The sequence below is a fragment of the Spirulina sp. CCNP1310 genome, assembly GCF_034932185.1.
GTDB lineage: Bacteria > Cyanobacteriota > Cyanobacteriia > Cyanobacteriales > Spirulinaceae > Spirulina.
The window spans coordinates 1-57,525 of record NZ_JAYGHW010000041.1; the positions used below are offsets into that span (position 1 = coordinate 1).

The 57,525-nt window shown below is 52.4% G+C and carries 48 protein-coding genes; 21 read left to right on the plus strand and 27 right to left on the minus strand.

Features of this window, described 5'->3' with window-relative positions:
* Positions 1-70: 70 nt before the first annotated feature.
* The 3 genes from VB712_RS08780 to VB712_RS08790 form a co-directional block, all read right to left on the minus strand.
* The gene (locus tag VB712_RS08780; protein WP_323254183.1) at positions 71-517 is read right to left on the minus strand and encodes a transposase; all 447 of its coding nucleotides are present in this window, start codon (positions 515-517) and stop codon (positions 71-73) included.
* A 148-nt stretch (positions 518-665) separates the two neighbouring features.
* Positions 666-2,765 (minus strand): cation:proton antiporter, encoded by a 2,100-nt coding sequence (locus tag VB712_RS08785; protein ID WP_323254184.1) that lies wholly within the window; start codon positions 2,763-2,765, stop codon positions 666-668.
* 79 nt (positions 2,766-2,844) lie between these two features.
* On the minus strand, positions 2,845-3,525 hold the full coding sequence (locus VB712_RS08790; protein ID WP_323254185.1) for a DUF2834 domain-containing protein: 681 nt from the start codon (positions 3,523-3,525) through the stop codon (positions 2,845-2,847).
* 54 nt (positions 3,526-3,579) lie between these two features.
* On the opposite strand from VB712_RS08790, the gene VB712_RS08795 reads away from it, so the two are divergent.
* Positions 3,580-3,882 (plus strand): hypothetical protein, encoded by a 303-nt coding sequence (locus tag VB712_RS08795; RefSeq protein WP_323254186.1) that lies wholly within the window; start codon positions 3,580-3,582, stop codon positions 3,880-3,882.
* A gap of 80 nt (positions 3,883-3,962) precedes the next feature.
* Positions 3,963-6,008, plus strand: coding sequence for an arginine--tRNA ligase (gene argS / locus VB712_RS08800; protein WP_323254187.1), 2,046 nt, complete (start codon positions 3,963-3,965; stop codon positions 6,006-6,008).
* A 78-nt stretch (positions 6,009-6,086) separates the two neighbouring features.
* Here argS and VB712_RS08805 read toward each other — a convergent pair whose 3' ends face one another.
* The 6 genes from VB712_RS08805 to VB712_RS08830 form a co-directional block, all read right to left on the minus strand.
* On the minus strand, positions 6,087-6,419 hold the full coding sequence (locus VB712_RS08805) for a DUF5615 family PIN-like protein (RefSeq protein WP_323254188.1): 333 nt from the start codon (positions 6,417-6,419) through the stop codon (positions 6,087-6,089).
* Positions 6,416-6,646, minus strand: coding sequence for a DUF433 domain-containing protein (locus VB712_RS08810; protein WP_323254189.1), 231 nt, complete (start codon positions 6,644-6,646; stop codon positions 6,416-6,418). The genes VB712_RS08805 and VB712_RS08810 overlap by 4 nt, the downstream gene beginning before the upstream one ends.
* Positions 6,647-6,728: 82 nt before the next feature.
* Positions 6,729-7,842, minus strand: a protein-coding gene (gene prfB / locus VB712_RS08815) for a peptide chain release factor 2 (RefSeq protein ID WP_416236297.1) whose coding sequence is annotated in 2 segments (ribosomal slippage) — positions 6,729-7,769 and positions 7,771-7,842 — 1,113 coding nt in all. Because the reading frame shifts where the segments join, the coding sequence is not laid out codon by codon here.
* 7 nt (positions 7,843-7,849) lie between these two features.
* The gene (locus VB712_RS08820; RefSeq protein ID WP_323254190.1) at positions 7,850-10,822 is read right to left on the minus strand and encodes a DUF4347 domain-containing protein; all 2,973 of its coding nucleotides are present in this window, start codon (positions 10,820-10,822) and stop codon (positions 7,850-7,852) included.
* 252 nt (positions 10,823-11,074) lie between these two features.
* Positions 11,075-14,203: an efflux RND transporter permease subunit gene (locus tag VB712_RS08825; protein ID WP_323254191.1), complete on the minus strand. Its 3,129-nt coding sequence runs from the start codon at positions 14,201-14,203 to the stop codon at positions 11,075-11,077.
* Between the two features lie 74 nt (positions 14,204-14,277).
* A complete protein-coding gene (locus tag VB712_RS08830; RefSeq protein WP_323254192.1) occupies positions 14,278-15,918 on the minus strand; it encodes a response regulator in 1,641 nt (546 codons plus the stop codon).
* Between the two features lie 281 nt (positions 15,919-16,199).
* Here VB712_RS08830 and ychF point away from each other — a divergent pair, with 281 nt between their 5' ends.
* The 4 genes from ychF to VB712_RS08850 all read left to right on the plus strand — a co-directional run bounded on the left by ychF (position 16,200) and on the right by VB712_RS08850 (position 19,063).
* On the plus strand, positions 16,200-17,291 hold the full coding sequence (gene ychF / locus VB712_RS08835; RefSeq protein WP_323254193.1) for a redox-regulated ATPase YchF: 1,092 nt from the start codon (positions 16,200-16,202) through the stop codon (positions 17,289-17,291).
* A 208-nt stretch (positions 17,292-17,499) separates the two neighbouring features.
* Positions 17,500-17,919 carry a biopolymer transporter ExbD gene (locus tag VB712_RS08840; protein WP_323254194.1) on the plus strand — a complete coding sequence of 140 codons (420 nt, stop codon included), beginning with the start codon at positions 17,500-17,502 and terminating at the stop codon, positions 17,917-17,919.
* Between the two features lie 88 nt (positions 17,920-18,007).
* Positions 18,008-18,307, plus strand: coding sequence for a YkvA family protein (locus tag VB712_RS08845; RefSeq protein WP_323254195.1), 300 nt, complete (start codon positions 18,008-18,010; stop codon positions 18,305-18,307).
* Positions 18,308-18,364: 57 nt separating this feature from the next.
* Complete coding sequence (locus tag VB712_RS08850; RefSeq protein ID WP_323254196.1) at positions 18,365-19,063, plus strand: response regulator transcription factor; 699 nt, start codon at positions 18,365-18,367, stop codon at positions 19,061-19,063.
* 164 nt (positions 19,064-19,227) lie between these two features.
* Here VB712_RS08850 and VB712_RS08855 read toward each other — a convergent pair whose 3' ends face one another.
* Positions 19,228-20,340, minus strand: a complete 1,113-nt coding sequence (locus VB712_RS08855; protein WP_323254197.1) for a tetratricopeptide repeat protein — start codon at positions 20,338-20,340, stop codon at positions 19,228-19,230.
* 222 nt (positions 20,341-20,562) lie between these two features.
* Entirely contained in the window at positions 20,563-20,811 is a 249-nt protein-coding gene (locus tag VB712_RS08860) for a NifU family protein (protein ID WP_323254198.1), read from the minus strand.
* 147 nt (positions 20,812-20,958) lie between these two features.
* Between VB712_RS08860 and psb27 the strand changes: the two genes are divergently transcribed.
* The 6 genes from psb27 to VB712_RS08890 all read left to right on the plus strand — a co-directional run bounded on the left by psb27 (position 20,959) and on the right by VB712_RS08890 (position 27,871).
* Positions 20,959-21,366: a photosystem II protein Psb27 gene (gene psb27, locus VB712_RS08865; protein WP_323254199.1), complete on the plus strand. Its 408-nt coding sequence runs from the start codon at positions 20,959-20,961 to the stop codon at positions 21,364-21,366.
* Positions 21,367-21,613: 247 nt separating this feature from the next.
* Positions 21,614-23,068 carry a hypothetical protein gene (locus VB712_RS08870; protein ID WP_323254200.1) on the plus strand — a complete coding sequence of 485 codons (1,455 nt, stop codon included), beginning with the start codon at positions 21,614-21,616 and terminating at the stop codon, positions 23,066-23,068.
* 77 nt (positions 23,069-23,145) lie between these two features.
* A complete protein-coding gene (gene arsB, locus VB712_RS08875) occupies positions 23,146-24,306 on the plus strand; it encodes an ACR3 family arsenite efflux transporter (protein WP_323254201.1) in 1,161 nt (386 codons plus the stop codon).
* Between the two features lie 137 nt (positions 24,307-24,443).
* Positions 24,444-24,845, plus strand: a complete 402-nt coding sequence (gene arsC, locus VB712_RS08880) for an arsenate reductase, glutathione/glutaredoxin type (RefSeq protein WP_323254202.1) — start codon at positions 24,444-24,446, stop codon at positions 24,843-24,845.
* Between the two features lie 293 nt (positions 24,846-25,138).
* Positions 25,139-26,218 carry a Fe(3+) ABC transporter substrate-binding protein gene (locus VB712_RS08885; RefSeq protein WP_323254203.1) on the plus strand — a complete coding sequence of 360 codons (1,080 nt, stop codon included), beginning with the start codon at positions 25,139-25,141 and terminating at the stop codon, positions 26,216-26,218.
* A gap of 54 nt (positions 26,219-26,272) precedes the next feature.
* Complete coding sequence (locus VB712_RS08890; RefSeq protein ID WP_323254204.1) at positions 26,273-27,871, plus strand: Hsp70 family protein; 1,599 nt, start codon at positions 26,273-26,275, stop codon at positions 27,869-27,871.
* 186 nt (positions 27,872-28,057) lie between these two features.
* Here the strand turns inward: VB712_RS08890 and VB712_RS08895 are convergent, their stop codons facing one another.
* Entirely contained in the window at positions 28,058-29,038 is a 981-nt protein-coding gene (locus VB712_RS08895) for a Gfo/Idh/MocA family oxidoreductase (protein WP_323254205.1), read from the minus strand.
* A complete protein-coding gene (locus VB712_RS08900; protein ID WP_323254206.1) occupies positions 29,038-29,217 on the minus strand; it encodes a hypothetical protein in 180 nt (59 codons plus the stop codon). The genes VB712_RS08895 and VB712_RS08900 overlap by 1 nt, the downstream gene beginning before the upstream one ends.
* Before the next feature lie 322 nt (positions 29,218-29,539).
* On the opposite strand from VB712_RS08900, the gene argJ reads away from it, so the two are divergent.
* Entirely contained in the window at positions 29,540-30,811 is a 1,272-nt protein-coding gene (gene argJ / locus VB712_RS08905; protein ID WP_416236299.1) for a bifunctional ornithine acetyltransferase/N-acetylglutamate synthase, read from the plus strand.
* A 152-nt stretch (positions 30,812-30,963) separates the two neighbouring features.
* Entirely contained in the window at positions 30,964-31,674 is a 711-nt protein-coding gene (locus tag VB712_RS08910) for a Uma2 family endonuclease (RefSeq protein ID WP_323254208.1), read from the plus strand.
* Positions 31,675-31,769: 95 nt separating this feature from the next.
* Here VB712_RS08910 and VB712_RS08915 read toward each other — a convergent pair whose 3' ends face one another.
* From VB712_RS08915 to VB712_RS08940, 6 genes are all read right to left on the minus strand, one after another.
* Positions 31,770-33,860, minus strand: coding sequence for a nitrate reductase (locus VB712_RS08915; protein WP_323254209.1), 2,091 nt, complete (start codon positions 33,858-33,860; stop codon positions 31,770-31,772).
* A gap of 157 nt (positions 33,861-34,017) precedes the next feature.
* Positions 34,018-34,848, minus strand: a complete 831-nt coding sequence (locus VB712_RS08920) for a nitrate ABC transporter ATP-binding protein (RefSeq protein ID WP_416236298.1) — start codon at positions 34,846-34,848, stop codon at positions 34,018-34,020.
* Positions 34,849-34,883: 35 nt separating this feature from the next.
* The gene (locus VB712_RS08925; protein ID WP_323254211.1) at positions 34,884-36,926 is read right to left on the minus strand and encodes a nitrate ABC transporter ATP-binding protein; all 2,043 of its coding nucleotides are present in this window, start codon (positions 36,924-36,926) and stop codon (positions 34,884-34,886) included.
* A 108-nt stretch (positions 36,927-37,034) separates the two neighbouring features.
* Positions 37,035-37,865, minus strand: a complete 831-nt coding sequence (gene ntrB, locus VB712_RS08930; RefSeq protein ID WP_323254212.1) for a nitrate ABC transporter permease — start codon at positions 37,863-37,865, stop codon at positions 37,035-37,037.
* 150 nt (positions 37,866-38,015) lie between these two features.
* Positions 38,016-39,344, minus strand: coding sequence for a CmpA/NrtA family ABC transporter substrate-binding protein (locus VB712_RS08935; RefSeq protein WP_323254213.1), 1,329 nt, complete (start codon positions 39,342-39,344; stop codon positions 38,016-38,018).
* Between the two features lie 75 nt (positions 39,345-39,419).
* Positions 39,420-40,961, minus strand: a complete 1,542-nt coding sequence (locus VB712_RS08940) for a ferredoxin--nitrite reductase (protein WP_323254214.1) — start codon at positions 40,959-40,961, stop codon at positions 39,420-39,422.
* A 473-nt stretch (positions 40,962-41,434) separates the two neighbouring features.
* On the opposite strand from VB712_RS08940, the gene VB712_RS08945 reads away from it, so the two are divergent.
* Positions 41,435-42,652, plus strand: a complete 1,218-nt coding sequence (locus VB712_RS08945; protein ID WP_323254215.1) for a HEAT repeat domain-containing protein — start codon at positions 41,435-41,437, stop codon at positions 42,650-42,652.
* 326 nt (positions 42,653-42,978) lie between these two features.
* On the opposite strand, the gene VB712_RS08950 is transcribed toward VB712_RS08945, so the two are convergent.
* From VB712_RS08950 to VB712_RS08965, 4 genes are all read right to left on the minus strand, one after another.
* Entirely contained in the window at positions 42,979-43,362 is a 384-nt protein-coding gene (locus VB712_RS08950; RefSeq protein ID WP_323254216.1) for a toxin-antitoxin system TumE family protein, read from the minus strand.
* Between the two features lie 6 nt (positions 43,363-43,368).
* Positions 43,369-43,644 (minus strand): hypothetical protein, encoded by a 276-nt coding sequence (locus tag VB712_RS08955; RefSeq protein ID WP_323254217.1) that lies wholly within the window; start codon positions 43,642-43,644, stop codon positions 43,369-43,371.
* Positions 43,645-43,755: 111 nt separating this feature from the next.
* The gene (locus VB712_RS08960) at positions 43,756-44,691 is read right to left on the minus strand and encodes a hypothetical protein (protein WP_323254218.1); all 936 of its coding nucleotides are present in this window, start codon (positions 44,689-44,691) and stop codon (positions 43,756-43,758) included.
* 709 nt (positions 44,692-45,400) lie between these two features.
* Complete coding sequence (locus VB712_RS08965; protein ID WP_323254219.1) at positions 45,401-45,718, minus strand: DUF3155 domain-containing protein; 318 nt, start codon at positions 45,716-45,718, stop codon at positions 45,401-45,403.
* Between the two features lie 287 nt (positions 45,719-46,005).
* On the opposite strand from VB712_RS08965, the gene VB712_RS08970 reads away from it, so the two are divergent.
* Both VB712_RS08970 and VB712_RS08975 read left to right on the plus strand, forming a co-directional pair.
* Entirely contained in the window at positions 46,006-47,295 is a 1,290-nt protein-coding gene (locus VB712_RS08970; protein ID WP_323254220.1) for an ATP-binding protein, read from the plus strand.
* Between the two features lie 87 nt (positions 47,296-47,382).
* Positions 47,383-48,189: a WecB/TagA/CpsF family glycosyltransferase gene (locus VB712_RS08975; protein WP_323254221.1), complete on the plus strand. Its 807-nt coding sequence runs from the start codon at positions 47,383-47,385 to the stop codon at positions 48,187-48,189.
* A gap of 5 nt (positions 48,190-48,194) precedes the next feature.
* On the opposite strand, the gene VB712_RS08980 is transcribed toward VB712_RS08975, so the two are convergent.
* On the minus strand, positions 48,195-48,785 hold the full coding sequence (locus tag VB712_RS08980; protein ID WP_323254222.1) for a hypothetical protein: 591 nt from the start codon (positions 48,783-48,785) through the stop codon (positions 48,195-48,197).
* A gap of 362 nt (positions 48,786-49,147) precedes the next feature.
* On the opposite strand from VB712_RS08980, the gene VB712_RS08985 reads away from it, so the two are divergent.
* The 4 genes from VB712_RS08985 to VB712_RS09000 all read left to right on the plus strand — a co-directional run bounded on the left by VB712_RS08985 (position 49,148) and on the right by VB712_RS09000 (position 54,474).
* Positions 49,148-50,980: an NAD(P)H-quinone oxidoreductase subunit F gene (locus VB712_RS08985; protein ID WP_323254223.1), complete on the plus strand. Its 1,833-nt coding sequence runs from the start codon at positions 49,148-49,150 to the stop codon at positions 50,978-50,980.
* Between the two features lie 6 nt (positions 50,981-50,986).
* Positions 50,987-52,456 carry an NADH-quinone oxidoreductase subunit M gene (locus VB712_RS08990; RefSeq protein WP_323254224.1) on the plus strand — a complete coding sequence of 490 codons (1,470 nt, stop codon included), beginning with the start codon at positions 50,987-50,989 and terminating at the stop codon, positions 52,454-52,456.
* Between the two features lie 194 nt (positions 52,457-52,650).
* A complete protein-coding gene (locus VB712_RS08995) occupies positions 52,651-53,931 on the plus strand; it encodes a CO2 hydration protein (RefSeq protein ID WP_323254225.1) in 1,281 nt (426 codons plus the stop codon).
* Between the two features lie 141 nt (positions 53,932-54,072).
* A complete protein-coding gene (locus VB712_RS09000) occupies positions 54,073-54,474 on the plus strand; it encodes a fasciclin domain-containing protein (RefSeq protein ID WP_323254226.1) in 402 nt (133 codons plus the stop codon).
* A gap of 4 nt (positions 54,475-54,478) precedes the next feature.
* Here the strand turns inward: VB712_RS09000 and recJ are convergent, their stop codons facing one another.
* From recJ to VB712_RS09015, 3 genes are all read right to left on the minus strand, one after another.
* Positions 54,479-56,773: a single-stranded-DNA-specific exonuclease RecJ gene (gene recJ, locus VB712_RS09005; protein ID WP_323254227.1), complete on the minus strand. Its 2,295-nt coding sequence runs from the start codon at positions 56,771-56,773 to the stop codon at positions 54,479-54,481.
* Positions 56,774-56,933: 160 nt separating this feature from the next.
* Positions 56,934-57,152, minus strand: coding sequence for a type II toxin-antitoxin system VapB family antitoxin (locus VB712_RS09010; protein WP_323254228.1), 219 nt, complete (start codon positions 57,150-57,152; stop codon positions 56,934-56,936).
* A gap of 34 nt (positions 57,153-57,186) precedes the next feature.
* Entirely contained in the window at positions 57,187-57,393 is a 207-nt protein-coding gene (locus VB712_RS09015) for a type II toxin-antitoxin system HicB family antitoxin (protein ID WP_323254229.1), read from the minus strand.
* Between the last annotated feature and the right edge of the window lie 132 nt (positions 57,394-57,525).

Sequence of the window (57,525 nt, forward strand, 5' to 3'; positions counted from 1 at the left end):
GCCATTCTATCATAGTCATTGCGGCTAAAGCCGCCGAGTCGCTTTTCCGCCCCGCTCTAAAGAGACGGGGCTACCAAGCTCCCGAGTTTTTATCGTGTCGGGCAATCTTCTTCTGGAGCTTGAGCCATCGACTCGACCCCTTCTTTCTCCCCTTGAGTTGACGTTGCAGCGATTTCAGCTTGTGTTGTCCTTTCACGAAAAATCGAGGGTTGGTGATTAACTCACCCGCAGAAGTTGCCAAATCGCTTTCAATACCCACATCAACACCCAACGGCTCCCCATGGGGCTGCACTTCCGGCACATCTAGATCGGATTGAAACACAATCAGGGCGTAGTAACCCGAAGCCCGCTTCACCACTCGGATCTGCTTCGCCTCAAATCCTTCGGGGACAGGTCTTGAAAGGCGCATCTTGACCAAACCAATCTTAGGCAGGTTGACGCGATTTCTTTCCACCACTCCTTTATTGAGTTGAGGAAAAACGAATGAACGCAGTTGGTTATGGCAGAAAGAAAGCATTAGGCAAAACAGTAGATCCTAACTTTAAACAGGGGCATTGAATACCCAGTATTTTTACCTTAGCCTAGGCAATTTCTAGAGCCACCCTTCATCATACATTCTCCTGTTAAAATGGGGCGAAAAATAATTTTTCGCCCCTACATTGGGGTTAGAGAGAGGCGATAGCCTCTGCTTCTGTGGGTTTCCAGAGCGTATCGCCAAACAACACCAACGAGCATTCAATCTCACTTAAAACCTCGGTGGTGACATCACTCACCGCCAAACCGGCAATCGTCCGCCGCCGCACCGATCGCAACATCACCAGATCATGACTTTGGGCTTGGTAAAGAATCGCCTTTGCCGTATTTTCATGGTGCATAATCTTGATTTTAATCGATACTAACCCCGCGATTTGTGCAATATAAGCCGTTAATTCCCGCTCGATTTGTTCCACCTGATGGGGATGGGTATAGCGATTGCAGACATAAAGCACCGTCACCTCCCCCGCATGGGTATCTGCAAACAATTGCGCAAAACGCACCGTCTGCAATGCAGAAGCCGTAATCCCCTTAATCGGTACAAGAATCCGCTGTAAATTCATCGGCTCATCCAACAACCGCATCACCGCCACCGGACAATGGGAAGCCCAAAACACATTATCAATCACCGTTCCAAACAGCCGCGCCTGTAAACTCGTCGTCGGACTCCAACCCATCACAATCAAACTCGCATTGCATTCCCGCGCTGTGCGGCTAATGCCGTGGGCAATGTCATCATCAATGCGGATACGTGGTTCCGCCGTCACCTCATACTTTTCCCCAATAGCCACCGCCCGCTCCAAAAGGCGATCGCTCTGTCGCAACGCTAAATTGAGATGTAAATCATCCATGTGGACATGGGCCTTGGCGATCGCCAACGGCACAATACAGCCCCCCTCATGGCGAGCCAACATCGCCCCCATCTCAATCAAATATTGCTGCGTATGGGGGTTGGCAAGGGCAATCAGCACTGTAAATTTCGCATTAGCAGGAATAGCAACCGGGTTATCCAACGTGATCCGAGCCAACGCCCCCGCCGCGCTTAAATCCTGGGGAACCGTTAACCGACGGGCAAACTGAGCCGTCAACACCGGCCCCAAAATCGCCGTCACCAACATCATCACAATCACCGCATTAAACACCGCCTCCGTAATCACCCCCGCCTTTGTCGCCACCAACGCCGCCGCTAATGTTGCCGCCACTTGGGGCATTGATAAAGACCACATCGTCAACATTTCTGACCAAGAATAACGGTAGAGTAACTTGGCCACTAACGCGGCTAACAATTTCGCGGTAATTAAACCCCCCACGAGCATCATCGTGAAGGTAATATCGGTAGTGAGCGTGACGGCCATTCCCGAAAGATTTAAAAGTAACCCCATATTGACAAAGAAAAAGGGGATAAACAGCGTACTGCCCACAAACTCCACCTTTTCCTTAACGGGCGATCGCCCCACCACATCATTCACTGCCAACCCTGCCAAAAACGCCCCCACAATCGGGTCAACATTAATCAATTCCGCCCCCACTGAAGCCAGGAACACCGCCAACAACACAAACAAAAATTGATTGCCCTGCTCATCCCCCGTGCGCCGAAAATAATCTTTCCCTGCCCAATCAAACCCAAACAGCACGATGGCACAATAGAGTGCCAACATCACCAACTGGCCAATTAAACTAGCGGCGGAAAAATCCCCCGCATTGATGGCAATGCACACCGCCAACACCAACAAGGCGCTAATATCGGTAAAAATTGTTGCCCCAATCGTCACCGTAATCGCTTCATTGCGCACCAAACCAAGGCGATTCACAATCGGGTAGCCTAACAATGTATGGGAAGCCAACAGTGACCCGATTAAAACTGAGCCATTCCAACCAAAACCAAAGATCCGGCCGACGGTAATCCCCATCATCATTGGGATGATGAACGTGGCAAAACCAAACCCCATGGAGCGGTTTTTGGTTTTACGAAATTGGGAAAGATCAATTTCTAAACCCGCTACAAACATCAGATAAATTTTGCCAATATCCGAGAGCAGCTTCATCGTTTCACTCTCAGCACTGAGCAAGCCGAGGCCACTTTCCCCCACACAAACCCCCGCCACCAACAGCCCCACTAAACCCGGCAGCCGTAGCCGCTCAAAGAGGGGCGGGATGGTGAAAATCACCAGTAACAGCAGCGTGAAGGAAATCAGAGGGCCACTGGGGAGGGCGTTGAGGAAAGAGAGCATAACCTTAAGGGGGCGATCGCACGGGTTCCATCTTAACCTTCTCAACGGGGACAAACAGGGGACAAACAGTTTTTCGCCCCTACATCAGGTCTGAGGCTGTTTGGGGGGCGATGGGGGCAATGTTGCTTTGAAGAGCGGGGCGACAGCAAATATAGATCAATGGCCCAAAGAAGGGGATCAGGGCGATCTTGCCTAAGATTCCCGGTTTTTCCACCCCCCGCCGGGCCAGATCATCCCCCAAGAGGGCAGCAGTGAGGCTGGAGAGGAGCAGAAAATCGAGGCTCATCACATGGATAAAGCGGTTTGTTTGCCATTGGTGGCTAAAATCTGCCCAATCTCCAGTCATAACCCCCCAACCGCAGAGGCCCAAGGCTCCGAGGGCAACGATCATCCCCAACCAGCGGGAATCCTGAATCCGAATCCACCACCCCACCGGCCCGTTAAATTCCGGATTCGGGCGGCGCAGGGCTAAGTAGGGCAAGAGGGCAAAGGCTCCCGCGAGAAACGTCCCCGCCGCAAACACAAAGGCGGGCAACCTTTGCCCCCGTCCATCGCTATACAAAAACATCCCATAGACCACCGGCAACACCCCCATCAGGTTAAACAGGGCAATGATCAGGGGGTTGATCCCCTCCCAAGGGCCATTAATCATTTGGATGATCAGGTCGAGGGTATCGGGTTGATCGGGGGGGGCAAGGAACGTGGCATAACCCAGGAAACCGAGCCAGAGCAGGCCAAAACCCAAAGGCGATCGCAACATAGAATATGGCAGAATAAAAAGACTTTCAAACTGTAGCAATTTCTTTCGGAGACAATGCGAGCGGCGATCGCCCAGGATATTCTTTCGATCCATGCCGATGATGTCCCCGCCTATAAAAAGGGGGGGTCTGTGGTGCGCAATAGTTATTTTTGGGCGTTGAAGTCGATTAGTTGCCATGCCCGGCGCGATCGCCCCTGGGAATTTGATGCCCCCGTATGGGTGGCTTTGGGGCGAATGTTGATGGCCTTTACCGAAGCGGGCTATTTGAGCAGTGCAGAAACCTGTTTAGAATTTCCCTACGATACGCCGATCCCGCCGGAGTTGCGCCTCGTGGCAACTTGGGTAGAAGAATCCTAGGGGCGGAAAATTTTTCGCCCTCAACCCCTTTCAGATAAGCTAGGATCTGCTTAATTGCTCCCTCAATGGCGATCGCCCCCATGACTTCGATCCAAGCGCAACTGAACCACCGTTTTATCCAGGGCTTTCAGGCCGCCTTTGGCCCAGAAGTCGCTATTCCTCAGCCCCTCATTGTTCCCGCCAGTAATCCCAAGTTTGGCGATTATCAATGTAATGCCGCCTTGCCTCTGGCTAAACCCCTCCAGCAGAAACCGAGGGACATTGCCCAAACCCTCTTAGCTCATGTCCAATTGGGGGAAATGTGCGAGGAGCCGGAATTGGCGGGGCCGGGGTTTATTAATCTCCGCTTGAAGCCGGACTATTTAGCGGCTCAGTTGGCGAGGAAACAGGGCGATTCCCGTTTAGGTGTGGCGCAAACAAAAGAACCCCAGCGGGTGATTGTCGATTTTTCTAGCCCCAATATTGCCAAGGAAATGCACGTCGGCCACCTGCGATCGACGATTATTGGCGATTGTTTGGCGCGGATTTTGGAATTTCGCGGCCATGAGGTGGTGCGCCTCAATCATGTGGGGGATTGGGGAACCCAGTTCGGAATGTTGATCACCTACCTGAAAGAGGCCTATCCGGAAGCCTTGACGACGGCGGACGCACTGGATTTGGGGGATTTAGTCGCCCTCTATAAACAGGCTAAACAGCGATTTGATCAGGATGAAGTTTTTCAGCAGACTTCCCGCGAGGCTGTTGTGGCGTTGCAGGCGGGGGATGAGGAAAGCCGCCGGGCTTGGCAGTTGCTCTGTGATCAGTCTCGCCGCGAGTTTCAGGTGATTTATGATCTGCTCGATATTGAAGTCACCGAACGGGGGGAATCCTTTTATAATCCCCTCCTGCCGGATGTGTTGAAAACCTTAGCAGCGGCGGGAATTTTACAGGAAGATCAGGGGGCGCAATGTGTCTTTTTAGAAGGGTTTAGCAATAAAGATGGTCAACCCCTCCCCCTGATTGTCCAGAAATCCGATGGTGGCTTTAACTATGCCACGACGGATTTAGCGGCACTGCACTATCGGATTCATCAGGATGAGGGCGATCGCATTATCTATGTCACCGATGCCGGCCAAGCCAACCATTTCACCCAAGTTTTTCAAGTGGCCCGGCGGGCAGGCATCCTCACCGATGCGGTGGAGGTGGTTCATGTACCCTTTGGCTTAGTCCAGGGGGAAGATGGCAAGAAATTAAAAACCCGTTCCGGGGAAACGGTGCGGTTGCGGGATCTCCTCGATGAGGCGGTACGGCGTACCCGTGAGGATTTGGAGCAGCGTTTAGCGGCTGAAGGTCGCAGGGAAACGGAAGCCTTTAAACAGGAGGTGGCCCAAACCATCGGCCTCAGTGCCGTAAAATACGCCGATCTCAGCCAAAACCGCACCAGTAACTACATTTTCAGTTACGACAAAATGCTCTCCCTCCAGGGCAACACCTCCCCCTATCTCCTCTATGCCTATGTCCGAATTCAGGGCATTCAACGCAAGGCGGCCGGGGGCGCATTAGCGGTGATCCCGGAGGATTTGCCGCCGGTTTCCGGGATTCGGTGGCGGGCCTTGGCGGTGACGGCGTTGCTGACGGTGGTTGCTTTCGTCTTCATGGATGCCTCGATCCGCATCCACCATGAACTCCACACGATCCCCCTGTTAGCGGAAGTGATGCGGCTGGTGGGGTTTGGCTATGGCCTTTGGTTTGCATCCCGTTATCTGCTCTTTCCGTCAGGGCGGCAGGATTTGCGGGGGATGATTACGGGTTGGTGGGATCAATGTTTTGGGCCGGTGGATGCCTTGGCCGCTCTCCCCCCCAGCCCTTGCCTTCACCTCGATACGGAGCCGGAGTTAGTCTTAGCCAAGCATCTTTTACAGTTGGAGGATGTGTTAGCGGAAGTGGAGCAGGAGTTATTCCCCAATCGCCTCTGTCAATACCTGTTTGAATTGAGTCAAAAATTCAATCAATTTTTTGAACAATGTCCGGTGTTGAAGGCGGCTGAACCTGTGCGATCGTCCCGGTTGGCATTGTGTGAACTCACAGCAGATACCTTAAAGTTGGGTTTATCGCTGTTGGGAATTCCGGTATTGGATCGAATTTGATGTCAATGGAAACCGGGTTGTTTCGATTTGCGCGTTTGTTGCGAACATAGTGACAAAAACCCGGTTTCTTGATTTATTTCAATACAACTCAAGACAATGTAATCTAGAGTCTCTCAAAAGTTCTTGAATGGCTTCTTCACCAGATCGAATCATCATTTCAACCTCTCTAGTGGGTGCATTACCACATCGTAGCCAAACAACCTTGGGGGGAGAACCATATAGTCGGCTTCTTTCAGCAAAATCTGCATCCTGAGTCACAATGCAGAAGTCATTCCCCTGAGCAAATTCCCAGATTTCAGTATCCGTTTTTTCAGCCAGTTCATGAAATTGAACATGACTAGAACCAGGAAAAATATCTGCTAGACGATTCACTAGCTTACGACTAAGGTTTTGGTCAAACAGTAGTTTCAAGCAGCAGTCACCAACGCAACTAAACGATGCTCACGATCAGCCGCAAACTCTAAGCAGGCCCTGATATCGGTTTCAGTTAATTCTGGAAAGTCGTCGATGATCTCAACAGTAGACATACCCGCCGCTAACCAGCCGAGGACATCGTAAACCGTGATTCGCATCCGGCGGATACAGGGCTTGCCTCCCCGTTTGTCTGGCTCAATGGTGATGATGTCACGATAGCTCATAATCTCAACAATCGATTGATGTGTCTCAAGTTTAGCGTAGTCGGGGCGAGAATTTTTTGATTTTTCGCCCCATCAACCCGCCTCAAGCTGTTACGCCGGAATCGAGGCGGAGGTAGGATTCAATAAATTGATCCAGTTTGCCATTCATGACATCTTCAATGGCGGTGGTTTCGGTGTTGGTGCGGAGATCTTTGACCATTTGGTAGGGGTGAAAAACATAGTTGCGGATTTGGTTGCCCCAAGCGGCTTCCACCATATCGCCGCGAATTTCGGCAATTTCCTGCGCCCGTTGTTCTTGAGCAATGATCAGTAATTTGGCTTTGAGGAGGGCTAGGGCTTTTTCTTTGTTTTGCATTTGCGATCGCTCCTGGGTACAGCGCACGGCTAACCCGGTGGGGAGGTGAACGACGCGCACCGCCGTTTCAACTTTGTTGACGTTTTGCCCTCCCTTGCCGCCGGAGCGGGTGGTGGTGATTTCCAGATCTTTATCGGGGATCTCCAGTTGAATTTTGGAGTCATCGAGGGCGGGCATCACTTCCACCCCTGCGAAGCTGGTTTGCCGTTTGTCGTTGGCGTTAAAGGGGGAAATGCGCACGAGGCGATGGGTTCCCTTTTCGCCCCGGAGATAGCCGTAGGCATAGCGGCCGGTAAATTCCAGCGTGGCGGATTTGATCCCGGCTTCATCCCCTTCAGAAATTTCCGCCAGTTGCACCTTATAACCCTGTTGTTCGCCCCAGCGGGTGTACATCCGCAGCAACATTTCCGCCCAATCTTGGGCATCGGTTCCCCCGGCTCCGGCGTTAATCGTCAAGACTGCCCCTTCTTGGTCGTATTCCCCGGCGAGGAGTTGTTCTAGTTCCCAGCGATCGAGGCTTTGGTTGAGTTGGGTGAGGGTTTGGGCGGCTTCGGTTTCGAGGCTGGGGTCGGTTTCCAGTTCGAGGAGTTCGGCGATCGCCTCCATATCCCCCAATTGTGCGCACCAGGTTTGGTATTGTTTGAGCCTGCTGGTGCGATCGTTGAGGGTTTGGAGGATGGCTTGGGCGCTGGTTTGGTCATCCCAGAACCCCGGTTGGGCGGATTGTTGTTCGAGATCGTGAATTTCAGCGTTGAGGGTGGGGAGGTCAAAGATAGTCCTGGGCTTTGCCCAGGCGGTCAGTGATCAGTTTAATCTCCCGTTTGATTTCGGTCAGTTCCATGCCAGATTTAAGTAATTTGGACTTGGAAGATCATATCGTTAAAGTCGCGATCGCCTCCACCAAACAGATCTTCAAACCCAAAGGTATTGCTCCCTAGGAGGACGATATGGTTCTGAGCATCGGGGTTGGCGGCTTGGAAAGCAAAGAAGGCATTGATCCCGCCCCCGCTATTGTTGGGGTTGCTGTTCAGGAAGGCATCAATATCGGCATTAACCACCATGAACGGGGCATAGAGTGCGCCCCCTTGCAAACTGGAGGTAACAGTGGTGCTTTGTTGGTTGCCTACGGCAAGGGTGACTTCGGAGATACGGTTCGAGATGGCGGCTTGGGCATAACCGGCTTGGCCGGGAGCAATGCCGTTGACGGTTCCAGAAATATCATCAATGCGATAAAGCCCAACAGTGTTATTAAACGTCGCTTCCCGGTAGAGGGTAAAGCTCGCCACCCGTCCCCCAGTAGCGGATCGCAGATCAATCAATTGCAAACCGTTGGCTTGCACTGTTCCGACACCTAAGGGAATTGTTTCGGTGGTTTGGTTAACCCGCAAAATCAAATCACGGTTATTAAATTGACCATCACGATTCGTATCAAAGATCACATCATGCACCCCATTACCGCCAGCATTGACATTAATTTGACTGGTAATATTGCTGTCTGCCAAGGCAATTTTAAACGTTTCATTGCCCACAAAGGGGTTATTCTCAACCTTATTAATGTCATCAATATTATTAATATTATTAATCAGGAAAGATTGCAAAGCCACACCAAAGCCCCTCGGCTGACCAACCACCGGCAACACAGAAAATAACTGTTCTGTGAGATTGCCCCCACTGACGTAGGTAATATTCAAGTTTTGAATGGAACTTCTTGCATTAGCTTCAGGGGCGTTGAGAACGGAAATTTTCACCCGGCCACCCGATCCAACCCCAGTCGTAAACAATGGCATTTTTGATATTGGGTCAACTTCAACTGTTAAGTTAGTCGGTGCTGCCACTACTGAAACATTGAGCGCAAAGTCAAAAATGCCATCAGTACTTACCCCATTAACCAGAGTGCTATTGAGATCAGGATTGTCAACTTTCAACCTGATATTTGTTGAAAATGTGGTTCCTGCTTGTGCAGTATTCCCAATTAAGTTTAAATCAAATCTTTCAATACCAGGGTTCGGGTTGGGGTTAGAGGGAGAGCCAAGTCCCAGTAAAGGATTAGCAAAGGGTGGAGTACTGAATACAAAATTAAAATCAGTATCGTTATCGGAGTCTGGCTCTTCCACAATAGCCATGGGGTTTTGGCCTGCATTACGAATCCGAAAGGAAAAAGGCGGTAAACCCTGGCCCGCGACCACCGTTAAGTTGAGCGTTGCTCCATCTAAAATCTTTGTGCCGTCTAATCGTTCAACAATAACAGTGGGATTGACTGGATTTAAAGGTAAACCGGGAATATTGGAGCTAGGGTCAGGAATATCATTCCCCAACAGAAGATTTTCATTGCTGGGTAAGGTAGGTGCAACAATCCCCGCACCTCCCGGTGGCAAACCAGGATATTGAGCAATAATCGGGTCATTATTTTGAATGGAATGGAAGAGAGATTGAATATCCTTCCCTCCCCCGGTGTTATCGCGAATGATTGAGTTGGTAACGCGGGTAATTTGAATCGGGCGATTTGTATCTCCTACGGCAATCCCGGAGCCAAAGCGGGAGCTATTTCCCGTAATCGTTACTTGATCAAGAGAGATTGTCCCACCGTCAACAATGCGAATGCCCCCACCACTCCCAAGATTGGCAGTATTACCAGTAATTGTGACATCAATTAAATTGACTTCAACCCCAAGCCCATTTAATCGAGCATTGCCATCGGCATCAATCCCTGCCCCCCCATCATCGAGACCACCACCGACTGCTAAAGCTTTGTTGTCACGAACCTCGCCACCAACCATGGTGAGAACAGCGCGGTTGCCGACTGCGCCGGTTACGGCGTTGGGGGCAGTTGCAATGTTGAGGATGCCACCGCCATCATCGTTAGCGGTGTTGCCACGGATGATCGAATTGTTGATTGTCAGGTTGCTCCCAACATTCAAAATACCGCCCCCATCATCGCCATAAGGATTACTCCCAAAAGCCTGACCACCAACAATTTCAAGATTGTTTAGGGTCACTGCAACCCCTTCGTTAATGGCCATAATCCGAAAAGGGGATGTGCCAGTCCGCTCAATTTTTGCTCGGCTATTGGCATTACCATCCCAAAAAATCTCTAAATTATCGGTGATTAACGGTAAACCCGTAGGGCCAAATATTTCCAGTTGTTGACCGACAAGAACATTCTTGGTGAGGTTGAACGTTGTTCCAGTGAGCCTGATCTTATCGGCGCCAGGAGTGTCGTTGGCCAGTTTAATTTTCTCAATTAACTCGTCTCCATTGAATGCAGTGAACTCAGCGAGGATCGCGGGATAACTGGCTTGGGTTTGGGGGGTGAAGGCGATCGCAGCTTGGATGGGGGCGGTTTGGGTCGTCAGTTGCCAACGACCGCCGAGGGACTCGTGACCCGTCGGTGTGGGGGAAGCCGCCACCGTCGCCCCCGTGAATGCTGCTAAAGCTGCAATGAATTGCGAACCCGCAACCCCTTGGCCCACATCGCAACCATAGAGGAGAATTTCAAAGCGATCGCCCCCCGCCCCTCGCCAACTTTCTAAAGCAAGGCGATTCCCCTGTAACGTAGCGAGATCAACAACCCGATCCCCTAAAAATAATTGACCCGGTTTCCCATGGCTCACAATGTGGAGACTGTTAAAACCGCCATGGGTCGCTAAATAATCCGTAATCTGCGCTAAACCCTCCCCAGGCCGAAGCTCCAACACCTCCGCCCCCGGCAACAAGCCCCGCCGCAACTGCTCCAAATGGGGGATGCCACCATCCAACACCACCAACATCCCTTGGCCAGCCAAGGACATAGAACTCCGGGTTTCTAAAATTGCGGTATTCATAGGATTTTTTCCGTCGCGCCTCAGGATGGATGGCCGTAGCTATCCCTAATATAAACAGTCTGCCCCCCTTTCGCAGAAAAACCAACAAATCTTTGGCCGAAAAAAATCCCGCCCCCCTCGCCATCTGGCCCAGAGGCAAAAAAATTCCCGACCCCAAAGGAGCCGGGAAACACTTATCAGGGTGCATCTACCATTGTTTTGATCCGTCCTAGCCTGGGTAGATCCGGATAAAATTGCACCCAACTTGGGGAATTAACGCCGCTCCCCCGATTCCGAAGCCACAAACCGCGAAACCGGCTCCGTATCCCGCCGCAACAGCCCCCCCAACTTCTGCACCACCCGATCTACATAGGTAAACAACACCGGAATCACCACCAGCGTTAACAATGTGGAGGTGGTAAAGCCCCCAATGACGGCGATCGCCATCGGACTCCGTACCTCCCCATCCGCCCCCCATTCCAGGGCAATAGGCAACATCCCCGCAATGGTTGACACCGAAGTCATCAAAATTGGCCGTAACCGCGACACCCCCGCCTCAACGATCGCTTTATATTGTGGCTTACCCTGTCGCATCGCCTCCAGGGCAAAATCCACCAACAGGATCGCATTCTTCGTCACCAACCCCATCAACAACACAATCCCGATCAAGGCAAACAGCCCCATCTCCTTCTGCATCACCAACAGTCCCAACAACGCCCCCCCAATGGACAGGGGCAACGCCGCCAAAATCGCCACCGGATAGAGGAAATTGTTATAGAGCAACACCAAAATTCCATAGATCGACAGCACCGCCAACCCCAGAGCCGAAAAGAACCGCGTGAAAATATCCCGCATAATCTCCGCATCCCCCGCCGGTTCCTCCAACACATCGCTAGGCAGCGGATTCATCGCCGGTAACGCCCGCACCGCCGTCACCCCATCCCCCAAGGAAATCCCCACTAGGTTCGCCTCTAGGGACACTTGGCGAGCGCGATCAAACCGTTGGATTTCCGCCGGGCCACTGCCCAGGCTAAACTGAGCCACCGCCGCCAAGGGAACCATCGCGCCGCTATTGCTGGGAACCCCTAAGGTTTTGAGCGTTTCTAAATCCTCACGGGCAGCGGGATCGATTTGGATTAGAATCGGGATTTGGCGATCGGCGAGGTTGAACTTGGGCAGGTTGGCGGGATTATCCCCGATCAGGGCGAGAGAGGCCGTGCGGGCGATCGCCTGCACCGAAACCCCCAAATCCGCCGCCCGTTGGCGATCGGGGGTGATAATGAACTCCGGTTTCACAAGGCTGTTACTTGAAGTCACCTCCACAAAACCGGGCAATTCCCGCATTTGGGCCTCCAGTTCCGCCGCCGTTGCGGCTAACTGTGTGGGATTTTCACTTTTGAGGATCAGGCTCAAATCCTTTGCACTTCCCCCCGCCCCTTCCGAGCGGAACGTCACCCGCGCTCCGGGGATTTTTTGGAACTGCGATCGCATTTCCGTTTGGAAATCCCGCTGATGGACGCGCTGAGATTTAGGCACAAGATTCACCGATAACTGCCCCGTGTTGGCATTGCTGGCATGGGCCAACACCGAAGCCACCGCCGGATGCGCTTCTAGTTCCGCGCTCACCCGTTGCAAGACCGCTGTCGTTGCCGAGAGGGGCGAACCGGGGGGTAGTTCGACGCTGACGGTACTTAAACCCGTATCCCCAGAGCTAAATAACCCTTGGGGAATGTAGGGAACTAATTGAAGACTGCCGATAAAAAAGAGGAGGGCGATCGCCAGCGTTAACAACCGATGGCGCAATGCCCACACCAATAAACCCTGATAGGGCCGCCGCCGCGCCGGTTGGCTGATCGTTGCATCCAACTCTTGACGAAACTGATCATAGGGACTGGTGAGATCTTCCCCCCGCGTCCGGGGCTTATCCTTGAGCAAATAGGCACTGAGCATCGGCGTGATCGTCGTCGCCACCAATGTAGAAAACATCGTCGAAACCGCCACCGTCACCCCAAAGGGCTGGAAAAACTGCCCCGGTATCCCCCCCATAAACGCCACCGGCAAAAACACCGCCACAATTGTCGCCGTCGTCGTCACCACCGCCAGGCCAATTTCCCTCGCCCCATCCATAGCCGCCTGAAACGGCGGTTTCCCCCGCTGAATATGCTGATCAATATTTTCAATCATGCAAATGGCATCATCCACCAAGTTCCCCATCGCCAACGCCAACGCCAACAGCGTCATGCCATTGAGCGTGTAACCCAAACCACGCATCACCAAAAAGGTAGGAATCACCGACAGGGGCAAAGCGCAGGCGGTGATTAATGTCATCCGCCAATCTTTGAGGAACAGCCCCACAGTGATCACCGTTAGCACCGAGCCGATTAAGACCGCATCAAGGGTGGATCGATAGGAACCTCGGATCTGTTCGGCGCGGGTAACGATCAATTGCAGCGTCATATCCTCCGGTAGCGTCTTTTGTAACTGCGTGACCTGACGACTAACCGCCTCCTCCACCGTTACTAACGTACTGCCAGAACTGCGATACACCGCAAACCCCACCACGGGATCCTGATTGAAAAACGCTGCCTGTTGAGGGGTAAGGGAGCCATCTACCACTGTGCCGAGGCTATTGAGGGGAACTGTGCCGCCGCTGGGGAGGATAATTGGGGTTTGAGCCAGTTCGGCCACGGTGGCCATGCTGCCCAATGTGCGCACATTTTGCTCGCGATTCCCTAACTCGGTTTGGCCGCCGGGTAGATCAATATTGCCTTGGCGGATTTGATCATTCACCGCCGTAGCGGTGATGCCGTAGGCTTGGAGCCGTTGGGGGTCGAGATCAACCCGGATCGCCCGATCTACCCCCCCTAAGCGTTCAATGCGGGCCACACCGGCAACAGCGAGGAGGGAGCGGCTAATCGTGCGATCAACAAAATCGCTGAGTTCGGCAACGCTCCGCCCTGGGGCAATCACGGCATAGGTCATGATCGAACCCCCGGCAAACTCTAGCCGCTGCACAATGGGTTCATTGATGTCTTCGGGGAGGTCGGTGCGGATCTGGGCGATCGCATTGCGCACATCATTGGTGGCTTGGTTGGCATCAGTTCCCAATACAAACTGAATCACGGTACTCGATCGCCCATCGGTGACGGTGGAGCGAATTTCATCAATATCCCCTAAACCCGCCACTGCATCCTCTACTTTACGGGTGACTTGGGTTTCCAGTTCCGTCGGCCCGGCACCGGGTTGGGTGACATTCACCTGCACCACCGGCAGATCAATATTGGGTTGGGTATCAATGCCCAGGCTGAAGAAGGAGAAGGCCCCGACAATGGCGAGAACGAGGAATAAAACGAGGGTGGGGACAGGTCGTTTAATCGACCAGATGGAGAGGTGAAAGGCCATAGAATTTGCCGCGCAAGGAGCAATGCGGCTCGCACTGGAGCGGGGGAGGGACGATCCGCAATTGTTAAGATATTTTAAGCCATTTCGGCCAGGATGGACGGGATTGTCATCGGTTTGGGCAGGATGAGCATGAAGCGACTGCCTTGGCCGAGGGTACTTTCCACCCAAATGCTGCCATGGTGTTGTTTGACAATTTCCCGACAAATGGCCAGCCCTAACCCCGTTCCCTGATGGCTGGATTGATGATCTTTCACCTGCTGGAACCGCTCAAAAATGCGATCGCAATCCTCCGTCGCAATCCCCGGCCCCTGATCGGCAATGATCACCAACACACCCCGTTGATCACCTTCAGCGGTGATCAGGATTTCCGTGTTGGGGGGAGAGAATTTCAAACCATTGTTAATTAAATTGGTGAGGACTTGCAGGATTTGATCCGGGTCAGCCCAAACGGTGAGATCCGGTGCAATGGCGTTGCTCTGGAGCGTGATTTTTTGCTCTTGGGCCATGGGTTGCATCAGGGCGAGGGCCTGATTAATCAGGGTTTGCACAGAGCAGGCTTTTTTATTAAGTGTCAGTTGTCGCGATTCAAGCCGCTCAAGGTTGAGGAGGTTGTTAATCAGGCGAATCAGGCGATCGGTGTTGTTGCCGATAATTTCGATCAATTGTTGCCCCTTGGGATGCAGTTCCCCGAACTTGCCTGTGCCGATTAACTTAATGGCGGCATTGATGGAGGTGAGGGGGGTGCGCAGTTCATGGCTGGCGATCGCCAGCAGTTCATCTTTACGAGCGGTGAGGGCTTGCCTTTCCTGCTCCAAATCATGGCCAGCAATGAACTGCCCTAACCCTTGGGACATCAATTCTACAATATCCACCTCATGGGCATTAAAAGCCGTGGGCCGCTGCAAGGGATCAGCAAAACAAAGCACCCCATAGATCTCCCCCTTGACCAAAATCGGTGTACCCACATAGCTGGCAATGGGCGATCGCCAGGGGGATTGCTGCTTTTGCTCCGGGGTGAGTTGATGAATGGCGATGGTTTTGGCAAATTGCACAACAGTTTGCCCTAAGCAGGGGGGAGGAATGGGATCCCCGACCTGTAGTGTTGAGGTGATGGGATGACAAGCCGCCACCATCACGGGCCGCAGATCAGGGCTATCCTCAACAACACCCTCTAAGCGGCACACCATCCCCCATTGCATCCCCAGCATCTTACAGCCCGCCTCAAGATAGGCTTGAAAAATTTCCACCACTGAACCATAGAACTGGGTATCGAGATGGTGCAGAATTTTGAGGTTACGGTTTTGGGCATTAAGGGAAGCTTTGGCAACTTGGAGATGGAGGTGGTTGGCAATACGGGCGAGAATTTCCGCTTGAATGAAGGGTTTGGTAACATAGTCCACGGCCCCTACCTCAAAGGCGGCAATAATATCTTCTTTGGCATGGCTGGCGGTGAGAAAAATGACGGGGATTTCCGCCCAAGCCGGATTGGCTTTGAGCCTCTGGCAGACTTGCAATCCGCTCATTTTCGGCATCATCAAGTCCAGTAAAATCATATCTGGCTGAGTCTGCTCAACCCGGGCGATCGCCTCCTCCCCATGGTTGGCCATTGTGACCCGATAGCCTGCATGATCTAAAATTTTGCTCACCACCTTGAGGTTATAACCGAGGTCATCCACCACCAAAATTAGAAAATCAGCAGGATTCTGTACTGCCATTCATCACCACCACTCGATTAGGCCATGGGTTCACCCTCAGGGGCGATGGGTACGCTGTCCCGGATCGCCACCGCTCTTAAACCTAACAAAATCAGTCCCGCCTCTCCACCGATGCAATAAAAATTGCCATCTTTACGGGGTTTGGGGCAAAAATCTGGGGGAGGGCGAATTTTTTAGGGGAGGGTGAAAAATTTTTCGCCCCTACCGAAGCATATTAGTACATTTAATCTAATGCCCCCACAATGATATAGTGGTCAATTGCTATCCACTCAACCCCTCCTATGCTCAGAGCCGGAATTGTGGGCCTGCCCAACGTGGGCAAATCCACCCTGTTTAACGCCCTCGTCGCCAACGCCAAAGCCGATGCCGCTAACTTTCCCTTTTGCACCATTGAACCCAACGTGGGGGTGGTGGCCGTCCCTGATGAACGGCTACAAGTTTTAGCGGATATTTCCAAATCTAAACAGATCGTCCCCACCCGGATTGAATTTGTTGATATTGCCGGCCTGGTGAAAGGGGCAAGCCAAGGAGAGGGGTTAGGCAACCAATTCCTCGCCAATATCCGGGAAGTAGATGCGATCGTCCATGTGGTGCGTTGTTTTGATGATGAAGATATTATCCATGTGGCCGGCTCCGTTGACCCGGTGCGGGATATGGAAATTATTAATTTAGAACTAGCCTTAGCAGATCTCGCCCAAGTTGAGCGGCGTATGGATCGAGTCCGCAAGCAGGCCCGGGCCAACAAAGAAGCCCAAGCCGAATTAGAAATTCTCCAAACCCTTTACACCGCCCTCGATGCCGGCCAGTCGGCCCGCTTGGTGGATCTGGATGAAGAGGCCGCCGAGATGATTAAAACCCTAGGGCTACTCACCCGCAAGCCGGTGATCTATGCAACGAATGTCACCGAAGATGATCTTGCTGCGGGCAATGCCTGGGTGGAAGCGGTGCGGGCAGTGGCGGCAACGGAAAACGCCAAGGTGGTGATTATTTCCGCCCAAGTGGAATCGGAACTGGTGGAACTCTCCCCAGAGGATCGCACAGATTTTCTCGAAGCCTTGGGGGTGACAGAAGGGGGGTTAAAATCCCTAATCACCGCCACCTATGAACTGTTGGGGCTGCGCACCTACCTCACCACAGGCGAAACCGAAACCCGCGCCTGGACAATTCGGGCCGGCATGACCGCCCCCCAAGCCGCTGGCGTGATCCATACGGATTTTGAGCGGGGCTTTATTCGGGCCGAAACCGTCAGTTATGGGGATTTGGTCAGTACCGGCTCCATGGGAGCCGCCAAGGAAAAGGGCTTAGTGCGTAGTGAGGGCAAAGAATATATTGTTCAAGAGGGCGATGTGATGCTCTTCCGCTTTAACGTTTAAAAAAATCTCCTCGTTACTTGGCTCGGCCCAGTAACACTCCCCCAGAGGCTCTGCCTCCATCCGCTCAGGCGGCAGAGCCGCCCAAATCCCGTGTCACGTCGGAGCCATGGCACGAGATCTAAATATTCCCCCCTTTTTTAAGGGGGGCAGGGGGGATCTCTCTAGCACCTTTGCCAACAAGTCTAATTCGTTTTTAACGTGAGAACTGATGCGCTTTCCCGATGAATCTGAGCCACCCCTGAGCCTCAATCTGATTTCGATGATTGATGTGATTTTTGTGATTCTGGCCTTTGTGATTTTGGCCACGGTGCAACTGGCCCGATTAACTGGGATGCCCGTCAATTTGCCCGAAGCCGCCACCTCCCAAGCCCAACCCGTCCCGCCAGTGACAGTCAGCCTGCGGGCCGATGGCCAGATCTTTTTTAATCAAACCCCCGTAACCATGCCCGAATTGATCACCAATATTCGCGGCCAATTACAACCCAATCAGCCTCTAACTGTGCTGCTCAATGCTGATACTACCGTCCCCCATGGGCAAGTGGTGGCGGTGATGGATCAGTTAAGGCAATTATCGGGGGTGCAGTTGGCGATCGCCACCCGCCCCACCACAACGGAACCCTCTAGGTGAGGAAATCCCTGCCTTAAGGAGGGCGATCGCCCCCTCAATTCCGCCCTCAGATTTGCGACAATCAGATTATCCTGAACGACAAAACACGATGAGCATTTCCCCGAAGGCAATCTATGACTGGTATCGTTCCACCCTCCGCAATCCTAAATATCGTTGGTGGATCATCCTCGGTAGTTTGGTCTATATCATCAGCCCCATTGACATTGCCCCGGACTTGATCCCCATCGTCGGCCAAATCGATGATCTAATGATCCTCACCCTGCTGATTTCCGAAGTCTCGCAATTGGTCTTAGATTTTGCCAAAACCAAAAAAGCTGAGGGGGTCAGTCCAGATTTAGGGGACAATCAAACAGCAACAGTGAATGTCGATGCCGTCACCCTCGACTAATTCCGTTCCCCATTCCCTGTTCCCCATTCCCTCAAACCAGGATGCCCTGCCCCCATTATGCAGATCCTGATCGTCGAAGATAACCCCGAAATTGCTCAACTCCTCCACGACACGTTAACGCGGGAGGGGTTTAGCTGCGATCGCGCCCCCGATGGCCTCCAAGCCATGCAACGGGTTACAGAACGCCCACCGGATTTAATCATCTTGGATTTGATGTTGCCGGGTTTGGATGGCTTGGAGGTTTGTACGCGGGTGCGGCAAATGGCCAACATTAAAGACCCCTATATTTTGATGTTGACGGCTCGCAGCGAGGAAATCGATCGCGTCATTGGCCTGTCAACGGGGGCGGATGACTATTTGGTGAAGCCTTTTAGCCCCCGTGAATTAGTGGCGCGGGTGCGTGCTTTGTTGCGCCGCAGTCTGCGGGGGGAAAAGAACCGCCTCCACCAAACCCCCCATTTCACCCTCGATCTGGATCAACACATTGCCACGCGCCACAGTGCCGATCAAGGGGATGAGGTGCTGGAATTGACGGCGTTGGAGTTTAATTTATTGGCGGTGTTGATCAGTTATCCAGGGCGAGTCTGGACGCGGCCACAGTTGATTGAAAAGTTGTGGGGGAATGATTTTTTTGGGGATGAACGGGTGGTGGATACCCATGTGGGCCGGTTGCGGAAAAAAGTTGAATTCGACCCCTCCCAACCGCAATTTATTAAAACGGTGATCGGCTTGGGCTACAAATTCGAGGACGATTGACGTACTCCCCGCGATTCCCTCGTTACTTGGCTCTGCCAAGTAATGCCCCTTTGGAGGCTCTGCCTCCACTTAGGCGGCAGAGCCGCCCTAGCCCCGTGCCACGGCAGAGCCATGGCACGAGGTTAACTGTAGGGGCGAAAAATTTTTCGCCCTCCCCATTTCGCTCAATCTTCACCCTGAATCGCTTCCAACAACATTAACGTTTGCTGTAATCCGGCAAAATCTTCAGCTTCGGTAAATAATTCATTGGCCCGCTCCAGATCGGCGATCGCCTCCTCCTTTTCCCCCAAGTGATACCGGGCTAAACCCCGCCCCCCGTAGGCCCGCCCCCACTGAGGATCGAGGGCGATGGCTCGGTTAAAATCAGCGATCGCCTCCCCATAGGCTTCCTGTTCAATATGAATCAGACCCCGCTGATAATAACTTTCTGTGAGCGTGGCATCTAGGGCTAAGGCTTGGTTGAAATCGGCGAGGGCAGGTTCAAACTGATTGAGGCTGAGGTAGGCTTTGCCCCGTTCTTGATAGGCGATCGCCGTGGGATCTAATCTTAAAACTTGGGTAAAGTCTGCAATGGCCGCCGCCTCATCCTCCAAGGCCATCCAAGCCCGGCCCCGTTGTTGATAGGCGCTCCCTTGGCTCGGATCGCGGCGAATCACTTCGTTAAGATCAGCGATCGCCCCCAAATAATCCCCCGCTGTCCCCTTCGCCTCACCGCGATCCAAAATTTCACCCAGGTTTAACGCTCCTAAGGCTTCTAAATCTTCAATGATGGCAACGGCAGCGGCCACCGTATCCGGTTTGCCTTCTGCGGTTGCACGGCTGACCCCTTGACGAAAATCGGCGATCGCCCCCCCAAAATCCCCCATCGCCCGCCGCACATAACCGCGATTGAAATACCCCACCGCAGCCTCCGGCTCCTGAGCAAGGGCGCGGTCAAAATCCGCCAAGGCTGCCGGATAATCCCGCACCCAAAAATAGGATGTGCCTCGGTAACGATAGGCTTCAGCATGATGGGGATCAAGGCGGATCACTTGGGAGAAATCGGCGATCGCCTTTTCATACTCCCCCTGCTCCACCCAAGCCAATCCCCGAAGCTGATAAGCCCGGAGATGTTCGGGGTTCTGTTCAAGGGCGCGGTTGAGGGCATCTAAAAGGTTAGGGTCTGCCTGGGCCAGTTGGATTGTAGCGGTGGGAGTAGCAATGGCGGGCAGGGGTAAACCGGGAAACAGGGCGAGGGTGAGGGTTGCCCCAAGGGTGAAAAGGGTTGATTTAAGCATGAATCAAGAACGCAAGCATCAATGGCTCAGACGACGGGCATCTTCAAAAGCTCCGGGTGAATAATGTCCCTCACCCTAAATCCCTCTCCCAGGTGGGGAGAGGGATTTAGAATTTAACCCCTTTGGGGGAGGAAAGAGAAGAGAGGAGAGAGTGAAATGCTGGCGTTCCCCCTCACTCCTCACTTCTCACTCCTGACTTTTTGCGAAAAGGGGATGAGGGGCCTAAAACACCTGTTCAATTTCGGCAATTTCGGGGATAAATTCCCGCAGACGGCGTTCAATGCCCATCCGGAGCGTCATCGCTGAACTGGGGCAAGAGCCACAGGCCCCTTGGAGCCGGAGCTTCACAATCGGGCCATCGATTTCAACCAGTTCAACGTTGCCCCCATCGGCCATGAGGTAAGGGCGCAGTTCATCGAGAACATTTTCAACGTTGTCGTTGGTTAGGGTGAGGGGTGGAGATAAAGCCATGGCATCTTAATGGTGAATGAGAACTGAGCTTATTCTAGCGCAGGAGTTGGAACCGCCGAGGGGGATAGCGATCTGTGGGATTCCAACCTGCGTTAGGATTGAGCAGGCTCAATTTTTAACGCAAATCCTCTAAAACCCTTAAAGTCAATGTCGATTAAATCCATTTTTAACCGTATTCTCGCCTTTTGCCTCGTCTTGACTCTCACCTTTGTTGGTGGTGGCTTGGCGGCAGCGGATAGTCTGACGGGTAACTACCGTGAAGATACCCTGGCTGTGGTGGAAACGCTGACCCATGTTCTCGAAACCCCCAACGATGCCCCGGACATGGCCGAGCTACGCACAGAAGCTCGCCAAAAAATTAATGACTATGCTGCCCGTTACCGTCGTGATAATCGCGTTTCTGGACTGCGCTCCTTTACGACAATGCAAACTGCCCTCAACAGCTTGGCGGGGTTCTATAGCTCCTACGGCTCCCGGCCCGTTTCGGATAAGCTCAAAACGCGATTAACACAAGAGTTTCGCCAGGTGGAAATTGCCCTCAAACGGGGCCTATAGGCGATCGCTCTCCTAGCGCAATCCTCAAGTCAGGCCTCGCCCTCAAGCGGTAGACTCCACAGATCATTGAGGATGGCGATCGTTCAGTTTGCAAACTGGCTGATTGATACGGAATGGTGATCTCCCTTGGGGAAGAATAAACTCAGATCACGGTTGTCCCGAGGGCAACCGTTTTTGCTTGCTACCGTTAATATCAACGGGGATCCTCTGGATCTTATCCAACTATCTGATAGCCTCACCACAGCCTATGTTGCGATCGCTCTTCACCTCCCCCCTTTTGCGCCGTCGTCTGATCAGTAGCTTGCTCCTAGCCAGTACCACCCTGGGGCAATGGGCGATCGCCACCGCCGCCCAAGCCCAAACCGGGCGGTTTTGCCACCTCTCGCCAGCGGAAGTGAATCGCAAAAATACGCTGCGGGAAGCCGCTGCCCAGGGGAACACCCAAGCTCAACAGGATTATCAGGCGATCGTCCGTCAGCATTCCCAATGGATGCAAGAATGCCGCCAACGCACTTGGCCCCGCACCCAAGCCCTTTGGTTGCGGCTCTATCCCTGCGATCTAGAGCCGGGGGTATTAGATGATGTGTTCGATCGCATTGTCAATCAAGGCTATAACGCCGTTTATATTGAGGTTTTTTACGATTCTCAAGTGCTGTTACCCGCAGCGGATAACCCCACGCCTTGGGTTTCAGCGGTGCGATCGCCCGGCTTGGAAAATGTCGATCTCTTCGCCATGGGTTTGCAAAAAGCCCGCGATCGCAACCTCAAAGCCTATGCCTGGCTCTTTGCCATGAACTACGGTTACGCCTACGCCGTTCGCCCCGAACGCCAGCAAAATATGGCCCGCAATGGTCGCGGCGAAACCAGTCTCACCTTTGTTGATGATGGCTCTCAAGGGTTTATCGACCCCTACAGTGCTCAAGGTCGGGCTGAATATGCCGCCCTTGTCCAAGCCGTCCTCCGTCGTCGCCCCGATGGAGTCTTATTTGACTACATCCGTTATCCTCGCGGCAGTGGGGCCGATTCAGTGATCACCCGTGTCCAAGACCTCTGGATCTATGGTCAATCCTCTCGCAATGCCCTCCTCAACCGCGCCACCAACAACCAAGGCCGCGAACTGATCAACCGTTATCTCAATCAAGGCTCCATCAGCAGCAGTGATATCCAATCCGCCCGCTCGCTCCATCCTGGCGAATCTGGCCCCCAATGGCAGGGACTGAATTCCAGCAATCTCAATTGGGAACTGTGGCGATTAGCCCTGGCCCATGCCGCCCAAGGGGTGATTGATTTTCTCCATACCGCCGCCGCTCCTGTTCTGCGCCAAGGCATTCCCGCCGGGGCCGTCTTCTTCCCCCATGGCAATCAACCCGTGGGCCAAGGCGGCTATGATTCCCGGCTCCAACCTTGGGATCGTTTTTCCTCTCAATTGGAATTACATCCCATGTCCTACGCCATCTGTGGCAATGGAACCCACTGCATTGTTGATGAAGTGCAACGAGTCCATGATCTGGCTACTCCCGGAACCCGGATCATCCCGGCTTTGGCGGGGCAATGGGGCCAGGTGACAAGGGCCCACCCCCCCTTAGAACAACAGATGACCGCCATTCAGCAGGCTTTCCCCCAATTGCAGGCGGTGAGCCATTTTGCCTATGCTTGGATTGAACCGGCCCACGATCGCGCCCGCCAAAGTTGTCGCCGCTAACCCTTGGGTAATGGATTGGGGGGCGATCGCCCCAAGAGTGCTACAATCCTCATATCAATTTTTTTTGATAGGTCGTCATGGCTACTCAACCCACCGTTAATCCCAAAGCCATCCAGGCCGGGGGACAACTGAATATTTTTGAGAAATATCTCACCCTTTGGGTCGCTCTCTGCATCGTTGCCGGGGTGATCCTTGGGCGCATCTTTCCCCAGGTCGCCGTTGCCCTCGATGCCATGAGCATCTACCAAGTCTCGATCCCCATCGCCATCTGTTTATTTGCGATGATGTATCCGATTATGGTGAAAATCGACTTTTCCCAGGCGGTGAAGGCGGCTCAAACCCCCAAGCCGGTGATCCTTACCCTTGTGGTCAATTGGCTGATTAAACCCTTAACCATGGTGCTGTTAGCCCAAGTTTTTTTAGGGCAATTATTCCTACCACTGTTGAGCCAAACGGAAATAATTCGTGGGGTAGAAACCACCTTAGCCAGTTCCTATATTGCTGGGGCAATTTTATTAGGGATTGCCCCCTGTACCGCTATGGTTTTAATGTGGGGTTATCTCTCCTATAGCAACCAAGGCCATACCTTAGTAATGGTGGCGGTGAATTCCCTAGCAATGTTGTTTCTCTATGCCCCTTTGGGAAAATGGTTATTGGCGGTGAATGATCTCACCGTGCCTTGGCAAACCATTGTTTTTTCCGTGTTAATCTATGTAGGTTTGCCCTTAGCAGCGGGGATGTTTACCCGAACTTGGGCATTACAAAATAAAGGACGGGCTTGGTTTGAGGAGGTTTTTCTTCCCAAGTTAGGCCCCATTGCCACGTTAGCCTTGTTAACGACATTAATCCTGTTGTTTGCCTTTAAAGGGGATGTGATTGTACAAAATCCCTTGCATATTGTCTTAATTGCTGTCCCCCTATTTATTCAAACCAATCTCATTTTTGGAATTACCTATGTAGCGGCCTGGAAAATGAAAATGTCCTATGAAGATGCGGCTCCGGCGGCATTGATTGGGGCGAGTAATCATTTTGAGGTGGCGATCGCCACCGCTGTCATGCTCTTCGGCCTCAACTCCGGGGCAGCTTTAGCAACAGTCGTCGGCGTGTTAATCGAAGTGCCGGTCATGCTCATGCTCGTAGAATTCTGCAAACGCACCGCCTTCTGGTTTCCCCGCGAACCCGAAAAGGCCACCCTCTGCGATCCCCGCTGTACCGACCTTCTCCCCTCAGAATCCTAAAACCCCCCTTTTGAAGGGGGGCAGGTTTCGTTTCTAATTTTATCGTCGTTTCATCCCCTAATCAGAATCCTAAAACCCCCCCTTTTTAAGGGTAGCAGGGGGGATCCCACCTATTCATTTCCCAAAGGACTAAAACCATGAAAAACGTCATGTTCGTCTGCAAGCGCAATTCCTGCCGTTCCCAAATGGCGGAAGGCTTTGCCAAAACCCTCGGCGCGGGCAAAATCAACGTCACATCTTCCGGCTTAGAAGCCAGTCGTGTCCATCCCACAGCCATCCAAGTGATGCAAGAAATCGGCATTGATATCACTGACCAAACCTCCGATCCCCTCGATGCTTTTCAGGCGGAAGATTATGATGCAGTGATTTCCCTCTGTGGTTGTGGGGTGAATTTGCCGGAGGCTTGGGTATTGCGGGCGGTGTTTGCGGATTGGGAATTAGAAGACCCCGATGGCAAGCCCTTGGCAACATTCCACCGAGTGAGGGATGAAATTAAAGCGCGGGTGGAGGCGTTAATCGTGCAATTGACTGAGGGCTAAATCGCAACAGGAGGGCGAAAGGTTTTTCGCCCCTACGGGTTTTTGGTTGAGCAGGCAACGGTATAAAAAAATTAATCCTCTCTACCCCCCGCCACCGTCTCCACAAAATACCCACTACTATCCCGCCGCATTTGCCAAAACCTTTAATCAGCTTTGCCCTTTTGAAAGATTTTGGCATTTTCTTGAATAAGCGGGGAACAGGCGATCCAGAGGCGATCTTAATTTTTGCCCATTAATTGAGAAAAAGTAGCATTAAGGCTAAAATAAAAGACCTTGTTTATTGTGGATACCCTATGAAGCTCCGTTTCTCCCGAACCCTTGCCTTGCTCGTCTCTAGCCTGATGCTGGGGGCGATCGCCTGCTCTGCCCCTACTACCCCGGAAGCCTCAACCCCCGGCGAATCCCCCACCCCAGAAGCGGGCGGCGTGCTCAATCTCTATTCCTCCCGCCACTATGACAGCGACGAAGAACTGTATCAAAAATTCACCGAGGCTACAGGGATTGAAGTCAACCTGATCGAAGGGAAAGAAGAGGAACTGATCGAGCGGATTAAAAGCGAAGGGGCCAATAGTCCTGCCGATCTGCTGATGACAGTGGATGTGGGCAACCTCTGGCGGGCCCAAGAAGCTGGGATTTTACAATCCGTTGAATCGGAGGTCTTAACTGAGAAAATCCCTGCTAATCTCCGTGATGATCAAAATCAATGGTTTGCCCTCACCAAGCGGGCGCGGGTGATTATCTATAACCCCGATAAAGTCAAAGAATCCGACCTCTCCACCTACGAGGCCCTCGCTGAACCCCAATGGAAGGGGCGGATTTGTATTCGCAGTTCGAGCAATATCTATAATCAGTCTTTGGTGGCGGCGAAAATTGCTGAACTGGGGGAAGCGGAAGCTAAGGCTTGGCTTGCAGGGTTGGTGGCTAACTTTGCTCGTCCCCCCGAAGGTAATGATACTGCCCAAATCCAGGCTGTTGCGGCCGGAGCTTGTGATGTGGCTATTGCAAATACTTATTATGTGGGCCGTTTGATCCGTTCGGAAGAACCCGCTGATCAAGAGGTAGCGAAAAAAATTCGCGTTTTCTTCCCCAATCAAGATGAGGGCGGAACCCATATCAACATCAGCGGCGCGGGGGTGACAGCCAATGCACCGAATCAGGAAAATGCGATCGCCTTTTTAGAATTTCTCGTCACCCCCGAGGCCCAGGAGATTTTCGCCGCCGCCAATAATGAATATCCCGTCGTTGAAGATGTCGCCGCCCACGAAGTGGTAAAAACCCTAGGGGACTTCAAAGCCTCAGAACTGAAGGTGGAGGAGTACGGCGAACTCAACCCCAAAGCAGTGCAATTGATGGATCAGGCCGGTTGGAAGTGAACCAAGTAAGCTAACTTAAAGATTGGCCCTCGCCTAATCTTGATTAATGCACCTATGATTGTTGCCATTGATTTTGGGACGAGTAACACCGTCGTTGCCCGTCTCAACCCCACCACCCAAACCGGGGAAATCCTCGCCCTTCCCCCCCTGAGCCAGCAAATTTTGGCGAATCCCCCTCTGATCCCCAGCCTGCTTTATGTGGAGCAGGGGGCAACGGGTCAGGTGTTGTTGGGGCAGATGGTGCGCGATCGCGGCCTGGATATTCCCGGTGATCCCCGCTTTTTCCGCCGGTTTAAACGGGGGATTGGGGCGGAGGTGCAGGGGTTTTTGCCGGAATTGGAAGGTAAAACGATTACGTTTGAACAGGCTGGTAGTTGGTTCCTGCGGGAAATTCTCGATAGGTTACAGGCGGATGGCCCCATTCAATCCTTGGTGCTGACGGTTCCGGTGGATAGCTTTGAAGCCTATCGCCGTTGGTTGTTGGGGCTGTGCCATGGCCTCCCCATCGAGCAAATTCGCCTCGTCGATGAACCCACCGCCGCCGCCCTCGGCTATGGCCGGGAAATGGCGGAAGTGGTGCTCGTGGTGGATTTTGGTGGCGGAACCGTGGATTTTTCCTTGGTGCAACTCAATGCCTTGGGCCAAAAAACCCAGAGTAAACCCCTGGGTTTTATCCTTAAATGGGGAGATAACCTGTTAGGGGAGAGGGAAAATCAGCGGGTAAAAACGGCGCGGGTTTTGGCTAAGGCGGGGCAAAATTTGGGCGGCTCAGATCTGGATGATTGGTTGGTGGATTATTTTGTGACGACCCAAAATGTGCCTAAATCAACATTGATCACCCGTTTAGCGGAGCGGTTAAAAATTCAACTCTCTAGCCAATTTCAGGCCGATGAAGTCTATTTTGATGATGAAACCCTCGATAGCTATACCTTACGCATAGATCGCTCCCAATTCCATACCCTGCTAGGGGAACGGGGCTTTTTCAATACCCTGGATGGGTTAATGGCTCAGGTGTTGCAACAGGGGCGATCGCAAGGCATTGATCTCGAAGCCATTGATACAGTGCTGCTGGTGGGGGGAACGACGCAACTCCCAGCGGTACAGGATTGGATTCGGCAATATTTCCCCGCGCCGAAAATTCGTGTCGATAATCCCTTTGGGGCGATCGCCCTAGGGGGTTTGCAGTTAGCCCAAGGTTTTGAATTAAAGGATTTCCTCTATCACAGCTACGGGATTCGCTATTGGAATCGGCGCGATCGCTGCCACAGTTGGCATCCCCTCATCCCGGCGGGCCAACCCTACCCGATGACCGAACCCATTGAGCTATTTCTCGGCGCATCGGTGGAGAATCAGCCCAGTATTGAGTTGGTGATGGGGGAATTGGGGACGCAAACCAGTACAACGGCGGTGTATTTTGATGGCGATCGCCTCGTCACCCGCACCCTAAGCGGGGATGGCCCCGCCGTCCAACCCCTCAATGATCGGGAAGGGGCGAAAACCATTGCCCAACTGTCCCCCCCTGGTGTGCCAGGGAGCGATCGCCTCCGTTTAGAATTCCGTGTTGATAGTCAACGCCAACTGCGCCTCACCGTCGAAGATTTGCTCACCCAGCAGCAACTTTTAACCAATGCGATCGTCGCTGAACTGTCTTAAAAACCCCTTTTGCGGAGGATCCCCCCGGCTACGCCGACCCCCTTGATAAGGGGGTTAAATATTCAGAACCCCCTTGATAAGGGGGTTAAATTTCAGAACCCCCTTGATAAGGGGGTTAAATTTCAGAACCCCCTTGATAAGGGGGTTAAATTTCAGAACCCCCCTTTTTAAGGGGGGCAGGGGGGATCAAACCCAAACCACCGTTTGGGTTTCCGCCGCCCGTTGGGCCGCCACCGCCACCCGCAACGCATAGATACTCGCCGCCGGTTGCACATATAACGGTTGACCTTCGCAGAGATAGGCCACCACCCCATCGAGATCCTGCTGAAATAAGCCCCGCCGCGTCCCCAATTCTAACCGTTGCACCGTTTCCCCTTGGGTGAGCCGGCCCTGCTCCTGATCAAACCAGAGGCTACCGCGATCGCCCTGTAACTCAAACTGCCGCAACCCCTCCGTAAACTGATCCCCTTTCCCATAGGTGACATCCGCAATCAACCCACTGGTAAACCGCAACTGAGTTGCACAGAGGCAGGCCCGATAATCCGGCAGGGAATCTTGATCCCAATAGCGCAGTTGACAACTCACCGTTGCCACCGAGCCGAACAAATCCGTAAGACGATGAATCCGTGAGAGGGCAGCAACGAGGGGAAAGCCAAATTGATCCCGGTTGTAGCTCCAACTGTTGAGCTTCAGGGGTTGGGGGCTGAGGGTGATGTAGCGGGCATAGTGAATATTGCCGATGGTGGGACAATATTCTTGCATCGTTAAATGTAACCCCCCCAACAGTTCAATATGCTCAATGTGGAGGAGGAGATCCTGCTCTTGGGCAAGGTTCAGGAGGGTTTCTGCCTCCTCGAGATCAAAGGTCAGGGGATATTCACAAATGACGTGTTTGCCAGCCTTGAGGGCAGCGGCAGCGATCGCCCCATGATCACAGTTTATCGTCGCAATCACCACCCCATCGAGATCGGGGTGGGTGATCAGATCCTGCCAATGGCCGTATTGGGCAGTGGTGCGATCTGGATCAAGGGCAAGGACGCGATCGGGCTGACGGCCCGCTATGGCCACCAATGCCGTTTGTGGATGGGCGGCGATCGCCTCGATCCGCCGTTTCGCCACATAACCCGTTCCCACCACTCCCCATCGGAGTACGGTATCTTGGCCCATCAGTGATGATGCTGGCCCTGTTGGGCGCAGTCTTTCTGCCAACACCGTTCTAAAGTTTGCAGACGGTAGAGATAGAGAAAGCGACTGATATCGAAAGCTGTCCGTGCGGAGGAATCAAACAGGGGTTGATTGAGATAGTGCCAGACAAGGAGGGTGAGTTGTTTGAGCTTAAAAACCATGATGATCACGGGGTTGACATCAATTGAGCGGTAAAGTTGAGTGGTATGTCCTGACAATCGGCAGGGATGGAAGGGCGCAAAGCCCAATGCCCATAGAATGGGAAATTCTAGCTCACCCCATGGAAAGCAAAATCTGCCTAAGCAGATCGCAGCAATTGGGTTGCGCTTTATTACTAATGTGCCTTAATTTTTTGGCATTTTACCCAATTTGAACGTAGAGATTTATTAAGTTAGGCAGAATTTCCCCCGGCCTTGAGGGGGAGAATTTCTCGATCCTCCTCTAAAATAACCTCCTAACCGCAAAATCATGAAGGAGCGTTCTATGGCAGATTGGCAACGGGTTGAAGGGAGTGTCACAGCCCCTCGGGGTTTTCAAGCCGCCGGGATCACCGCTGGGTTAAAGCCCTCCGGTTCACCGGATTTAGCCCTAATTTATTCTGAAAGTGAGGCGATCGCCGCTGGGGTGTTTACGACCTCTGCGGTGCGGGCGGCCTGTGTGGACTATTGCCGCCAACGCCTCCAAGCTAAGGCTAGTGCTAGGGCCATTCTCTGCAATGCGGGCCAGGCCAATGCCGCCACGGGGGAACAGGGTTGGCAAGATGCGATGGAAACCGCCACATTGTTAGGGGAAGCCCTGAAGATTTCCCCCGATGAAATTTTGCTGGCCTCCACGGGGGTGATTGGTCAACGGATGAAGATGGAGGCCTTTCGGGCTGGGATTCCGCAAGTTGTGGCGGCGTTGGATAGTGAGGGGGGCGATCGCTGTGCGGGGGCGATTATCACCACGGATTTAGTCCCCAAAGCCATTGCTTTAGAAACCCACATCGAAGGCCGCCCGGTACGCATTGGGGGCATTGCCAAAGGCTCCGGGATGATTCACCCCAACATGGCCACGATGCTCGGCTTTGTTACCTGCGATGCTGCGGTTTCAACGACGCTTTGGCAGGAAATGCTCCAACGGGCCACCGACCAAAGTTTTAATCAAATTACCGTTGATGGCGATACCAGTACCAACGATAGTTTAATTGCCCTCGCTAATGGCCAATCCCGCACGACGGCCATCACCGAGCCGGGGCCGGAGGCAACCAAATTAGAGGCGATGTTGGTGGAGGTTTGCCAATATTTAGCGAAGGCGATCGCCCGTGATGGGGAAGGGGCCACCTGTTTAATCGAAGTGCGCGTCACCGGAGCGCCCAGCGATGCCGCTGCCCGCAAGGTGGCGAAAACCATTGTCGGCTCTTCCTTAGTGAAATCCGCCATTTTCGGCCGTGATCCCAATTGGGGCCGCATTGCCGCCGCCGCTGGCCGGGCTGATGTCCCCTTTGATCAAAACCGGCTCCGCATTCACCTAGGGGAATTCAAAATGATGGAAGCGGGGCAACCCCTTCCCTTTGATCGTGTTGCTGCCAGTGATTACATTAAGGCGATCGCTGCTCAATCTTCCAGTACCTCCCCCACGGGCCAATTAATCCAAGACCTGGATCATCCCCTGGAAATTACCGTCGATTTAGGCAATGGTTCCGGGTCTGGTTTGGCTTGGGGCTGTGACCTTAGTTATGACTATGTGAAAATTAATGCGGAATATACGACATAGGGAATAGGCAACAGGCAACAGGTTGATGTAGGGGCGTTGGCGTAAGCCTGCCGGAGGCACAAAAATCTTTCGCCCCCACGCCAATCAATGGGACGACCATGCTAGTTTAAAGCTACTACTTATGATAGTCAGCATAGCCAACCCAACCCGCCATGATCACCACCGCCGCCGCCCCGATCATCACCTGGGAAAAACTCCCCGATGATTACCGTTTACCCGATGACCCCGTGGACAATCGCACCCAGCCCCTCCTGGCCGAAGCCCTCACCGATGCCCTGCGGGGCAACGATCGCATCAACGCCCAAAGCATCACCGCCACCAATTACGGCATCTGCGCCACTTTCAACGGCAAAATCGTCATCAAAGCCCCCGATTGGGCCTATATTCCCCGTTTTTCCGTCCCCCCGGAGGAGATTGAACGTAGCTATACGCCGCAACTGCAAGGGGATTTTCCCCAAATTGTCATGGAATTTGTTTCGGAAACCGAAGGGGGGGAATATTCCACAAAACCCACCTACCCGCCGGGGAAATGGTTCTTTTATGAACAGATCCTGCGCGTCCCGGTTTATGTCATCTTTGCCCCCCATAGCAATACGTTGGAATGCTACCGTCTAGGCGATCGCGGCCAATATGCCATTGAAACCCCCAACAGTGACGGCCGCCACTGGCTCCCGGAATTGAATCTCCATTTAGGAACTTGGTTGGGGACAGCTTTAGGCCGTACCGGGTCATGGCTGCGGTGGTGGGATGAAGGGGGGAATTTGTTGTTGTGGAAAGATGAAAAATTGGCCCAAGAACGGCAGCGAACCGAGCGACTCCTGGCCCAACTGCGGGCGGCGGGAATTGAACCGGATCTGGATTAATCTCCTTAAATGCTACTTGTAGGGGCGAAAAATTTTTCGCCCTAATTTGCGATCTAAACCTTTCGCCCTAAATTTTCCACATTAAACCTTTCGCCCTAACCCCATCGTTCGATCTGCACGGCACAGGCTTTTAATTCCGGTTGTTTGGAGTCGGGACAACTGGCCCCATGGGTGAGGGCGTTGGCTTCGGTATCTTCCCCCCATAATGCCCCCCAATGCATGGGAATAAATAGGGTTCCAGGGGCGATCGCCTTTGTCACTTCTGCATGAAAACGAGCCATGCCTCGGCGCGATCGCACCACCACCCAATCCCCCGCACTAATCCCATACTTTTGGGCATCGCGAGGATGAATTTCTAAACAGGGTTGGGGGTGCATTTTCGTGATTTTCGGGATGCGGCCGGTGCGGGTTTGGGTGTGCCAATGGCCGTAGAGGCGGCCCACCGTGAGGACAAAGGGATAATCCGGATCGGGGGGTTCGGCTAAACCCCGTGAATGGACGGCGATAAATTTCGCCCGGCCGTCGGGGGTGGGAAATTGTAAATCGGGATAAAGTTGTTGGCCGTGGGTTTGGGGTTCCGTTCCGGCAGGGCAGGGCCATTGGATCGGGCCAATGTCGCGGAGGCGATCGTGGCTGATCCCCGTCAGATCACAAACCCGGCCAGCGGTGAGTTGGGCAAATTCTCCATAAACCGCCGCTGCATCGGCAAAATCAAACCCATCAAACCCCAACCGCTGCCCCACTGCGGCAACAATCTGCCAATCCGCCCGCGCCTCCCCTGGCGGCTCCCGAAAGGCTTGGCACAGCGTCACGACCCGCTCTGAATTGGTCATTGTGCCGGTTTTTTCGCTCCATTGGGCGGCGGGGAGGAGGAGATGGGCGTAGGCGGTGGTTTCGGTGGGATGGTAGGCATCTTGGAGGATCGTGAAAGGGGATTGTTTTAAGGCAGCCTTGACCCGATGCAAATCCGGCAAACTCACTAGGGGATTGGTGGCCATAATCCACAGCAGATTGATTTCACCCCGCTCTAAACTGCGGATCATTTCCCCTGCATCTTTCCCTGGTGCTGGGGAAATCTGGCCCGGCGGTAGCTGCCAAGCAGTTTCGAGTTCTGCCCGATGTTGGGGATTGGTCACGCTGCGATAACCGGGGAGGATGTGGGCCAAGCCGCCGGTTTCTCGCCCTCCCATGGCGTTAGGTTGGCCGGTGAGGGAAAACGGCCCTGCGCCAGGTTTGCCGATCTGGCCGGTCATTAAATGGAGGTTGATCAGCGTGCGAGCTTTCGCTGTACCTTCGGAGGATTGGTTAATCCCCATCGACCAAAGGGAAAGCACCCGCTGGGATTCTACCCACCATTGGGCCGTTTGTTCGAGGTGGGCGATCGCCACACCACAAACTGCCGCCACCCGCTCCGGGGCATAATCAGCAAGGATGGCCTGATAAGCCTCAAAATTGTAGCTATGGTGGGCGATAAAATCCTGATCTATGCCTCCTTTTTGGGCGATCAAGTGAGCAATGCCATTGAGGAGCGTAATGTCAGTGCCGGGATTAATCGCCAAATGGAGATCCGCCTTGGCCGCCGTCGCTGTACAGCGGGGATCCACCACCACTAACTTCACATCAGGATGGCGTTTGTGGTATTTCGCCAAGCGGTTAAAGGCGATGGGGTGACAGTCTGCCATGTTTGCGCCAATGATCAAGGCAAAATCCGTGGCTTCTAAATCGTCATAGCAACAGGGCGGCCCATCACTACCAAAACTTTGGCTATAGGCCGCCACCGCTGAAGACATACAAAGCCGGGAATTAGAATCAAAATTATTCGTGCCTAAATAACCCTTGAGCAGTTTTTGCGTCACATAATAATCTTCTGTTTGCAACTGGCCTGAGCCATAGATGCAAAGCTGATCTACGGGCGTTTGGCGAATTTGGGCCACGATTAAATCTAAAGCTTGATCCCAACTGATCCGTTCAAAGGGTTGATCCAAACTGGCGCGATATTGGGGATAAAGGAGGCGATCGCAATCCAACGCTTCGGCAATGGTGGCCCCTTTAACGCAGACATTCCCCTGACTAGAGGGGTGGGTGCGATCGCCTGTGACCCGCCAAGGATTCGCCCCGCTACCGGGGGCAACAGTGAGGCCACAGCCCACACCACAATAGGGGCAAAGGGTGCGATTTTGGGTCATGGGGGAGGGGTTTGAAGGATGAAGGATGAAGGATGAAGGATGAAATGGTGGTGGGGAGGGGATGTAGGGGCGAAAAATCTTTCGCCCTCGGGATTGTCCGGGTCAAACATCTTGCGCCCTCATCTTTTGCCTGGCAAGGATTGGCTCTCGGTTGGGATTAAACTTCTTCTTCGTGGGCGAAACGGCGATAGAGGAAATCGAGGGCTTCATTGCGCAGTTCGTAGTAGTGGGGATCTTCCATGAGGCGCGATCGCACCCTGGGCCGGGGAAAGGGAATATCCATGATTTCGCCAATGTGGGCCGCTGGGCCATTGGTCATCATCACGAGGCGATCGCTTAAAAATAAAGCTTCATCAATATCATGGGTAATCATTAATACAGTGATTTGATGTTGTCGCCAAATGTCCAGTAATTGCTCCTGTAATTCCTCCCTTGTAATTGGATCCAAAGCCCCAAATGGTTCATCAAGGATCAGCATTTCGGGACAGGTAGCCAGGGCGCGGGCAATGGCCACCCGTTGTTTCATTCCCCCGGAAATTTGCGTCGGTTTCTTCTTCGCTGCTTCCGTCAGACCCACCAGTTCTAAATGCTCCTCGACAATCGTGTTTTTCGTCTTGCGGGATTTATGGGGAAAGACACTATCCACCGCTAAATAAATATTTTCAAACACCGTTTGCCAGGGTAGGAGGGAATAATTTTGAAACACTACCATGCGATCAGGGCCCGGTTTCGTAATCACCTGCTCCCGGAGCCGCACCTGTCCTGTCGTCGGTTGGCTCAGGCCAGAAACCATATTGAGCAACGTCGATTTACCACAGCCAGAATGGCCAATCACACAAATAAATTCCCCTTCCTTAACCGCAAGGCTAACATCATCAAGAACAACAAAATCACCCTTAGGCGTGGGATACACCTTCGAGACCCGATCAATCGTAAGAAAGGCCTCGGTGGTTTGGGTTTGAGTTTGGGATAGGTTGAGCATTTGCATCATCGTAAATAAGGGTGAGAAGAGGGTAGATCAAGTTAAGTAAGGGGGGCAAGGAGCGCAAGGGCATCAAGGTCGATTTTTTCGATGTGAATGTCTCGCTTAATCGCTAACTTTTCTAAATAAGCAATGGGATCATCGGGATCAAATAATGAGCCATCAAAGAGTTGAATGGCGTTGCGATTGGGTTCTAACCCGGCAAAACCCACCTGCTCGGCGGCTTCACTGTAGACATCCACCCGCCGCACCCGATCCAGCACCGTGATCCAGTTGCGGGGGAAGGGGGTAATGTCCCAGCGGGCCATTTGGGCAAGAATCCATAATGCCTCCACCCGGTCGGGACAGTTGGCCTTGTCGATGGCAAACGTGTTGTATTTCAGCAGCATTTCCGGCTCATCCCCCATGCCGCGATCGTAGGCATCAATGAAGCCGGGACGGATGTATTCAGGTTCAACGCCCAGATATTCAGGGCGACTGAGCAGCTCGACAATTTCATCCCGGTTGCGGCGATCGTCGCAATAGTTGCAGGCTTCCAGGAGGGCTTTAATGAGGGCTAAATGGGTTTGGGGGTATTGGGTGGCCCAATCTTCCCGCACCGCCATCACCTTTTCAATGTGGCCGGGCCAAATATCGAGGTCGGTGGCGATCGCATAACCAATGTTTTCCTGCACAGCGACGGTGTTCCAGGGTTCCCCCACACAGTAACCATCAATGTTGCCCGATCGCAGGTTCGACACCATTTGCGGCGGCGGCACAATGCTGATCTCTGCATCATAATCGGGGTCAATACCGGCACTGGCGAGCCAGTAGCGCAGCATCAGGTTATGCATGGATGCAGGGTGAACCGTGGCCAGTTTTAAGGGTTGGTAGGGTTGGCCGTTGCTGTGGGCATCTGTGCGCTTGGCATCGATGAGCGCTTTCAGATCGAGGAGCGATCGCACCCCCATCTCTAAATATTTCTGCCCTAGGGTAATCGCATTGCCGTTCCGGGAGAGGGTTAAGGCGGTGACGATGGGGATCGGCGGCTTGCTGTTATAACCCAAGGTCATGGCCAGGGGTAGCCCCGCCACCACCTGGGCCCCATCCAGGCGTTGCTCCCGCAGACCAGCGGCGATCGCATTCCAACTGGGTTCGCGGCTCAGGTTCACCTGGGTTAAACCATGGCGTTCAAACAGGCCCTTTTCCTTGGCCACCACCAAGGGCGCACAGTCGGTGAGGGGAATAAACCCTAAATCGAGATTGACCTTTTCCAACCCATTGGCGGCAATAATTGCCGGAGCCTGACGCACCGGGCGTTTTTTCGCCAACTTTTGCTGTTCCAGGAAATAGATGATTTCCCCCCGCAGGGCATAGTAGCGGGGATGGTTGATCACATCATGGCGATTGCGGGGACGGGGGAAGGGGACGGTGAGGATTTGCCCCACATGGGCCGCTGGGCCATTGGTGAGCAGAACGATGCGATCGGAGAGCAGCAGAGCCTCATCGGCATCATGGGTGACCATCACACAAGTTACGCCGCTTTCCTGGCAAATCTGCATTAACTGCTCCTGCAAACTGCCCCGCGTTAGCGCATCCAACGCCCCAAAGGGTTCATCCAATAAAAGTACCTTGGGGCGGAGGGCTAAGGCGCGGGCGATCGCCACCCGTTGCTTCATCCCCCCCGATAATTCCCCCGGTCTTTTATCAGCGGCGCGATCGAGCTTCACCATCTTCATGCTTTGGGCAATAATCGCCTGCCGTTCCCCCTTGGGTAAATGGGAGAGCACCTCATTCACCCCCAAGGCGATATTTTCCCGCACCGTCTTCCAAGGCAGGAGGGAATAGTTTTGGAACACCACCATGCGATCGGGCCCCGGTTTGCGCACTTCGCGCCCTTCGAGGATGATCCCCCCGGCCGTGGGTCGATCCAACCCCGCCAAAATATTCAGCAATGTTGACTTACCACAACCGGAATGGCCTAAAAGAGAAATAAACTCCCCTTGATTAATCGTTAAATTAATGTTTTTCAGCGCCACATAGCGACCACCATTGGCCAGGGGGAAAACGCGATCAACGTGGTCGATTTCTAGGAAGTTAATCATGGTGTGTAGGGGAATAGAGAATGGGGAATGGGTAGAATAGATCAGAGCAATTCACCCATGAGGTAAAAGTGCAGGATCATGGCTGACGCACCCGCGAGAACGTCGGGTTTAATGCTTCGGTTCTTCGGGAATCACAAAGGTCGAGATGAACGAAACCAGGCGATCCAGTAACAAACCCACAACCCCCACATAAATCAACGCCAAAATAATTTGGCTCATCCGAGAACTGTTATAAGAATCCCAAATAAAGAAGCCAATCCCCACACCGCCCACAAGCATTTCAGCGGCAATAATCGCCAACCAAGCCAACCCAATGCCAATCCGTAACCCGGTGAAAATATAGGGGACAGCGGCGGGAAAGAGGATATTAAAGAAATACTTGCGTTTTGATAGATTCAACACCTTGGCGACGTTTTTATAGTCCTGGGGAATTTGCTGAACTCCCACCGTGGTATTGATAATAATCGGCCAAATTGCCGTAATGAAAATCACAAAAATAGCGGAGGGATTCGCCTGACGCAGCGCCGCCAAAGCAATAGGCAACCAAGCTAAGGGCGGCACAGTGCGCAACACTTGAAAGATGGGGTCAAAGGCATCATAGAGCAGGGCATTACTGCCGATAATAATCCCGACAGCAATTCCCACCACCACCGCAAGGCTATAACCAATAGCAACCCGCTCCAAACTGGCAAGAATCTGCCAAAATAACCCCTTATTCGTGCCACCGTTATCAAAAAATGGATCGATAATTAAGGTGTAGGTATCATTAAAGGCTTTAATCGGACTGGGGAGATTGGAGGTGGGGTCGTTGCAAAGAATTTGCCAAATAATGAGCAAAACGGTGAGAGCAATTAAGGGGGGGAAAACTTTGCGGGCAATGGGAGCCAGCTTTTTGAGGACGGGATTAGTGGTCGGATAACGCAGGGGAGAAGAAGCCATAGGTCAAAATCAAAAGATAGGCAGTTAATGGGTTGGGAATTTAAGTCAGTAACAATAGAGGCGAGATCCCCCGGCTACGCCGACCCCTTTTAAAGGGGGTATACTCTTGAACCCCCCTTTTTAAGGGGGGCAGGGGGGATTCCTCCCTACTTATTTCGGGGTCTTAATCTTCAGCGCATCGAGATAAGCCTGGGGATTTTCCGGGTCAAACTCAACGCCATCAAAGAAGGTTTCTACGCCACGGGAATCACTGGTGGGAATTTCTGCTTCTGGGGTATCAATGGCTTTAGCAGCCTCAATCCAGAGGTCAGAGCGATTCACTTTTTCCACCAATGCTTTCGTATCGGTATTGGCGGGAATATAGCCCCAGCGGATATTTTCCGTTAAGAACCAAAGATCATGGCTCTTAAAGGGATAGGAGGCAAAATCATTCCAGAATTTCATGGCAATGTTGGGGTCATCAACGGTGCGGCCATCGCCGTAGTCAATTTTGCCCTGGGAACGATCAATAATGTCCTCAAAAGGCACTTGGAACCATTTATCTTGGGAAACAATTTTGCACATTTCCTCTTTATTTTCCGGTTGATCGCACCATTTTTGAGCTTCTAATGTGGCTTTGAGCAAGGCCATCGTTGCCTTCGGGTTTTCATCCACCCAATCCGCCCGCAGAGAAAGGGCTTTTTCGGGGTGATCTTGCCACAGTTCGCCGGTAACTAAGGCGGTAAAACCGAGGTTTTGGTTCACCAATTGCTCATTCCAGGGTTCTCCCACACAGAAGGTTTCCATGGCACTAATGCGCATATTGGCCACCATTTGCGGCGGCGGTACGGGGATCACCGAGATATCGGTATTGGGAACGATGCCACCGGCAGAGAGCCAGTAGCGCATCCATAGATCATGGGTTCCGCCGGGGAAGGTCATCGCGGCTTGAATTTCTTTATTACCAGCCTTGGCTTTGGTAAAGGCATCTTTCAGGGGACTACTATCAACGGTGACGTTGAGATCTAGATAGTCTTTGCTGACGGAAATGGCTTGACCATTGACGTTGAGGCGAGCCAGGAGATACATGGGGACGGGTTGCTGGGTAATTGCGCCCATGGTCATGAGGTAGGGCATGGGGGTGAGGATGTGGGCCCCGTCAATGCCGCCGCCACCGGAGCCGAGTTCGATGTTGTCGCGGGTGACGGGCCAGGAGGCTTGTTTGATCACCTCGACATCGGTCATGCCGTATTTGGCGAAAAAGCCTTTTTCTTTGGCGATGATTAAGGGGGCGGAGTCGGTGAGGGCGATGAAACCGAGCTTGGCGGTGGTGATTTCCGGGGCATCTTCGGGGGCGATGTCCAGGGGTGCGACGGTTTCAATGTCGTTGGTGGTTTCGCTGGTGGTTTCGGTGCGGGAGGCGCAGCTATTGAGCCATAGGGTGGTGGCGGCGGCGGCTCCGGTGGTGAAGAGAAAGCGACGGCGGGAAAAGTTACTCATGGTTTCGTGGTATTGAATAGGTGCAAAGGGTGAAACTGAAAGGACGGTAATCCGCGACAACAATTACCGTGGGGTTTAGAGGGTGGCGGGTTGGCGGCGTTTTGCGCCAAAATGCTCAACCATCAGGTTTTCCAAGACGGGGATCAGATCCTCGCAGGGAACGCCTTTTTGAACACAGGTGCCGAGCTTGGCATCTTTGCCGACGGTTCCCCCCATGTAGATGTCTACGCCTTCGACGGTTTGGCCATCTTTGCGGACTTTGGTTCCCATTAGGCCGATGTCGGCGACTTGGGGCTGGCCACAGGAGTTGGGGCAGCCCGTCCAATGGATGCGCACCCGTTGGGGGGTTTCGAGGCGTTCGTCGAGGGCGGCGGCGATCGCCACTGCTCGCTGTTTCGTTTCCACCAGGGCAAAGTTACAAAATTGCGCCCCGGTACAGGAGACGAGCGATCGCGCCACGGGCTTAGGTTCGAGGCTGAACCGTTGCAAGAGGGGTTCCGTGAGCAGTGTCTCAAGGTTTTCCTGGGGAATAAAGGGGAGGATCACGTTCTGCTCGACGGTGAGGCGGATTTCGCCATTGCCATAAACCTCAGCAAGGCGGGCCAATTCAAACATTCCCTCTGCATCGAAACGACCGACGGGAACGTGCAGCCCGACAAAGGCATAGCCCGGTTGCAGTTGGGGATGAATGCCCAGGTGATCCCGTTTATCCCAATCAATTTCGTCATGCTCGGCGGCAGTTTCTAAGGGTTGCCCCAACTGTGCCACGACCATCGCCCGAAATTGCGCTAACCCCAATTCATCGATCAGCCACATCAGCCGCGATTTTTGGCGATTGGCTCGGGGGCCGTGATCCCGGAAGACGGAAAGGATGGCACGACAGAGGGGAACGACTCCCTCAAGGGTGGGGGGAACCCAGGCATTAAGGGGAATGGCGGATTCACACCGTTTGGCGGAGAAAAAGCCCCCCACCAAGACGTTAAAGCCTAATTGACCCTCTTTATAGGCGGGGACAAAGGCAATATCATTAATTTCCGCATGGACGGCATTATCCCGCCCGCCTTCAATGGCAATATTGAATTTTCGCGGCAGGTTCGTAAAGGCCGGATTGCCTTCTCCGGCATTGGTGATCATGTCCTGAACCCCTTGCACTAAGGGCCGGGTATCAATCAGTTCATTGCCATCAATCCCGGCAACGGGGGAGCCGGTGATGTTGCGTACATTGTCCATGCCGGATTGGATCGAGGTGATCCCTACGGCTTTAAATTGAGTGAAAATATCGGGGATATCTTCGAGATGAATGCCGCGCAATTGCAGGTTTTGGCGGGTGGTAATATCGGCGCTGCCATCCTCACCATAGCGCTGGACAACGGTGGCTAAAACCCGCATTTGTTCGGCGGTTAAAATACCGTTAGGCAGTCGTAACCGCAGCATGAATTTACCAGGAGTGACGGGGCGATAAAAAATGCCTAGCCACTTTAAGCGATGCTCTAGATCGGTCTTGTCGAGGGACTCCCAGCCAATGGCCGCGAAATGTTCTAGTTCATCTTTGACGGCTAAACCGTCTTTTTCAGCTTTGAATTTTTCAAATTTATTGAGGGAAGGGGATGGGGTCATAGGAGTAATGAGATAAGTCAAGGAAGGCTCATGGTTCAGGTTTGGGGTTATCAGCATCACCCAAGCCTGATGGAACTCCTTGGTTTAAACCGGGGGATGATCCTAGGGGATCAGCCAGATGTTTGGGTTCAGCGAGAAGCGCTGGGGAATGATGCCGGGGGTTGAATGGGGTCAGTCTCTAGGAATGGAGAGCATGACCATTCAAGATCGATGGGACAGAAAGGAGGAATGCTGTCAAGCGATCGCCCCGTTTTGAAAACAAACTTTAAAAAAAATTTTGAATGACTTTACATTAGGAAGAATATCAATGAATTTTTGTAACAGTGGACACAAAAGTTCTGGTTTGATGAAAAAAATCAATATTGACAATGCATAAAATGCATAGCAGGATTGGAAAAAACCCCGCTCCTGCGCCTAAACTGAAGATCACGAACTCTTGATCGTGCCTTGGCTACGCAGAGTTGAACTTTCCTATGGCGGCAATAGTAGTGATGTCCCAGACGCTTACGGTGGCGGTGCAGTCCGCTGAAACAGGGGATTGGCAACGGGTTTGTACCTGTTTACGTCAATGGTTGGCCCCCCAAGCCCATCCCAGTTACCAAGAACAGCAACAGGCGATCGCCCTGGCCCTGATGGTTTTAACTTGGGGGGATTTCCAAGAGCGGTGGGAGGTGGCGAAGTTGCTCCCCCAATTGGGGAAGGGGGTGGTTCCCGCCTTAATCATCCTTTTAGAAGATGAAGACCGCGAACCGGAGGCCCGTTGGTTTGCGGGGCGGGTTTTAGGGGAATTTCCCGAACCGAGGGTGATTGAGGTGCTGATTCGTCTTTTGCAAACCAGTGCTGATGAGGAGTTACAGCGTATTGTGGCCGGTGCTTTGGCTCAAATTGGCAACAGGGCGATCGCCTCTCTTTCGGCGGCGTTAACGATTTCCGATGCCCGGCCCCTAGCGGCCCGTTCCCTTGCTCAAATTCGCCATGTTGCTGTGATTGATCCCCTTTCGACGCTGATCCATGATCCTGATCCGACGGTGCGCCATTTAGCGATTGAGGCGTTGGCGAGTTTCCAAGATCCTCGGGTGTTGCCGATTCTGCAAGGGGCGCTCCGGGATCCGGCGGCGGTGGTGCGGCGGGAGGCGTTGATCGGGTTGGGGTTACGGATTCACCAAATGGAGGAGGCGGCGTTTGTGGCGATGGTGGCCCCCTGTTTGGAGGATTGGCAGTTGGAGGTGTGTCAGCAGGCGGCGTTAACGTTGGGTCGTTTGGGCAGTCCGGCGGCGGTGGCGGCGATCGCCCAGGTGTTAACGCGCCCGACTACGCCGATCCCGTTGCAAAAGACGTTGATCCGGGCGTTGGGTTGGCAGGCGAGTGAGCATAGTTTAAGGGTGTTGGGGGGGGTGTTGGCGGATTTGCCGTTGCCGTTAAAGATTGAGGCTTTGGCGGTGTTGGGGCGGATTGATGTGGAGAATCTCCGCTATTTTGGGGCGCAAATTTTGGTGGATTATTATCAGACTTATCGCGATCGCGCCCTTGATCCACAAATTAAGCAGGCGTTGACCCAAGCTTGGGGGCAGTTGCGGGATCCGGTGGCGATCGATCCCTTGGTGCAGTTAATGGGGGATGTGGATGTGAAGGTGCGGCTCCATGCGATCGCTGCTCTGAAGCGGTTTGAGCTACCCCGCACGGAGGCTTAAGAAACCGGGTTTTTGGGACAATCTGGGCAAAAAACGAGCCAATCGACGCAACCCGGTTTCTGGCTTTGATCGTTGAGGCTGGGGGGGGTGAGAAACCGGGTTGTTGGGCTGATGGCAGGGGAAAGGGGGAAATGAAAAACCCGGTTTCTGGGGGTCATCTCGTGCCATGGCTCTGCCGTGGCGCGGGTATTGGGCGGCTCTGCCGCCCAGTGGAGGCGGAGCCTCCGGGGGGTGTTACTTGGCAGAGCCAAGTAACGAGGGGAAAATCGACGCAACCCGGTTTCTGGTTATTGTGTTATTCTGTTGCGAGGAAAAACTGGATTTGCTTAGTGTAACTCGGATTCCATAAAATCGATAAATTCTAAAATATTGCGAGATTTTCCAGGTTTGACGTTGTTTTCTGAATTAATATGAACATGATGAGGAAAGTTTGGTAAGTCAGGAAAATGGTTGACGCTATCCCATCGTTTTCTAAGCATTTGTTTTGATGAGTCCATCCACTGATAGCGATAATCTAAGGTTGAGGGCTGATTGTTTTGTATTGTAAAAGATTCAGCGATTTCTAGGAAGTCGTTATTTGTGAGGATTAAGCGTGCTCGAAAGTAACCACGATCAAGGAAGATTCGCTCATCAACGATTGCGATTTCAGCAATGATTTTGGTGGTGGATAGTTTGTTTTTGATGCTTGCCATATATTGCGCTAAGTCCATAAATTTTCAAGAGGTTTGAATTTTTGCACTGGAGAGCATTTCGTAGTAGGTGTTCCATTCAAAGAATTCGATTGAATCTCCGAGTTGACCTGCTTGAAACTGTTGAAAAAAATACTCTGATTTCATGTGGTATTTTTGTTCAAATTCCTGTAATTTTTGTTCTATTTCAGCAATTTCTTGACTGATGGAATACTTGCTAATTTCATGATCTAGGTATTGCCGTTCTTCATCGGACAGCGAAAGGATAATTTGCACTAGGGATTGGATTAATTTTTGATTCATGGGGGGATTTGGATTTAGTATAGATGGTGCGTCGGTTGTCAAGATGGCTGTTTTTATCGTCAGTTAATCTATTTGACGCACGGTGCTTCTTAAATTCATTGGCTTTTGGATCTATTTAGGTGGCTCATAAGGAACACATACTTTTCCTGATGTATACTGAGTATAGACTTGTGAAAAGTGAAAATTTAGATCTTGTACTGACAATCCCATCCTTTGTGCAAGTAAATCTTCAGTTAAACAAAGTCCAGATTGCGACATTTTTATACTTCCCGTCGCTTTCAAAGCCCAAATAATTAACTGGTGTTTTTCGTGAATATTTTTACTATCTATTTTACGGTAAATTTTCGCAAAAGGTATGGTTTTTATACTAATTGCACTTTTTTCATGTCGAACATAAAACTTTCCATATTTTTGTCTCAGTTTTTCAATGGGAAGTTTAGTGAAGTTTGACAATTTTGATTCGCTCCAAACAACAGAGCAATTTCCAAAGCGTACTAATTTAATTTGATTTATTGTAATGTTCATCACTTTCACTAATTCTAAAAGCATTACATGATCGTTCTCAATTGTACTATCATTTTCATGAATTTCAGGAAAGTTATTTTGAATAATGTGGTCAATAAGATTTTCGGATGGAGAGTCAATAAGATCTTTAACTAAAGAGTCAATATTTTGATTAAAGTATTGATTTGATTGTGGAGGATATTGAGCATTTTCATGAACATGGGAAATGTCTGAAATTTTCTTCTGTCCTTTTGAATACTCTGACCAGCAAGGATGAACTTGCCAAGGCCATCCTAAAGGCGGATCAAAGAGCACAGAATCGCCATTGCCATTTGTATGGTAAAAGACAGTTTCGCCACACCACCAACAAGTAGTTGAGTAAGTTTTCTGTCCTTGATTTTCACCAAAAGATTGATCTGTATCACCATTATTTACACTGTCATGATCCCGATCATATCTTCTTACCTCATGCCCTCGAACCAAGTGCGTATTACCTAATGAACTCGTTCTCCAAAACTCATCTCGCCAATATGTATTAGTCATGACATTATCTCATGAAAATGACGTTTTTAAGTTCTTTTGTAAAAACATTTAGTTTGGGTTTTGACGACTGAAAAATTTTTGTCCAGCTAACAATTTATCAGTCAATTAAGCGGAATTATTTCTTCATGGCATTCCTGTTAAAGATAATTGAGTTTAGACTTCCAGTGTAATCCTTCTTCCAACCGAATGTCTAGGTTTCTTAGGATTAACTTAATATTTCTCATAGCAGGCACTTCCAGTCCATACTAACCCTTTCCCAAGAGGCTGTCTGATCTCCTACATGATGCTATCTAATTCAGGTCTACCTCCAAGCATTTAATCAGTTTCAGTTATTACTTGATTCTTCCTTGTAATTCTTGCCTAGAAGCTCTGCCTCAGTCGAGGAGCAGGGTTGCCCAACGCCAATACGATCATAAGGGGCAAATGGGGACGATCCGCGTAGCATACTGATCGCCCCTCCGATCCTTAGCCCCACCCCAGATCTAGGCCGGTGGATTTTGTAGGATTGGTTACAGTGGCCCCTGGGGGGGTGGGTTAGGCTAGATAGAAGAGAGAAGGGGAATTGCCCTCAGAGCCTTGCCAGAGCAGGGCTGGACTTCCCCATGGAAAAAAATTTTCAAAAATTATTCCCACTTTACCAACCCGTGATAAAGTGGGAAAACTCTTGTTTCAGGAGCGTCAACACTGAACAATCAAAGCATTGTCATGCTTAGGGTGCAGCACCGACTGGGGTTTTAGCTTGAGGCTGAGGAGCAACCGTCCGCAAGCTAGGAAATAGGAAATGGTTTTCTTCGACGTATTGTGCGCCAAAAAGACCCTTTTCTGCCCAGAAATATCGGTCGGTTGTATGCTCGTTGCGACGAACCACGAGGACAGCAGGGGGGATGATGCCTTGGGAAGCAATGAATTTCCGCGCTGCTGTCACTGGTTTATCTTCGCCACTTTCTAGATTATACTGGGGTACTAGCTCCAGAATTTTTCGCCCCTCTTGACGACGACGGCTTTTTCGTTTACGTTTCCTGGCCAACCTGATTACCTCCTATTCCAACTGTATGCTGTAGTTATGGCTACAAAATTCGTGCATAGTTTACCGAATTTGGGTAAAAAAAGCAAGTATATTTGCATTTTTTCTTTCCAGCCGCAGCAAATTCTCAAATTCACAGGGCAGGTTTGCGGTGATGTGCAGGAATTCCTACAGAAAATCTAGCATAAACTTCTTGAAATGTTAGTTTTCTTTAACATTTTGTAGGGATAGGCGGGCTAAGGCTGAGGCAGGACTGGAAAAATGCTCCCGATCCAACCAGGGAATTGATCATGCTTATCCCCGCCAGTCGAGAATTTGTAACCCTTTGTCAATCCCAGGTGACGCTGTTGGCCCAGGTGCTGGAGGCGACTTGGTGCGCGGTGTATCTCACGGAAAAATGGGCCGAGGGGGTTCAACCCCAACTCCATCCGGTGGCGATGTATCCGGGACAAGGGGCGATCGCCTATCCCCCCGATGGCCCCCACCGCCTTGCCCTCGCCCCCGCTCCGGGGGAGCAACCCCCCGCCCATCCAGATCCCGATCTCGCCCTCACGCCCCCCTGGACGGATGATGTGTTTTGGGGACAGCGGCAGTTGATTATTCCCCTCCTCCACGAAAAATTAGTGATGGGGCTATTGGTGGCCCGCCGGGAAACGGCCCCCTGGCAACCGCGAGAACTGGATCAGATTAACGAAATTGCCCATAGCTTGGCGATCGCCTGCTTCCTCGATCAAAAAGCCAGCCAAGGGGAAGCCAAACTCAGCCAGCAATACCGCCAATTTCAACAACAGCGAGATCACTTCGATACCCTCCTCCACCAAATCCGCAACCCAATCACCGCCCTGCGCACGTTTAGCAAACTGCTGTTAAAACGGCTCCAACCGAGCGATCGCAACTATAGTGTTGCCGAAAACCTAGTCCGGGAGAGCGATCGCATTCAGACCCTGCTGCGGCAATTTGAACAATGGTTTAAAGCCTGGGATGCCCCCCTCCCCAATGCCGCCAACCCTCCAGCTTTGGCGGATCCAGGGGCCACCCTCGCCCTTCTCCCCAATGCCACGCTCCAACGCGAACCCCTCCCCCTCGCAACCCTGCTCCCCCCCCTGATCGCCTCCGCCCAAGCCATCGCCCAAGAGCGGGGCCTCCGGTTGACGGCTCCTGATCTTTGGCCAGATCAAGAGGTTTGGGGAGATGCGATCGCCCTTCAGGAAATTGTGAGTAATCTCCTGGATAACGCGATTAAATACACCCCTCAGGGGGGCGAAATCTACGTCAGCACCCAGAGCACCCCCACCGAGGTAGCCATTGCCATCAGCGATACGGGCTTCGGCATTCCCCTAGGGGATCAGCCCCGGATTTTTGAGCGACGCTATCGCGGCGTGCAGGGAGCCGGGGAGATTCCGGGTACAGGATTGGGGCTGGCGATCGCCCAAGATTTAATCACCCAAATGGCAGGCCGCATCGAACTGATCAGCCCCATCACCAACAACCCCACAACCCCCGGCACAAGGTTTACAATCTGGCTACCCCGCCAGCCCTCACCCCCAACCCCTCTCCCAACCCCTGGGCGAGGGGAGTAATACCCCACTTCCCACTTCCCACTTCCCACTTCCCACTTCCCACTTCCCACTTCCCACTTCCCACTTCCCACTTCCCACTTTAAACCCATGCTCGACACCGGCAAACAAAACATCCTCGGCGTACAGGTCAACGTCATCGACTATGCCGCCGCCGTCGCCCGCATCATCACCGCCGCCCAAAACCATGCCCCCCTCTCGGTGTCTGCCTTGGCCGTCCATGGCGTGATGACCGGCGTATTGGATAACGTTCATCGCTACCGATTGAATCATTTAGATTTGGTTTGCCCCGATGGTCAGCCGGTGCGGTGGGCGTTGAATTTGCTCTATGGGGCGAAATTGGGCGATCGCGTCTATGGCCCGAATTTAACCCTCTATGTCTGCGAACAGGCGGCCCAGTTGGGCATCCCCCTTTATCTCTATGGCAGTCGTTTGGAGGTGTTGACGGCCTTTGGGAAAAATTTAGGCGATCGCTTTCCTAAGCTCAAAATTGCCGGGATGCAGCCCTCCCGGTTTCGGCAAACCAGTCTAGAGGAGCAGCAGGAAATTGTCGCAGAAATTAAAGCCAGTGGGGCCGGGATTACCTTGGTGGGTTTAGGTTGCCCCCGTCAAGAAGTATGGATCTATGAATATCGGGATTTATTATCGATGCCCCTCTTGGCCGTCGGTGCGGCCTTTGATTTCCATGCGGGCCTGTTGCCCCAAGCTCCCCCCCAACTCCAGGCGATCGGCATGGAATGGTTTTTCCGCCTTATCCAAGAACCAAAAAGGCTTTGGCAACGCTACTTGATTCTCAATCCTCACTATGTCGCCCTCTTCCTCTTACAACTCCTCAAACTCCGCCGCTTCGACCCCGCCACCGCCATCCCCCCCACCGAAACCATGCGCTACGGTTAAAACCCTCAAACCTTAATCGCGCTGGGAACCCCCGGCGTAGCCACAATCCGCCGACAGCCGGATTCTGGAAACGCCCATTGACAATGCCGCTCCTCTGGTTTCCCCCAACACAGTCCTAAATAAACCTCCGTCATCGTCACATCCACCTCCGCCCATTCCGCCTCCCGCGCCAACTCCTCAACAAAATTAGGAGTAATTTCCTGATCTTCTTTACCCAATAACCAGAGCCGTAACGGAAAACTCACCCTACGCCAAAAAGCTAACACATCCGCTTTCGCCTCCCTTAACAGTTCCAAATCCGCTGGAATAGCAATCAATTGGTTGTGCAGTTCGGGAAATGTGAGGGGATGACCTTGGAATTGACAAGTCCGCCAAATCAAACCGGAAACGCCCTGTTCCCGTTGATACTGATGGATCTGTTCGCGAAATTCCCGGAAGGCGTAAACATTACTGATTTTATCTGCCCCCAAGGCCAGGGCCAGCACCGGATCAGCATTGAGCCGCGCCTCTGCCGAGAGCAAGACCCGCTTGCCCTGACAACTGGCCCGCATTTCTCGGTCGAGGATGTCGATCAGTTCGGCAGTGGTGTAGGCCATGGCATTAGGGGTTGCAAAAAGGATGGCTCCCTGCATGATAACCCCATTTTTTATCTCTGGCGTGAACAGAGTCGGCGGCTTGGTGTTGATTAAAGTAAAATATCCGATGGGCGTGGGGGCGAAAAATTTTTGTGTCTCCGGCAGGCTTACACCAACGCCTCTACATTAGGGTTTTTATTTTGATTGAATGACATCAATTGATCTTTTTTTGAGTTTTCAAGATCCGCTTTTTAAATGGGATTTTGGGGTAATGATGATCAACGGTGAAGATTGATATTAGCTAATCTTAACTTGTTTTCTGATTCATAAAAGTATTATACTCTCACACAACCGATAGACCCCGATGGATTACCCTTCCTTCAATGAACACCTTTAGTCAAAGTATTTGGTTAATCCCCTGTTATGCCCTGCTGGGTGCATTGTTAACGATCCCCTGGTCGCCGGGTTTGATTCGCCGCACCGGCCCCCGTCCGGCGGGCTATATCAATCTGGTGATGACCCTCACCGCCTTTATGCATAGTCTTTTTGCCCTCCGGGAGGTGTGGTCAGCCCCCCTCGATTTTTCCTTTCCCTGGCTCCATGCCGTCAATCTAGATATTGTTTTGGATATTCGCGCCTCCGCTACGACGGTGGGGGCGTTGGTGGTGATTTTGGGGTTGAATGCCCTGACGCAGATTTATGCGATCGCCTATCTCGAAATGGATTGGGGCTGGCCCCGGTTCTATGCCTTGTTAGCCCTGTTTGAAGCGGGGATGGCGGCGTTGATGCTCACCAATTCCCTCTTTTTCAGCTATGTGATGCTGGAAATTCTCACCCTGGGGACGTACCTGCTGATCGGCTTTTGGTTTAATCAATCCCTGGTGGTGACGGGGGCCCGGGATGGGTTTCTCACTAAACGGGTCGGGGACTTGGTGTTACTGATGGGGGTGGTGGCCCTCTATCCCTTGGCGGGAACCTGGAATTATGACGAGTTAGCCGCTTGGGCGGCGACGAATCCCTTAGAACCCACGGTGGCGATGCTCCTGGGTTTTGCCCTGCTCACCGGGCCTTTAGGGAAATGCGCCCAATTCCCCCTCCAACTCTGGCTCGATGAAGCGATGGAAGGGCCGATGCCCGCCACAATTTTACGCAATGCGGTCGTGGTCTCAACGGGGGCTTGGGTGTTGATCCAGATGCAGCCGATTTTGAATCTGTCGCCTCTGGTGGTGACGGTGGAAATCTGCGTCGGGGCCTTTACGGCCATTGCCTGTAGTGCGATCGCCCTGGCTCAAATCGATATCAAACGGGTCTTTTCCTATGCCACCAGTGCCTATCTGGGCATTGTCTTTATTGCGGTGGGGACGGGCCAAGGGGAGCGGGCGCTGGTGTTGTTGTTGACCTATGCGATCGCCATGGCGTTAATCCTGATGAGCGTCGGCGGCATTATTTTAAACAACATTGCCCAAGATATTACCCAACTGCGGGGCCTGTGGAGTCGTCGCCCCATTTCCGGGATTTGCTTTGTGGTGGGTGCGCTTTCCCTCGTCGCCGTTCCCCCCTTGGGTTGTTTTTGGGGCTGGGCAGAAATTGCCAACGGCTTAACGCCGCCGTTGCTGGTGGTGGTTTTGTTGGTGAATGGCTTAACGGCTTGCAGTTTAGCGCGGGTGTTTGGCCAACTCTTTACCGGCCCCGTCACCCCCTGGACAAAGCGATCGCCGGAAGGTTTATGGGCTTTGGTGTTGCCGATGACGATCCTGTTGGGGGTTGCCCTCCATTTACCCCAATTACTGAGCGTTTTCGGCCTCCTACCCCCCTTGGGGATTGTGGTGCAATTGCCCTCGTTATTGCTGATCGCTTCGACATTGATCGGTGGAAGTATTGGCCTTTGGCTCTATGGCGGTGAACGGGTGGCGAAACCAATCCGGCTGCCGATTCCGGCGGTGCAAGACTTCCTCGCCTACGACCTCTATACCGCCCAACTTTATAAAGTAACGGTGATTGCCGTGGTGGGCTTGGCGGCGAAGGTGGTGGATTGGTGCGATCGCACCCTCGTCGATGGAGCCGTAAACCTTGTGGGCCTCTTCACCCTCGCCAGTGGTCAAAGCCTCAAATACAACACCAGCGGCCAAGTCCAGTTTTATGCCCTCTCAATTATCTTGGGTACGATTCTCTTTGGCCTGCTCATTGCCCTCCCCCTGCTCACTGCTCTGCCGTAACCAACCATGCTCACCCCTTTACTGCTCATTCCCCTATTAGGGGCGATCGCCGTCGCTCTCTTCAAGCCCCAAGCCAGTCGCACCATCGCCGCCCTGTTTAGCATCGCCTCCCTCGCTTGGGCCGCCTATCTATTCACCCAATTCGACCTCAACGGCACGACCCAATTCAGCGAATTTCATCGCTGGGTGCAGCCTGTGGGCCTCAACTACAGCCTAGGGGTAGATGGCCTTTCCCTACCGCTGTTGGCCTTGAATAGTTTGCTCACCCTCATCGCCCTCTACACCAATCGCGGCAACCTAGAGCGTACCCGCCTCCACGACAGCTTAATTTTGCTGATCAGTGCAGGCATTGCCGGGGCATTAATGGCCCAAAACCTACTCCTATTCATCATCTTTTATGAATTGGAATTAATCCCCTTCTATCTATTGATTAACATTTGGGGTGGGGAAAAACGGGGCTATGCTGCGACGAAATTTTTACTCTATACCGCTGTTTCGGGGCTATTTGTCCTTGCTGGCTTTTTAGGAACCACCTTCGCCAGCCAATCCCCCAGTTTTGAATTTAGCGATCTGCAAGTCCAAAATTTAGACCTCATTCCCCAACTAATTTTACTCACCACCCTCCTCGTCGGGTTTGGGATTAAAACCCCCCTAGTCCCCCTCCATACCTGGATGCCCGACACCTACGTTGAAGCTTCTCCGGCAACAGCGGTTTTACTCGGAGGCATTTTCGCCAAGTTGGGAACCTACGGGTTATTGCGGTTTGGTTTACAACTCTTCCCCACCGCTTGGCAGACCATCGCCCCCGGTTTGGCGATTATCGGAACGGTGAGTGTGATTTATGGGGCCATCAGTGCGATCGCCCAGCGGGATATTAAACGGATGGTGGCCTATAGTTCCATCGGTCACATGGGGTATATCCTTGTGGCGGCAGCGGCGGGAACAGAATTGAGTGTGCTGGGGGCGATCGCCCAAATGATCGCCCATGGTTTAATCCTCGCCCTCCTCTTCTTCCTGGTGGGTATCGTGGAAAAAACCACCGGAACCCGCGATCTCGATGTCCTCAACGGCTTAATGAACCCGATCCGAGGCCTCCCCCTCACCAGTGCGCTGTTGATCCTCGCAGGGATGGCCAGCGCCGGGATTCCGGGGCTGATTGGCTTTGCCGCAGAATTCATCGTCTTCCAAGGCAGTTTTATGGCATTCCCGATCCCCACGCTCCTCTGTATCCTCTCCTCCGGTCTCACCGCCGTCTACTTTGTGATCTTGATTAACCGCACCTGTTTCGGCAAACTAGATAACAGCCGCGCCTACTACACCCGCATCGGCTTAAGCCAACAATGGCCCGCCCTTGTCCTCACCGCGATCATCCTCTACTTCGGCATCCAACCCAACGCCCTCCTGCACTGGATCGAACCCACCACCACACCCCTTGTGGCGGAGTTGCAAACTCCTGTCCTTGCACTTCGAGACTAGGAAAGCAGGAGGAGAGAGAAGAGAGGAGAGAGGAGAGAGAAGAGAGGAGAGAGCAAGCAAAAACTTCAATTCCCAATTCTCAATTCCCAATTCTCAATTCCCACTTCTCACTTCTCACTTCCCACTTCCCACTCCCCACTTCTCACTTCCCACTTCTCACTTCCCACTTCCCACTTCCCACTCCCTACTTCCCCATGACCCTCAAAATCCCCCCCTCCACCCACCCCTACGCTGACATCATTCACCGCCTCGAAGCCGGTGGTTCGATGTTGCCCGATACCGATGAAAACCTGATGCAAATCATCGGCATTTATAAAGCCTATGCTGTCCCCATGGATTTCTATTGGCGGGATTTGCTCTATATTGCCGAGCGGGTTTTTCTCGATCCTTTACCCTTTTTTAAATACTTCTTACCCCAGGAATATTTAGACTTACCCAACCATTACGCGGGGGAAACTGCGGATTTCCGCGTTTGGCAAAAGGGGGAGGCATCCGCCCATCCGGAACTGTTGGAATTTATGGACAAAGGGGAATTAAAAAAGAAACTGCCGAAACTGTTCCATCATCTCTGGCACGATCGCATCAATATGGAGTTTGCTGAAGCCTGTATGCGGGCGATGTTGTGGCATCAGGGGATGGGGGGGCTGTTCTATGATTATTTGGAAAGTGAGGAGTATTTAGGCAATTGCGATCGCACCATTAAAGCCTATTTCAAGGGCAACCCCCTCATGCTGGGCTTGTATAAACTTTTCCCAGAAATGTTCTATGAGAAGGTGCGAGAACTTTCCTATTACGCCAACTTGGGGCTATTTTGGGAAGTGATGGCTCCGGTGTTTTTTGAAATGAGCGATCGCTACGATGCGGGGGATTTTAAAACCGTCACCGATGCAATGAATTTCCTCGTTAACGGTATTTTTATCGCCGCCGGTCGTCCCATTTATCACCATGTTTATATTGGGGATGAATGTTATGAACTGATCCCCAAATCCAAGGGCTTTATGTGGCTCTACGAGGCCGCCCTTCCCTACGTTGAAGCCGTCTTTTATCGCACCGCCCCCTTCCGAGGTACAAAATCCTACAATGCCCAAGCCCACCAAGTCCCCGCCGAGCAAAAAGACTTCCACTACGGCATCCTTTACGCCGATGTTTTCCCCGTCGGCACAGCGGGCATTCCCCCCACATTACTCATGCAGGATATGCTCCACTTTTTACCCCCCTATTTAGTTGATTATTATCAGCAATATTGCCGGGGCGAAGATGATATGTTGATCCAATTGGGGATCACGTTTCAACGGTCGATGTACAATGTTACTTCAGCAGTAATCCAGGCCCTGCGCACGGCATTACTCTATCCCCTCGATGATCCCAACCCAGAACATTTGCGCAAAAATCGTCAATTCTTTGAAGCCCAGATGGATCGATTCCTCCGGCCAGAAGCGCGGCTCAAAGATGTGCAAAGCCAAGATTATCGTTAAGAGGGCAAAAAATTGGGAAAAGGCGAAAGATGAGGGAGGGCGAAAAATTTTTCGCCCCTACCATTCCCCATCCCCTATTCCCCATCCCCTATTCCCCATCCCCTATTCCCCATTCCCTATTCCCCATTCCCTATTCCTCTAATGCCTAATATTGTTGAAATCGCGGTTAGTAATGATGCCTTTAAAACCTTGGTTACTGCTGTCACTGTGGCCGGTTTAGTAGAAGCCTTGCAACAGCCGGGGCCGTTGACGGTGTTTGCCCCCAATGATCAAGCCTTTGCCAAGTTATTACCGGGTACGGTGGAAACTTTGGTGCAAAATATTCCCCAGTTACAGCGGATTTTGAAATATCATGTTGTAGCGGGCCGGTACACCACAGCGGAGTTAAAAGATCTCACCACTTTAGCCTCCTTAGAGGGATCACCCATTCCCATTGCCTGCGGGGATATATTTGAGGTGAAAAATGCAACGGTGATTGCACCGGATATTGAAGCCAGTAATGGGATTATCCATGTGATTGATACGGTGATTTTGATGGGGTAATCCTTTATGGAGCAGTGGGTTTAAGGTTTTGGGCGATGGTGGGGAGGGGAACGGTGGTGAAATAATGGTGGCGGAATTGGGCCTCGGCGATCGCCCCCCACAACTTTTCCACAACCTGATCCGCATCGGGCCGACTTTCCCCATAGCCCCCAATGGTGATCCCATCTTCGCCCATTTCCAGCGCAAACCCCATGGCCGCTAAAGCTTCTAAACTGAGATCTAATTGTTGAGAATTAACCTGTAACTGGGCTTGGAGGTGCGATCGCCCCATCCTTTCGCCACTCGCTGCCAATGCTTGCCCTAGGGTGATCAGCCGTTGCAAATAGGTGGCGGGATCGGGGAGATTGGGGGTATGGTAGGCGAGGGCGAGGGGTTGGGCTTGGGCGATCGCCCGTTGAAACCCCTGCTGTACTTCCTCCCACCCCACCGGGCAATTCTGCAACGCATAGGCCAGGGGGGGATCGATGGGTCGAGCTTGTCGCCAATCAAGGATCGGGGTTGCGGTGGGTTGGGGGGCTTGTGCTCCGGCTAAATGCAGATCCATTAACCGCACCTCATAGCGTTTTTTGTAAGTGTTAGAATCTAACTCTACGACTGCATCGTAGGCAATTTCCGAGCTAATTTCCTCCGGAGAATGGCCCCACCACACCCCCGGAAATCCTTCGGGCTGATGGGTATCGTAGATCAAAAACTCAGTTTTACGATATTGAATATATTTTCCTCTACGGTCGTAAATATAAGCCTTTTCTATATCTCGAAACCGACAGTTTTTTAGCAATAATAACGGTGCAGGATTACCCATCCCACAGGGTTCTAAGTATTTCAATTCATCAAATAAATTTGCTCCTAAATCAGCAACAGTAACCTGCAAATCAATGGCAATGATTGGCTGTAATTGTGCCGGATCGGGCAACTTTCGCCGTAGAGCTTGATTAATGCCTTCAATAAACAGGGGTAAATTTTCCTGTTTTAAACTCAACCCGGCGGCAAAGGGATGACCTCCAAAACGATGGAGTAAATCCTGCTGACTGAGCACCAATTCATAAAGATCAATGCCATGGGTAGAGCGGGCGGAACCTCTAGCATAACCATCGTTGCCTAAATGGAGGAGAATCGTGGGCCGCCCATAGGTTTGGGCAACCTGGCCCGCCACTAAACCCAATACTCCCCCCGACCATTGGGGATCAGCTAAAACAATTACATTGGTGGTGGATAAATCGAGGGTGGCGATCTGGGTTTCTACTGCCTTGAGGGTGTTTTTTTGTAATTCCTTACGGCGGGTGTTGGCGAGTTCCGTTTGCTCGGCTAATTGTTGACAATGGGCGGGATCCTCACTGGTGAGCAACTCCACACAAAACCGCGCATCGCCCTGAATCCGACTGACGGCGTTAATTCGCGGGCCAATGCCAAAGGAGATATCTGTGGGGCGATCGCCCCCCCGTTTACACAGTGCCAACAACTGCGCCACACCGGGACGGGTGGCGGTGCGGGGATCATTTTGCTGCTTTAACTGCTCAAGGCCCATCTGAGCCAGATAGCGACAATCCCCTTGGAGGGCAACGAGATCGGCAATCAAACCAATGGCGACCAGATCCAGAAGTTCGGTAACGGGTTGGGTAGCAACATCGGGGAGGGTGAGGTAGAGGGCTTCAATCAGTTTGTAGGCAACCGCTACGCCGGAGAGGTGATAGAGGGGGTGATCGGTGGGGAAGTAGCGGGGATTGACGATCGCCGTCACGGGGGGGCGATGGGGCGGGAGCGTGTGGTGGTCGGTGATGATGAAATCGAGGCCTTGGGTTTGGCCGTGGTCGATTTCTGCCAAGTTGGTGCTGCCGGTGTCGCAGGTGATGATCAGCGTAAATCCGGCTTGGGCGAGGCGATCGAGGCCGGCGATATTGAGGCCGTGGGATTCCCGTTCACGGTTGGGGATGGTGTAGGTGAGTTGTTCCGGGGGAAAGAATTGTCCTAATCCTTCCCAAAGGACGCTGGTGGCGGTGAGGCCATCGGCATCAAAATCCCCCCAGATGGCGACTTTTTCCCCCTGTTCCCGTGCTTGCTGAATTCGGGCAACGGCCTGCTCCATTTCGACCCCAAAGGCGAAGGGGCTAGCGGGTGGGTAGGCGTTGGCATTGAGGAACGTTTCTAAATGGTGTGGCTCACGAATCCCCCGCTGCCAAAGGAGTTGCGCCACAAATTCCCCCCGCGCTGTGGGTAGTTCTGTCTGAACATAGCGGGCAACGGCGTTTAAAAATTCTGGTGCTAGTTCAATCTGGGGGGCGAGTTGCCATTGGGCTTCCATGGGCGATTCAAGATCCTTTCATCAGAATTTTCCTTATTCAAGATTTTGGCATTTTTTGAATCAGGCTGGGCTAGGGCTGAGGGTCATCTGGATTGCTGGAGAGGTCTTCCTCAAAGAAGGAGAATGTTGGTTTTATTCTATTGAAATTGAAAGGATAATGCTAAAGTTTCAGCGTTTGGGAGACAGCGTAACGCTGCTGTTTGTAGTCATAGTCTGGGTCGTAGTCAATGGTATCGAAAAGTTCGATAATTTGCAGTTGTCGGCGGCGTTGAATGTATTCTTGGAGGGCGGTTTTAATAATGTCTTCGGTGGTTTGGTGGTCTCTGAGGGCGAGGGCTTCAGCGAGTAGGGTTTCGTCAATGTTGAGGGTGTTTTGCATGGGGTTTTGATTGTGAATGGGTGGGGAATTTTAGTTAAGCGGTTTGGGGTTGGGGTAGGGTTTGTCCGTCGGTTTGGGCGGTTTCGATGAGTAAGTTAATCACTTCACGAGCATTTTTAAGGGCGGTTTCGTAGGTTTCGCCGTGGGTGACGGGTTGCATGACAGTATCGGCAAAGTCAGGCAAAAAGACCACAAAGCATTGATCTTCCATTGACCATTGAATAGTAATTGTATAGTTCATTTTATTGGGTGCATCTCAATTAGGAGATGAGTAAATATACTCATTACAATTCCTCCTCAAAAGCCTACATAATTTAGACACTGTTGACCACCTTTGACCCATGACTCCCCAAACGCAGGCTGAACTCCAGCA

Excerpts from the sequence above, each read along its gene's own strand:
- VB712_RS08780 (WP_323254183.1), bottom strand. The coding sequence starts at position 517 with ATGCTTTCTTTCTGCCATAACCAACTGCGTTCATTCGTTTTTCCTCAA.
- VB712_RS08785 (WP_323254184.1), bottom strand. The coding sequence starts at position 2,765 with ATGCTCTCTTTCCTCAACGCCCTCCCCAGTGGCCCTCTGATTTCCTTC.
- VB712_RS08790 (WP_323254185.1), bottom strand. The coding sequence starts at position 3,525 with ATGTTGCGATCGCCTTTGGGTTTTGGCCTGCTCTGGCTCGGTTTCCTG.
- VB712_RS08795 (WP_323254186.1), top strand. The coding sequence starts at position 3,580 with ATGCGAGCGGCGATCGCCCAGGATATTCTTTCGATCCATGCCGATGAT.
- argS (WP_323254187.1), top strand. The coding sequence starts at position 3,963 with ATGACTTCGATCCAAGCGCAACTGAACCACCGTTTTATCCAGGGCTTT.
- VB712_RS08810 (WP_323254189.1), bottom strand. The coding sequence starts at position 6,646 with ATGAGCTATCGTGACATCATCACCATTGAGCCAGACAAACGGGGAGGC.
- VB712_RS08820 (WP_323254190.1), bottom strand. The coding sequence starts at position 10,822 with ATGAATACCGCAATTTTAGAAACCCGGAGTTCTATGTCCTTGGCTGGC.
- VB712_RS08825 (WP_323254191.1), bottom strand. The coding sequence starts at position 14,203 with ATGGCCTTTCACCTCTCCATCTGGTCGATTAAACGACCTGTCCCCACC.
- VB712_RS08830 (WP_323254192.1), bottom strand. The coding sequence starts at position 15,918 with ATGGCAGTACAGAATCCTGCTGATTTTCTAATTTTGGTGGTGGATGAC.
- ychF (WP_323254193.1), top strand. The coding sequence starts at position 16,200 with ATGCTCAGAGCCGGAATTGTGGGCCTGCCCAACGTGGGCAAATCCACC.
- VB712_RS08840 (WP_323254194.1), top strand. The coding sequence starts at position 17,500 with ATGCGCTTTCCCGATGAATCTGAGCCACCCCTGAGCCTCAATCTGATT.
- VB712_RS08845 (WP_323254195.1), top strand. The coding sequence starts at position 18,008 with ATGAGCATTTCCCCGAAGGCAATCTATGACTGGTATCGTTCCACCCTC.
- VB712_RS08850 (WP_323254196.1), top strand. The coding sequence starts at position 18,365 with ATGCAGATCCTGATCGTCGAAGATAACCCCGAAATTGCTCAACTCCTC.
- VB712_RS08855 (WP_323254197.1), bottom strand. The coding sequence starts at position 20,340 with ATGCTTAAATCAACCCTTTTCACCCTTGGGGCAACCCTCACCCTCGCC.
- VB712_RS08860 (WP_323254198.1), bottom strand. The coding sequence starts at position 20,811 with ATGGCTTTATCTCCACCCCTCACCCTAACCAACGACAACGTTGAAAAT.
- psb27 (WP_323254199.1), top strand. The coding sequence starts at position 20,959 with ATGTCGATTAAATCCATTTTTAACCGTATTCTCGCCTTTTGCCTCGTC.
- VB712_RS08870 (WP_323254200.1), top strand. The coding sequence starts at position 21,614 with ATGTTGCGATCGCTCTTCACCTCCCCCCTTTTGCGCCGTCGTCTGATC.
- arsB (WP_323254201.1), top strand. The coding sequence starts at position 23,146 with ATGGCTACTCAACCCACCGTTAATCCCAAAGCCATCCAGGCCGGGGGA.
- arsC (WP_323254202.1), top strand. The coding sequence starts at position 24,444 with ATGAAAAACGTCATGTTCGTCTGCAAGCGCAATTCCTGCCGTTCCCAA.
- VB712_RS08885 (WP_323254203.1), top strand. The coding sequence starts at position 25,139 with ATGAAGCTCCGTTTCTCCCGAACCCTTGCCTTGCTCGTCTCTAGCCTG.
- VB712_RS08890 (WP_323254204.1), top strand. The coding sequence starts at position 26,273 with ATGATTGTTGCCATTGATTTTGGGACGAGTAACACCGTCGTTGCCCGT.
- VB712_RS08895 (WP_323254205.1), bottom strand. The coding sequence starts at position 29,038 with ATGGGCCAAGATACCGTACTCCGATGGGGAGTGGTGGGAACGGGTTAT.
- VB712_RS08900 (WP_323254206.1), bottom strand. The coding sequence starts at position 29,217 with ATGGTTTTTAAGCTCAAACAACTCACCCTCCTTGTCTGGCACTATCTC.
- argJ (WP_416236299.1), top strand. The coding sequence starts at position 29,540 with ATGGCAGATTGGCAACGGGTTGAAGGGAGTGTCACAGCCCCTCGGGGT.
- VB712_RS08910 (WP_323254208.1), top strand. The coding sequence starts at position 30,964 with ATGATCACCACCGCCGCCGCCCCGATCATCACCTGGGAAAAACTCCCC.
- VB712_RS08915 (WP_323254209.1), bottom strand. The coding sequence starts at position 33,860 with ATGACCCAAAATCGCACCCTTTGCCCCTATTGTGGTGTGGGCTGTGGC.
- VB712_RS08920 (WP_416236298.1), bottom strand. The coding sequence starts at position 34,848 with ATGCAAATGCTCAACCTATCCCAAACTCAAACCCAAACCACCGAGGCC.
- VB712_RS08925 (WP_323254211.1), bottom strand. The coding sequence starts at position 36,926 with ATGATTAACTTCCTAGAAATCGACCACGTTGATCGCGTTTTCCCCCTG.
- ntrB (WP_323254212.1), bottom strand. The coding sequence starts at position 37,865 with ATGGCTTCTTCTCCCCTGCGTTATCCGACCACTAATCCCGTCCTCAAA.
- VB712_RS08935 (WP_323254213.1), bottom strand. The coding sequence starts at position 39,344 with ATGAGTAACTTTTCCCGCCGTCGCTTTCTCTTCACCACCGGAGCCGCC.
- VB712_RS08940 (WP_323254214.1), bottom strand. The coding sequence starts at position 40,961 with ATGACCCCATCCCCTTCCCTCAATAAATTTGAAAAATTCAAAGCTGAA.
- VB712_RS08945 (WP_323254215.1), top strand. The coding sequence starts at position 41,435 with ATGGCGGCAATAGTAGTGATGTCCCAGACGCTTACGGTGGCGGTGCAG.
- VB712_RS08950 (WP_323254216.1), bottom strand. The coding sequence starts at position 43,362 with ATGGACTTAGCGCAATATATGGCAAGCATCAAAAACAAACTATCCACC.
- VB712_RS08955 (WP_323254217.1), bottom strand. The coding sequence starts at position 43,644 with ATGAATCAAAAATTAATCCAATCCCTAGTGCAAATTATCCTTTCGCTG.
- VB712_RS08960 (WP_323254218.1), bottom strand. The coding sequence starts at position 44,691 with ATGACTAATACATATTGGCGAGATGAGTTTTGGAGAACGAGTTCATTA.
- VB712_RS08970 (WP_323254220.1), top strand. The coding sequence starts at position 46,006 with ATGCTTATCCCCGCCAGTCGAGAATTTGTAACCCTTTGTCAATCCCAG.
- VB712_RS08975 (WP_323254221.1), top strand. The coding sequence starts at position 47,383 with ATGCTCGACACCGGCAAACAAAACATCCTCGGCGTACAGGTCAACGTC.
- VB712_RS08980 (WP_323254222.1), bottom strand. The coding sequence starts at position 48,785 with ATGGCCTACACCACTGCCGAACTGATCGACATCCTCGACCGAGAAATG.
- VB712_RS08985 (WP_323254223.1), top strand. The coding sequence starts at position 49,148 with ATGAACACCTTTAGTCAAAGTATTTGGTTAATCCCCTGTTATGCCCTG.
- VB712_RS08990 (WP_323254224.1), top strand. The coding sequence starts at position 50,987 with ATGCTCACCCCTTTACTGCTCATTCCCCTATTAGGGGCGATCGCCGTC.
- VB712_RS08995 (WP_323254225.1), top strand. The coding sequence starts at position 52,651 with ATGACCCTCAAAATCCCCCCCTCCACCCACCCCTACGCTGACATCATT.
- VB712_RS09000 (WP_323254226.1), top strand. The coding sequence starts at position 54,073 with ATGCCTAATATTGTTGAAATCGCGGTTAGTAATGATGCCTTTAAAACC.
- recJ (WP_323254227.1), bottom strand. The coding sequence starts at position 56,773 with ATGGAAGCCCAATGGCAACTCGCCCCCCAGATTGAACTAGCACCAGAA.
- VB712_RS09010 (WP_323254228.1), bottom strand. The coding sequence starts at position 57,152 with ATGCAAAACACCCTCAACATTGACGAAACCCTACTCGCTGAAGCCCTC.
- VB712_RS09015 (WP_323254229.1), bottom strand. The coding sequence starts at position 57,393 with ATGAACTATACAATTACTATTCAATGGTCAATGGAAGATCAATGCTTT.